The organism is Rossellomorea vietnamensis (assembly GCF_001305855.1).
GTDB lineage: Bacteria > Bacillota > Bacilli > Bacillales > Bacillaceae_B > Rossellomorea > Rossellomorea vietnamensis_A.
The window spans coordinates 115,344-173,014 of the sequence record NZ_LIXZ01000006.1; the positions used below are offsets into that span (position 1 = coordinate 115,344).

At 42.8% G+C, this 57,671-nt stretch carries 66 protein-coding genes and 1 riboswitch (2 of these 67 cut by a window edge); of the genes, 60 read left to right on the plus strand and 6 right to left on the minus strand.

The genetic code is table 11. From position 1 onward, the window contains the following. The 10 genes from AM506_RS09625 to AM506_RS09670 form a co-directional block, all read left to right on the plus strand. Positions 1–911, plus strand: partial view of a D-alanyl-D-alanine carboxypeptidase family protein gene (locus AM506_RS09625; RefSeq protein ID WP_060672285.1) — the 3' portion only. Its footprint begins 256 nt before the window's first position; the window shows 911 of its 1,167 coding nt (coding positions 257–1,167); its start codon lies off the left edge, out of view; the stop codon is at positions 909–911. Between the two features lie 121 nt (positions 912–1,032). Next, on the plus strand, positions 1,033–1,383 hold the full coding sequence (spoIIAA, locus tag AM506_RS09630) for an anti-sigma F factor antagonist (RefSeq protein ID WP_034758203.1): 351 nt from the start codon (positions 1,033–1,035) through the stop codon (positions 1,381–1,383). Position 1,384: 1 nt separating this feature from the next. Next, on the plus strand, positions 1,385–1,828 hold the full coding sequence (gene spoIIAB / locus AM506_RS09635) for an anti-sigma F factor (protein WP_060672286.1): 444 nt from the start codon (positions 1,385–1,387) through the stop codon (positions 1,826–1,828). Positions 1,829–1,840: 12 nt separating this feature from the next. Beyond that, the gene (gene sigF / locus AM506_RS09640; RefSeq protein WP_060672287.1) at positions 1,841–2,605 is read left to right on the plus strand and encodes an RNA polymerase sporulation sigma factor SigF; all 765 of its coding nucleotides are present in this window, start codon (positions 1,841–1,843) and stop codon (positions 2,603–2,605) included. 219 nt (positions 2,606–2,824) lie between these two features. Beyond that, the gene (locus AM506_RS09645) at positions 2,825–3,445 is read left to right on the plus strand and encodes a stage V sporulation protein AA (RefSeq protein WP_060672288.1); all 621 of its coding nucleotides are present in this window, start codon (positions 2,825–2,827) and stop codon (positions 3,443–3,445) included. Next, positions 3,435–3,857, plus strand: coding sequence for a stage V sporulation protein AB (locus AM506_RS09650; protein WP_060672289.1), 423 nt, complete (start codon positions 3,435–3,437; stop codon positions 3,855–3,857). Before AM506_RS09645 ends, AM506_RS09650 begins: the two co-directional genes overlap by 11 nt. Before the next feature lie 23 nt (positions 3,858–3,880). Further along, the gene (locus tag AM506_RS09655) at positions 3,881–4,477 is read left to right on the plus strand and encodes a stage V sporulation protein AE (protein ID WP_060672290.1); all 597 of its coding nucleotides are present in this window, start codon (positions 3,881–3,883) and stop codon (positions 4,475–4,477) included. Then, complete coding sequence (locus AM506_RS09660) at positions 4,443–5,921, plus strand: spore germination protein (RefSeq protein ID WP_060672291.1); 1,479 nt, start codon at positions 4,443–4,445, stop codon at positions 5,919–5,921. The genes AM506_RS09655 and AM506_RS09660 overlap by 35 nt, the downstream gene beginning before the upstream one ends. A 76-nt stretch (positions 5,922–5,997) precedes the next feature. Next, entirely contained in the window at positions 5,998–7,296 is a 1,299-nt protein-coding gene (gene lysA, locus AM506_RS09665; protein WP_060672292.1) for a diaminopimelate decarboxylase, read from the plus strand. 362 nt (positions 7,297–7,658) lie between these two features. Beyond that, a complete protein-coding gene (locus tag AM506_RS09670; protein ID WP_060672293.1) occupies positions 7,659–8,033 on the plus strand; it encodes a GNAT family N-acetyltransferase in 375 nt (124 codons plus the stop codon). A 13-nt stretch (positions 8,034–8,046) separates the two neighbouring features. On the opposite strand, the gene AM506_RS09675 is transcribed toward AM506_RS09670, so the two are convergent. Next, the gene (locus AM506_RS09675; RefSeq protein WP_060672294.1) at positions 8,047–8,577 is read right to left on the minus strand and encodes a DUF309 domain-containing protein; all 531 of its coding nucleotides are present in this window, start codon (positions 8,575–8,577) and stop codon (positions 8,047–8,049) included. Between the two features lie 165 nt (positions 8,578–8,742). Between AM506_RS09675 and AM506_RS09680 the strand changes: the two genes are divergently transcribed. From AM506_RS09680 to AM506_RS09750, 15 genes are all read left to right on the plus strand, one after another. Then, positions 8,743–9,507 (plus strand): segregation/condensation protein A, encoded by a 765-nt coding sequence (locus AM506_RS09680; RefSeq protein ID WP_082386304.1) that lies wholly within the window; start codon positions 8,743–8,745, stop codon positions 9,505–9,507. Beyond that, positions 9,494–10,087: an SMC-Scp complex subunit ScpB gene (gene scpB, locus AM506_RS09685; RefSeq protein ID WP_060672295.1), complete on the plus strand. Its 594-nt coding sequence runs from the start codon at positions 9,494–9,496 to the stop codon at positions 10,085–10,087. The genes AM506_RS09680 and scpB overlap by 14 nt, the downstream gene beginning before the upstream one ends. Before the next feature lie 247 nt (positions 10,088–10,334). Beyond that, on the plus strand, positions 10,335–11,501 hold the full coding sequence (locus tag AM506_RS09690) for a D-alanyl-D-alanine carboxypeptidase family protein (protein ID WP_060672296.1): 1,167 nt from the start codon (positions 10,335–10,337) through the stop codon (positions 11,499–11,501). After that, the gene (locus AM506_RS09695; protein ID WP_060672297.1) at positions 11,494–12,087 is read left to right on the plus strand and encodes a nucleoside recognition domain-containing protein; all 594 of its coding nucleotides are present in this window, start codon (positions 11,494–11,496) and stop codon (positions 12,085–12,087) included. Before AM506_RS09690 ends, AM506_RS09695 begins: the two co-directional genes overlap by 8 nt. Continuing rightward, positions 12,088–12,615 carry a spore maturation protein gene (locus tag AM506_RS09700; RefSeq protein ID WP_060672298.1) on the plus strand — a complete coding sequence of 176 codons (528 nt, stop codon included), beginning with the start codon at positions 12,088–12,090 and terminating at the stop codon, positions 12,613–12,615. An 810-nt stretch (positions 12,616–13,425) separates the two neighbouring features. Then, complete coding sequence (locus AM506_RS09705) at positions 13,426–14,157, plus strand: pseudouridine synthase (RefSeq protein WP_060672299.1); 732 nt, start codon at positions 13,426–13,428, stop codon at positions 14,155–14,157. A 258-nt stretch (positions 14,158–14,415) separates the two neighbouring features. Continuing rightward, the gene (resA, locus tag AM506_RS09710) at positions 14,416–14,946 is read left to right on the plus strand and encodes a thiol-disulfide oxidoreductase ResA (protein WP_060672300.1); all 531 of its coding nucleotides are present in this window, start codon (positions 14,416–14,418) and stop codon (positions 14,944–14,946) included. 34 nt (positions 14,947–14,980) lie between these two features. Beyond that, the gene (resB, locus tag AM506_RS09715) at positions 14,981–16,651 is read left to right on the plus strand and encodes a cytochrome c biogenesis protein ResB (RefSeq protein WP_060672301.1); all 1,671 of its coding nucleotides are present in this window, start codon (positions 14,981–14,983) and stop codon (positions 16,649–16,651) included. After that, a complete protein-coding gene (ccsB, locus tag AM506_RS09720) occupies positions 16,632–17,807 on the plus strand; it encodes a c-type cytochrome biogenesis protein CcsB (protein WP_060672444.1) in 1,176 nt (391 codons plus the stop codon). Before resB ends, ccsB begins: the two co-directional genes overlap by 20 nt. Positions 17,808–17,930: 123 nt before the next feature. After that, positions 17,931–18,647, plus strand: a complete 717-nt coding sequence (locus AM506_RS09725; RefSeq protein WP_060672302.1) for a response regulator transcription factor — start codon at positions 17,931–17,933, stop codon at positions 18,645–18,647. Continuing rightward, positions 18,644–20,407 carry an ATP-binding protein gene (locus tag AM506_RS09730; RefSeq protein WP_060672303.1) on the plus strand — a complete coding sequence of 588 codons (1,764 nt, stop codon included), beginning with the start codon at positions 18,644–18,646 and terminating at the stop codon, positions 20,405–20,407. Before AM506_RS09725 ends, AM506_RS09730 begins: the two co-directional genes overlap by 4 nt. A 256-nt stretch (positions 20,408–20,663) precedes the next feature. After that, positions 20,664–21,218, plus strand: a complete 555-nt coding sequence (gene sigX, locus AM506_RS09735; protein ID WP_060672304.1) for an RNA polymerase sigma factor SigX — start codon at positions 20,664–20,666, stop codon at positions 21,216–21,218. Then, positions 21,190–22,413, plus strand: a complete 1,224-nt coding sequence (locus tag AM506_RS09740) for a hypothetical protein (protein ID WP_060672305.1) — start codon at positions 21,190–21,192, stop codon at positions 22,411–22,413. The genes sigX and AM506_RS09740 overlap by 29 nt, the downstream gene beginning before the upstream one ends. A 217-nt stretch (positions 22,414–22,630) precedes the next feature. Then, positions 22,631–23,524: a peptidoglycan DD-metalloendopeptidase family protein gene (locus tag AM506_RS22065; protein ID WP_082386305.1), complete on the plus strand. Its 894-nt coding sequence runs from the start codon at positions 22,631–22,633 to the stop codon at positions 23,522–23,524. A 112-nt stretch (positions 23,525–23,636) separates the two neighbouring features. Then, positions 23,637–23,771, plus strand: a riboswitch (FMN riboswitch). 153 nt (positions 23,772–23,924) lie between these two features. Then, positions 23,925–24,494 (plus strand): ECF transporter S component, encoded by a 570-nt coding sequence (locus tag AM506_RS09750; RefSeq protein ID WP_060672306.1) that lies wholly within the window; start codon positions 23,925–23,927, stop codon positions 24,492–24,494. 108 nt (positions 24,495–24,602) lie between these two features. Here AM506_RS09750 and AM506_RS09755 read toward each other — a convergent pair whose 3' ends face one another. Then, the gene (locus AM506_RS09755) at positions 24,603–24,851 is read right to left on the minus strand and encodes a ferredoxin (RefSeq protein WP_034758261.1); all 249 of its coding nucleotides are present in this window, start codon (positions 24,849–24,851) and stop codon (positions 24,603–24,605) included. 223 nt (positions 24,852–25,074) lie between these two features. On the opposite strand from AM506_RS09755, the gene AM506_RS09760 reads away from it, so the two are divergent. The 7 genes from AM506_RS09760 to AM506_RS09790 all read left to right on the plus strand — a co-directional run bounded on the left by AM506_RS09760 (position 25,075) and on the right by AM506_RS09790 (position 31,342). Further along, a complete protein-coding gene (locus AM506_RS09760) occupies positions 25,075–26,139 on the plus strand; it encodes a helix-turn-helix domain-containing protein (protein ID WP_060672307.1) in 1,065 nt (354 codons plus the stop codon). Further along, positions 26,117–27,589: a RecQ family ATP-dependent DNA helicase gene (locus tag AM506_RS09765; RefSeq protein WP_060672308.1), complete on the plus strand. Its 1,473-nt coding sequence runs from the start codon at positions 26,117–26,119 to the stop codon at positions 27,587–27,589. Before AM506_RS09760 ends, AM506_RS09765 begins: the two co-directional genes overlap by 23 nt. 9 nt (positions 27,590–27,598) lie before the next feature. Beyond that, positions 27,599–28,198, plus strand: a complete 600-nt coding sequence (locus tag AM506_RS09770; protein ID WP_060672309.1) for a CPBP family intramembrane glutamic endopeptidase — start codon at positions 27,599–27,601, stop codon at positions 28,196–28,198. Further along, entirely contained in the window at positions 28,191–28,901 is a 711-nt protein-coding gene (locus AM506_RS22745; RefSeq protein ID WP_060672310.1) for a LysM peptidoglycan-binding domain-containing protein, read from the plus strand. Before AM506_RS09770 ends, AM506_RS22745 begins: the two co-directional genes overlap by 8 nt. 158 nt (positions 28,902–29,059) lie before the next feature. Then, positions 29,060–29,584, plus strand: a complete 525-nt coding sequence (locus AM506_RS09780; RefSeq protein WP_060672311.1) for a phosphatase PAP2 family protein — start codon at positions 29,060–29,062, stop codon at positions 29,582–29,584. Between the two features lie 51 nt (positions 29,585–29,635). Beyond that, positions 29,636–30,784, plus strand: a complete 1,149-nt coding sequence (locus tag AM506_RS09785) for a glycosyltransferase family 4 protein (protein WP_060672312.1) — start codon at positions 29,636–29,638, stop codon at positions 30,782–30,784. Between the two features lie 102 nt (positions 30,785–30,886). Next, complete coding sequence (locus AM506_RS09790) at positions 30,887–31,342, plus strand: DUF2663 family protein (protein ID WP_060672313.1); 456 nt, start codon at positions 30,887–30,889, stop codon at positions 31,340–31,342. A gap of 55 nt (positions 31,343–31,397) precedes the next feature. Here AM506_RS09790 and AM506_RS09795 read toward each other — a convergent pair whose 3' ends face one another. Then, positions 31,398–31,658, minus strand: coding sequence for a spore coat protein CotJB (locus AM506_RS09795; RefSeq protein ID WP_060672314.1), 261 nt, complete (start codon positions 31,656–31,658; stop codon positions 31,398–31,400). A 225-nt stretch (positions 31,659–31,883) separates the two neighbouring features. On the opposite strand from AM506_RS09795, the gene AM506_RS09800 reads away from it, so the two are divergent. The 7 genes from AM506_RS09800 to AM506_RS09830 all read left to right on the plus strand — a co-directional run bounded on the left by AM506_RS09800 (position 31,884) and on the right by AM506_RS09830 (position 38,475). Further along, on the plus strand, positions 31,884–32,519 hold the full coding sequence (locus tag AM506_RS09800) for a CBS domain-containing protein (RefSeq protein ID WP_060672315.1): 636 nt from the start codon (positions 31,884–31,886) through the stop codon (positions 32,517–32,519). Positions 32,520–32,578: 59 nt separating this feature from the next. Beyond that, positions 32,579–32,962, plus strand: a complete 384-nt coding sequence (locus AM506_RS09805; RefSeq protein ID WP_060672316.1) for a hypothetical protein — start codon at positions 32,579–32,581, stop codon at positions 32,960–32,962. Continuing rightward, positions 32,955–33,719: a metallophosphoesterase gene (locus AM506_RS09810; protein WP_060672317.1), complete on the plus strand. Its 765-nt coding sequence runs from the start codon at positions 32,955–32,957 to the stop codon at positions 33,717–33,719. The genes AM506_RS09805 and AM506_RS09810 overlap by 8 nt, the downstream gene beginning before the upstream one ends. Positions 33,720–33,816: 97 nt before the next feature. Further along, positions 33,817–34,728 (plus strand): MerR family transcriptional regulator, encoded by a 912-nt coding sequence (locus tag AM506_RS09815; RefSeq protein ID WP_060672318.1) that lies wholly within the window; start codon positions 33,817–33,819, stop codon positions 34,726–34,728. Positions 34,729–34,799: 71 nt separating this feature from the next. Continuing rightward, on the plus strand, positions 34,800–35,384 hold the full coding sequence (locus AM506_RS09820) for an adaptor protein MecA (protein WP_060672319.1): 585 nt from the start codon (positions 34,800–34,802) through the stop codon (positions 35,382–35,384). 614 nt (positions 35,385–35,998) lie between these two features. Next, complete coding sequence (locus tag AM506_RS09825) at positions 35,999–37,276, plus strand: Glu/Leu/Phe/Val family dehydrogenase (RefSeq protein ID WP_060672320.1); 1,278 nt, start codon at positions 35,999–36,001, stop codon at positions 37,274–37,276. Positions 37,277–37,509: 233 nt separating this feature from the next. Then, entirely contained in the window at positions 37,510–38,475 is a 966-nt protein-coding gene (locus AM506_RS09830; RefSeq protein WP_060672321.1) for a YpdA family putative bacillithiol disulfide reductase, read from the plus strand. A gap of 67 nt (positions 38,476–38,542) precedes the next feature. Here AM506_RS09830 and AM506_RS09835 read toward each other — a convergent pair whose 3' ends face one another. Then, positions 38,543–39,520: an asparaginase gene (locus AM506_RS09835; protein WP_060672322.1), complete on the minus strand. Its 978-nt coding sequence runs from the start codon at positions 39,518–39,520 to the stop codon at positions 38,543–38,545. Positions 39,521–39,606: 86 nt separating this feature from the next. On the opposite strand from AM506_RS09835, the gene prsW reads away from it, so the two are divergent. Continuing rightward, positions 39,607–40,290 carry a glutamic-type intramembrane protease PrsW gene (gene prsW, locus AM506_RS09840; protein ID WP_060672323.1) on the plus strand — a complete coding sequence of 228 codons (684 nt, stop codon included), beginning with the start codon at positions 39,607–39,609 and terminating at the stop codon, positions 40,288–40,290. A 69-nt stretch (positions 40,291–40,359) separates the two neighbouring features. Here the strand turns inward: prsW and AM506_RS09845 are convergent, their stop codons facing one another. Beyond that, positions 40,360–40,704: a hypothetical protein gene (locus AM506_RS09845; RefSeq protein ID WP_034758298.1), complete on the minus strand. Its 345-nt coding sequence runs from the start codon at positions 40,702–40,704 to the stop codon at positions 40,360–40,362. Positions 40,705–40,962: 258 nt separating this feature from the next. Between AM506_RS09845 and sleB the strand changes: the two genes are divergently transcribed. From sleB to fni, 8 genes are all read left to right on the plus strand, one after another. Continuing rightward, positions 40,963–41,763, plus strand: coding sequence for a spore cortex-lytic enzyme (gene sleB / locus AM506_RS09850; RefSeq protein ID WP_430341603.1), 801 nt, complete (start codon positions 40,963–40,965; stop codon positions 41,761–41,763). 14 nt (positions 41,764–41,777) lie between these two features. Further along, positions 41,778–43,124 (plus strand): germination protein YpeB, encoded by a 1,347-nt coding sequence (gene ypeB, locus AM506_RS09855; protein WP_060672325.1) that lies wholly within the window; start codon positions 41,778–41,780, stop codon positions 43,122–43,124. A gap of 147 nt (positions 43,125–43,271) precedes the next feature. Beyond that, positions 43,272–43,919, plus strand: coding sequence for a flagellar brake protein (locus AM506_RS09860; protein WP_060672326.1), 648 nt, complete (start codon positions 43,272–43,274; stop codon positions 43,917–43,919). A gap of 52 nt (positions 43,920–43,971) precedes the next feature. Further along, the gene (locus AM506_RS22750; protein ID WP_060672327.1) at positions 43,972–44,148 is read left to right on the plus strand and encodes a YpfB family protein; all 177 of its coding nucleotides are present in this window, start codon (positions 43,972–43,974) and stop codon (positions 44,146–44,148) included. Positions 44,149–44,274: 126 nt separating this feature from the next. Beyond that, the gene (gene cmk, locus AM506_RS09870) at positions 44,275–44,943 is read left to right on the plus strand and encodes a (d)CMP kinase (protein ID WP_430341437.1); all 669 of its coding nucleotides are present in this window, start codon (positions 44,275–44,277) and stop codon (positions 44,941–44,943) included. A 1-nt stretch (position 44,944) separates the two neighbouring features. Beyond that, the gene (locus AM506_RS09875) at positions 44,945–45,526 is read left to right on the plus strand and encodes a lysophospholipid acyltransferase family protein (RefSeq protein ID WP_060672329.1); all 582 of its coding nucleotides are present in this window, start codon (positions 44,945–44,947) and stop codon (positions 45,524–45,526) included. 120 nt (positions 45,527–45,646) lie between these two features. Then, positions 45,647–46,780 carry a 30S ribosomal protein S1 gene (rpsA, locus tag AM506_RS09880; RefSeq protein WP_060672445.1) on the plus strand — a complete coding sequence of 378 codons (1,134 nt, stop codon included), beginning with the start codon at positions 45,647–45,649 and terminating at the stop codon, positions 46,778–46,780. Between the two features lie 12 nt (positions 46,781–46,792). Beyond that, a complete protein-coding gene (gene fni / locus AM506_RS09885) occupies positions 46,793–47,851 on the plus strand; it encodes a type 2 isopentenyl-diphosphate Delta-isomerase (RefSeq protein WP_060672330.1) in 1,059 nt (352 codons plus the stop codon). A 69-nt stretch (positions 47,852–47,920) separates the two neighbouring features. On the opposite strand, the gene AM506_RS22070 is transcribed toward fni, so the two are convergent. Beyond that, positions 47,921–48,043, minus strand: a complete 123-nt coding sequence (locus AM506_RS22070) for a YpzI family protein (RefSeq protein WP_082386309.1) — start codon at positions 48,041–48,043, stop codon at positions 47,921–47,923. Between the two features lie 107 nt (positions 48,044–48,150). Between AM506_RS22070 and AM506_RS09890 the strand changes: the two genes are divergently transcribed. From AM506_RS09890 to AM506_RS09945, 12 genes are all read left to right on the plus strand, one after another. After that, positions 48,151–48,765 (plus strand): YphA family membrane protein, encoded by a 615-nt coding sequence (locus tag AM506_RS09890; protein WP_152968568.1) that lies wholly within the window; start codon positions 48,151–48,153, stop codon positions 48,763–48,765. Continuing rightward, positions 48,762–49,658, plus strand: coding sequence for a YIEGIA family protein (locus AM506_RS09895; protein WP_060672332.1), 897 nt, complete (start codon positions 48,762–48,764; stop codon positions 49,656–49,658). The genes AM506_RS09890 and AM506_RS09895 overlap by 4 nt, the downstream gene beginning before the upstream one ends. Then, positions 49,655–49,846 (plus strand): capping complex subunit for YIEGIA, encoded by a 192-nt coding sequence (locus AM506_RS09900; RefSeq protein ID WP_060672333.1) that lies wholly within the window; start codon positions 49,655–49,657, stop codon positions 49,844–49,846. Before AM506_RS09895 ends, AM506_RS09900 begins: the two co-directional genes overlap by 4 nt. A gap of 177 nt (positions 49,847–50,023) precedes the next feature. Continuing rightward, positions 50,024–51,334, plus strand: a complete 1,311-nt coding sequence (der, locus tag AM506_RS09905; RefSeq protein ID WP_060672334.1) for a ribosome biogenesis GTPase Der — start codon at positions 50,024–50,026, stop codon at positions 51,332–51,334. 16 nt (positions 51,335–51,350) lie between these two features. Then, positions 51,351–52,397 (plus strand): NAD(P)H-dependent glycerol-3-phosphate dehydrogenase, encoded by a 1,047-nt coding sequence (locus tag AM506_RS09910; RefSeq protein WP_060672335.1) that lies wholly within the window; start codon positions 51,351–51,353, stop codon positions 52,395–52,397. A gap of 340 nt (positions 52,398–52,737) precedes the next feature. Then, on the plus strand, positions 52,738–52,926 hold the full coding sequence (locus AM506_RS09915; protein ID WP_079533131.1) for a DUF2768 domain-containing protein: 189 nt from the start codon (positions 52,738–52,740) through the stop codon (positions 52,924–52,926). A gap of 28 nt (positions 52,927–52,954) precedes the next feature. After that, positions 52,955–53,665 carry a hypothetical protein gene (locus AM506_RS09920; protein ID WP_060672336.1) on the plus strand — a complete coding sequence of 237 codons (711 nt, stop codon included), beginning with the start codon at positions 52,955–52,957 and terminating at the stop codon, positions 53,663–53,665. A gap of 254 nt (positions 53,666–53,919) precedes the next feature. Beyond that, positions 53,920–55,398 carry a stage IV sporulation protein A gene (spoIVA, locus tag AM506_RS09925; RefSeq protein ID WP_060672337.1) on the plus strand — a complete coding sequence of 493 codons (1,479 nt, stop codon included), beginning with the start codon at positions 53,920–53,922 and terminating at the stop codon, positions 55,396–55,398. A gap of 598 nt (positions 55,399–55,996) precedes the next feature. Then, positions 55,997–56,269 carry an HU family DNA-binding protein gene (locus tag AM506_RS09930; RefSeq protein WP_034758336.1) on the plus strand — a complete coding sequence of 91 codons (273 nt, stop codon included), beginning with the start codon at positions 55,997–55,999 and terminating at the stop codon, positions 56,267–56,269. Between the two features lie 228 nt (positions 56,270–56,497). Next, positions 56,498–57,064 carry a GTP cyclohydrolase I FolE gene (folE, locus tag AM506_RS09935; protein WP_034758338.1) on the plus strand — a complete coding sequence of 189 codons (567 nt, stop codon included), beginning with the start codon at positions 56,498–56,500 and terminating at the stop codon, positions 57,062–57,064. A gap of 12 nt (positions 57,065–57,076) precedes the next feature. Further along, positions 57,077–57,298, plus strand: a complete 222-nt coding sequence (gene mtrB / locus AM506_RS09940; protein ID WP_034758340.1) for a trp RNA-binding attenuation protein MtrB — start codon at positions 57,077–57,079, stop codon at positions 57,296–57,298. A 199-nt stretch (positions 57,299–57,497) separates the two neighbouring features. Next, positions 57,498–57,671: the beginning of a heptaprenyl diphosphate synthase component 1 gene (locus tag AM506_RS09945; RefSeq protein WP_060672338.1), read on the plus strand. Its footprint extends 660 nt past the window's final position; only the first 174 of its 834 coding nucleotides appear in the window; its start codon is at positions 57,498–57,500; the stop codon falls past the right edge of the window.

Below are 57,671 nucleotides of genomic sequence, written 5' to 3' on the forward strand. Positions count from 1 at the left end.
AAGTGCGTGCGAGTGAGTACGCTGCATCGATGGGCGGATCACAGATCTTCCTCGAGCCGGGTGAAAGCATGTCTGTTAAAGAAATGTTGAAGGGGATTGCCATTGGGTCGGCCAATGACGCCTCAGTCGCGATGGCGGAGCATATTGCAGGAAGCGAAGAAGCATTCGTTGAGAAAATGAATAAAAAGGTGAAGGAGCTCGGATTAAAGGACACTCACTTCAAAAACCCGACAGGTTTACCGTCCAAAGATCATTACAGCTCGGCCCATGATATGTCAATGATGGCGAAGGAACTTCTTAAATATGATGGAATCACGAAATTCACAGGCAGCTATGAATCCTATTTACGGGAAGGGTCGGATAAAAAGTTCTGGCTGGTGAATACAAATAAATTAGTCCGCTTTTATGAAGGGGTGGACGGTTTGAAGACAGGTTTCACGAATGAGGCGAAATATTGTCTGACGGCGACGGCAAAGAAAGACAATATGAGAGTGATTGCGGTCGTGTTCGGTGCCCCGACACCAAAGGAACGGAACAATGAGGTCAGTAAAATGCTTGATTATGCCTTCAATCAGTACTCGACCAAACCTCTCTTCAAAAAAGGAGATTCCCTGGCTAAGGTGAAAGTGTCAAAAGGGAAGGAAAATAAAGTGGATGCCGTTACGGATGAGCCTATATCCCTCCTAACCCAAAAAGGTGAAAAGTTGGATGGGATCCAGCAGAAGATCACCTTGTCGAAAGACTTGAAAGCTCCGATTAAAAAAGGAGACAAAGTCGGGACACTCGTGGTGATGAATAAAGGGAAAAAAGTGGTGGAAAGCACCCTCGTTGCCAAGAAAAATGTAAACGATGCCAGCTGGTGGGAATTATATAAAAAATCCTTTGGACTTTTTACGAAGGTAGGAAAGTAATGAGCTTCAGAAAATAACCTCTAATTATGACGAATTCCTTCTAGTTTTGTCATGGAGAAGGAATTTGCTAAAAGAATAGCGAAATGACTCACTATACGACAGAGAAGGAGGCTTTCTGATAGTGAGTCTTGCTATTAACTTAGAAGTCAAAAAAGATGTACTGTGTGTCCGTTTAAGTGGTGAGTTGGATCATCACACCGCCGATGAACTGAGGGAAAAAGCTTCAAGCCTGATTGAAAGTGAGAATGTGAAGCATATCATTTTGAATTTAGAGGAATTAAGCTTTATGGATAGTTCCGGATTGGGTGTCATTTTGGGCCGATACAAGCAGATCAAGCAAAAGCATGGAGAAATGGTGGTATGTGCGATTTCCCCTTCTGTAAACCGATTATTTGAAATGTCAGGGTTGTTTAAGATCATTCGTCTTGAGCCATCTGAAGAAAACGCATTACAAAGATTGGGGGTCGCATGATATGAGAAATGAAATGAATATTCAATTCAGTTCTTTAAGCCAAAATGAATCTTTTGCCCGCGTGACTGTGGCATCATTTATTGCCCAGCTCGATCCGACAATGGATGAGTTGACTGAAATCAAAACCGTCGTCTCGGAAGCCGTGACCAATGCCATCATTCACGGATATGATAACAGACCGAATGGGACGGTTTATATTTCCGTGATCATGGAAGAGGATGGGTTCATCGATATGACCATCCGCGATGAAGGGATTGGAATCGGGGATGTGGAAGAAGCCCGTCAGCCACTCTACACCTCCAAGCCGGAGCTTGAGCGTTCCGGGATGGGTTTTACGATCATGGAGAATTTCATGGATGAAATAGAAGTATCATCACACCCAGGTACAGGCACCACGGTAAGGCTGAAGAAGCACTTGACCAATAGTAAAGCGCTATGCAATTAAGGAGTCGTGCCCATGGATGTCGAAGTGAAGAATGAAAAGGAACAGACCTTTTTGAAAGATCACGAGGTGAAAGACCTGATAAAGAAAAGTCAGGAAGGTGACCAGAGTGCAAGGGACCTGATCGTCCAAAAGAATATGCGCCTTGTATGGTCCGTCGTCCAACGCTTTCTCAATCGTGGGTATGAGCCGGATGATCTCTTTCAAATAGGCAGTATCGGGTTGCTGAAATCAGTGGATAAGTTTGATTTAAGCTACGATGTAAAGTTTTCGACTTATGCGGTCCCGATGATTATCGGGGAGATCCAGCGTTTCATTCGGGATGATGGGACAGTGAAGGTGAGTCGTTCCCTGAAGGAAATGGGGAATAAGATCAGGAAAGCAAAGGATGAACTCTCCAAGAAGTTCGGCAGGGTCCCTACCGTCAGCGAGCTTGCCGACCATCTGGAGTATTCCGTTGAAGAGGTGATCATGGCCCAGGAAGCGAGTCGTGCACCATCATCGATTCATGAAACGGTTTATGAAAATGATGGAGATCCCATCACGCTTCTGGATCAGATTGCCGATAATACGGATAATAAATGGTTTGACAAGATTGCCCTGAAAGAAGCCATCAGGGAATTGGATGATCGGGAGCGGCTGATCGTATACTTAAGGTATTACAAAGATCAGACCCAATCCGAAGTAGCGGATCGGCTGGGGATCTCCCAGGTGCAGGTATCGAGGCTTGAGAAGAAGATTTTACAAACAATGAAAGAACAGATGCATACAGAGTCATAGGTGAAATAACCTTGTGGATTCAATTTCTGAATCCACAAGGTTATTTTTTTATTGAAATTGTTTCCATAATCCACTCACTCCAGTCCTTCCCATCACTTCCATCCCTACGTTGGATTCAGCTATTACTCCCAATCATCCCCGTCACCATTACATAAATAAATCGCGTTAATCCATACTATTGGTACGAAGGGAAAATCATGTTTTCAGGAAGTGAACTGCATGGAAGGTATTTTGTATATACGCTTACGTCATCGAGTGCAGGTAAGGGAAGAGAGCATGGTCAAGCTTTCTCAGCTGGCGCAAATCATAGCAACTGAAACAATTGTAGAAGATATAAGGGAAATCCCGATTCATCAAGTGACGCCTTCAGATAAGAATATTGTCGTGGTCGATATTATGAAAGTCATCAGTGAGGTATGCAAAGTATATCCAGACCTTGATATTCAAACGATCGGGCCAACTCAAAGCATTATAGAAGTGATTTATGAGAAAAAGAAAGTCTCTCTCCCTTTATTCATTGGCGTTTGGTTACTATTATTCATCGGTGCAGCCCTGGCGATTATGAATTTCCATGAAGATGTAAGTATGAGAGAAGTTCATCAAAGGCTGTATCATTTCGTGACTGGAGGGGTGGATCCCCATCCTTTATTGTTCCAGGTTCCTTACTCGTTTGGGTTGGGCCTTGGGATGATTTTGTTTTTCAATCATGTGTTCAGAAAAAGACTCAATGAAGAGCCGAGTCCTCTTGAGGTTGAAATGTTTAACTACCAGCAGGATTTAGATCAATACGTGATTATGCACGAAAATAAAGAAAGTCAGAAGAAACTGGATGACCATTAATGTATTGATCACCGTATTTATTGGATTTGCCGGAGGGCTTGCTGTAGGCTCGGGCTTCGTTGCATTTTTAACCGTATTGGGTATCATCCCCCGGTTAACTCAATTGACCAAAACAATGAAAATGATTCATTACTATGAGATGGCCGTCGTCACCGGGGCCCTTGCAGGAGGGGTTATCAGCCTGAATGATTACACCCTGCATTTCTCTCCACTGGTCCTCATTCCCCTCGGTCTTATGAGCGGGGTGTTCATCGGCTTGTTGGCTGCTGCGTTGACAGAAGTTTTGAATGTGTTTCCCATCTTGGCCAAACGAATCGGGATTGATGAACAGATTGTGATTCTGATCATGGCGATTGTGTTCGGGAAGATTTTCGGCTCACTATTTCATTGGCTCTATTTGGTTCATCAATAATTTGCAAGAGGCAGGGGTTGTATATGGACAGTAAAAGGAAAGTGATCCTGATAACAGATGGGGATGAATACGCCAAGCGCGCCATCGAATGTGTGGCGAAAGAGTATGGGGGAAGGTGTATCTCAAGCTCTAAGGGCAATCCCTCTGTATTGTCGGGTCCTGAAATCGTTAAATTGATCAACAGAGCCAAGAACGACCCTGTCTTTGTCATGTTTGATGATAGTGGATTCATTGGGGAAGGTGCCGGGGAACGCGCCTTGAAATATGTTGCGAATCACTCGGATATAGAGGTTCTGGGAATCATCGCCGTGGCCAGTAAAACACGACAGGCAGAATGGACCAGGGTGGATGTGTGCATTGATAAGTTTGGGGAGTTGACCCCATATGGTGTAGATAAATTCGGCGTACCTGAAATGGACGTGGGAAGATTGACGGGGGATACGGTCTACTGCCTGGATGAACTGGAAGTCCCGGTAATTGTAGGGATTGGTGACATAGGCAAAATGGCCAAACGGGATCATTATTCCCAAGGGGCCCCCATCACGAAAAAAGCAGTGGAAATCATCTTGGAAAGGAGTGGGTATCATGCCTCAAAAGAAGAAAGAAACACCGATTCCTAAAGATTTAAAAAAAATGGAAGATTACATGCAGAACCACGTCGGGCTGAACACGAGTTTTGACATTGGTGTACGCAAACTGATGATATTGAAGAAAGGTGTGCATATTTACTATATAAATGGACTGACCGATGCAGCCTATATCATTGAACTTGTGGAAGAACTTGTGGAGATCAACGACCATGAGCGTGCGACAAGCCGACTTTATGACATTGTACATAATCGCCTTGTCCATCAATCTGTCGAACCTGTCAAAACAATTGAAGAAGCAGTCGATGAAGTGCTCTCCGGGTTGATTGCAGTCTTTATTGAAGGATATGAAGAAGCGCTGATCGTGGATGTCCGAAGTTATCCGGGGAGGCAGCCGTCGGAACCTGATACAGAAAAAGTGGTACGTGGTTCCCGCGATGGATATGTCGAAAATATCATCGTGAATACAGCATTAACAAGAAGAAGAATAAGAGATCCAAGACTGAGGTTTGAAATATTCCGTATCGGAGAGCGATCGAAGACGGATATTTCGATTGCCTATATTGATGATGTGGCAAATCCGAGTCTGATTGAAGTGATCAAGAAAGAATTGAAAAGTATAAAAATCGATGGTTTGACGATGGCGGATAAAACGATAGAAGAGTTTCTGGTGAAACAAGGGTACAATCCGTACCCGTTAGTAAGATATACAGAAAGAGCGGATGTGGCCGCGACCCATCTATTAGAAGGGCATGTACTGATATTTGTCGATACGTCCCCGAGTGTCATCATCACTCCTACAACGTTCTTTCATCACCTGCAGCATGCGGAGGAGTATAGACAATCACCGGCTGTAGGTACTTTTGTTAGATGGACAAGATTCATCGGTGTGCTTGCTTCACTTTTCCTACTGCCATTATGGTATCTATTTGTACTGGATCCATCTTTGCTGCCGGAAGTCATCAAATATGTCGGTCCTCAGGAACAAACCAATATCCCGGTCATCGTTCAATTATTCATCGCGGATCTTGGGGTGGAGATGTTCCGGATCGCCGCCATTCATACTCCGACCCCGCTCTCGACGGCCATGGGTTTGATCGCCGCCGTATTGATCGGGCAGATTGCAATCGATGTAGGGCTTTTCCAGCCTGAAGTGATCTTATATGTAGCGGTAGCTTCAATTGGTACGTTTGCAACCCCGAGTTATGAATTGAGCGTTGCCAATAAGATGGCAAGGCTGCTTCTCCTGGTGATGGTTGCGTTGTTCCATATTCCAGGGTTGATGATTGGCAGCACCCTGTATATTCTATACGTAACGAATATTAAATCTCTCAATACACCATATCTATGGCCGCTTCTGCCTTTCAGTCCAAAGGCGTTTATGCAGATTCTCGTCAGGAAGTCGGTACCGGGGTCTAAAATTCGACCAAGTATCGTCCAACCCCGAAATAAATACAAACAGCCTGCGAAATCTTAGAATATTGCAACAACTCTGGTTCTGTGGTAAATTACGTTTAATTAGTAGTGGACTATAGAGGGGAATGAGACGTTTCATGCATCTTCATGGATCAGCAGAAATAAAAAACGGTGGCTTAATGATAGGAGGGGTCAGTACCATAGACCTGGCAGCTCAATATGGTACGCCCCTTTATGTATATGACACGAAACTTGTCAGAGAGCGTGCAAGAGGGTTTAAAGAAACATTCGAATCCCTAGGGGTGAAGGCGGAAGTTGCCTATGCCAGCAAAGCATTTTCCTGTATCGGGATCTTTCAGCTAATGGATGAGGAAGGATTGTCACTGGATGTCGTTTCAGGAGGAGAGCTGTTTACGGCCCTGAAGGCAGGCTTCCCTCCAGGACGTATCCATTTTAATGGAAATAACAAGTCGAGGGAAGAACTAACGATGTCCATTGAACATAAGATCGGCTGTATCGTCGTCGATAATTTTCATGAGCTGGAGCTTGTAAGTGAATTGTCACGATCTCTTGAAGAAGCCACAAGGGTGTTGTTAAGAGTAACCCCGGGGATCGAAGCTCATACTCATGATTATATCCTGACCGGACAAGAAGATTCGAAATTCGGATTTGATTTAGAGAACGGTCAGGCCGAGAAAGCGATGAAGTCAGCGATGGATTCCGAAACAATTGAATTGTTGGGCCTCCATTGCCATATTGGTTCGCAGATTTTTGAAACGACGGGGTTCATTCTCGCCGCCAGGAAAATCATTGAAAAGGTCGCCCGGTGGCGTTCTCAATACAGCTTTGATCCTAAGGTCCTTAATCTGGGTGGAGGCTTTGGGATTCGATATACGAAAGATGATGATCCAATCCCTCCGGCTCGATATGTGACGGAAATGATTGCTGCAGTGCAAGAGGAAGTGGAGAAATACAGTTTAGAGATGCCTGAAATCTGGATTGAACCGGGGCGTTCACTTGTAGGAGATGCAGGTACCAGTCTCTATACAGTGGGATCAAAGAAAGATGTCCCAGGCGTCCGGAAATATGTGGCGGTTGATGGGGGAATGAGCGATAATATCAGACCTGCTCTATATAAGGCGAAGTATGAAGGGATCATAGCGAATAAAGCCGACCTGATGTGCGACGATACGGTGTCCGTTGCAGGGAAATGCTGTGAGTCCGGAGACATGTTGATATGGGACTTACCACTTCCTGTCACCGAAGCGGGGGATATTCTCGCTGTGTTCTGTACAGGTGCATACGGATATTCGATGGCGAATAACTATAATCGGATTCCACGGCCCGCCGTCGTATTTGTCGAGGACGGAGAAGCCCGGTTAGCCGTCCGAAGGGAGACATATGAGGATTTGATCACCCATGATATAAAGTTTTAACCCCCACGTATATAGTCTTTAAGTATCTCGTACTTAAAGACTACTTTTTTTGCATCCAGAATTACATACTTTAACAAATTTCGATTTTACTATACAATAACAATGACATAAACACATAGAGTGAAGACAAAGGAGTCAGTCATGAAGATCAGTAATAAAGCATTGTTCTTGTTATTAATCGTTGCCGGTCTGGTGTGGGGAGTCATCTACTGGATGTTCATCGCTGGAAACTGATACACCAGGATTTGCTTAATAAAAGTAAATTTAGTAAGATAAATAAACGTTCATATCAATTAAATTTCTAGTTTTTGTCTATAATAGGAAATAAATAGATTAGACATAAAACATGACGAGGGGTAAATATGTTAATTCGGTATAAAAAGGCGTTTGAAAAGATTGCAATGGGATTATTATCTTTCATGCCAAATGAAAAGGATTTGAAGAAGCTTCAACAGACGATGAAGCAATACGAAACTGAAGAAAATTGGCAGCTCTTTTTATGGAAAGAAGAGGACATAGTAGGTTTGATCGGAGTTTACAAAACAGAAGGTACATTAGAGATTCAACATATATCAGTCAATCCGTCACATCGTCACGAAGGAATCGGAAAATCCATGGTGAAACATCTCAGGGATATGCACTCGGAGCTTGAAGTGAAGCCTAATGCAGATACCGCATCATTTTTTGAGAAATGCGATGAAATGGGTGCGGACAATGAGGAACAAGAACAACAATAAAGAGGCAGGCCGCCTATTCTGGTGGTCCGCCTCTTTTTTTTCGTAAGGCATTTTTTCGCTCGGTTATCACATCAGTGCGGTCCCTGAGGGAATGGCGGTGAATGAGCGCTGAATTCGTCAAGTCACTCTCTGAGCACCAGATGTAGCCATTTTTCCTGCACCGCAACTGAACCTGATCTGAAAGGGAAACATCCATTAAAGGCAGGATGATACTGTGATATGGCTGATTTTCGCTGATTTGGTGGAGTGTTTCCTCAATCATTGCTTGAAGCTTCCCGGAATGAATCCCAAGCCGGGTCAGTTCTTTGTGATTACTCTCAATATTCTTGATCGCTTTATTGAATGTTCTGACCGCACCTGTCTGATTGCCTCTTCTATAATGATAAAACCCAACCGCCACCTGGATCAGCCCCACCCAGTGGGAAGTCCTGTTTCCTGGATCGACTTCTTTCCAATATTCTTCTAATACTTCATGGCATTCAAAATAATCACGATTTCCATGGAAGTACATTAAGTATTCGATGTAGGCTTCCGGATAAACCATAAGATCCCTCCATATGACGCAAAGTAGTTAAATTGTAGCACAATCCATCGCCAAAACGACAGGAAAGCCTGTTAATACAAAACTTTCTATTGGAGAATAGAAGTCTTTCTACTATACTATTAAGTAGCGTTCTTTCAAGATTGTTATGAGAAATTTGGTGATAAAGTGGAATACAATGTGAAGATTGACGCTTTTGAAGGTCCCATGGATCTTCTTTTGCATCTGATTAACTCGTTAGAAATTGATATATATGATATTCCTATGGCTCAGATCACGGAGCAATATATGTTATATGTACATACGATGAAGAATTTGCAACTGGATGTTGCCAGTGAATACCTGGTGATGGCAGCTACGTTACTCGCCATAAAGAGTAAAATGCTCCTTCCTAAGCATGATGAGGGCATGATGAGCGATGAAATCGAATTCGAAGAGGAAGATCCCCGCGACGAACTGGTGGAGCGGTTGATTGAGTATCGTAAATTTAAAGAAGCGGCGAATGAGCTGAAGCATCGTGAGGAAGAACGGGGGCAGGTGTATACCAAGCCTCCAAGTGACCTTTCTGAATTCAGTGAAGAGGTCGATCTAAAGAATACTGAAGTTCAGGTATCTTTATATGATATGCTTGGAGCTTTTCATAAATTATTGAGAAGGAAAAAACTTCAACGACCCGTTCAAACGAGAATTACAAGACAGGAAATATCCATTGAGAAAAGAATGACCGATATTCTGGAAAATTTACAGAATCTAAAAAGACGTACATCCTTTACAAGTCTTTTCCCCTCAGATAGCAAAGAGCATCTTGTGGTGACGTTCCTTGCTGTGCTGGAATTAATGAAGCGGAAACAAATCATCGTCAACCAGGAAAAAAACTTCACGGAAATATTTGTAGAAGCAGGAGAGGAGGCTGGGATGGTTGAACAATACTAATTGGAACGGGGTCCTTGAAAGCTTATTGTTTGCAGCGGGGGACGAAGGTCTATCGCTGAAACAGGTCTGTTCTGTACTGGAAATCGAAGAACAGAAAGCAAAGGACATCCTTGAAGACTTGAAGAATGATTATGAGAATGATTCCAATAGAGGCATATACATCATTGAAATAGCAGGAACCTTTCAATTAGTGACCAAAAAAAGTAATGCCGATTACTTAAAGAAGCTGGTGGAATCACCCCATGTTAGTTTTCTGTCACAGGCAGCCCTTGAAACCCTTGCGATTATCGCGTATAAACAGCCAATCACGCGGATGGAAATCGAGCAGATCAGGGGTGTCAAGACCGAGCGTCCAATTCAGACCCTTACATCAAAAGGGCTCGTCAAAGAAGTGGGCAGGGCGGAAGGGACCGGTCGTGCATTCTTATTTGGTACAACGAAAGAATTTCTGGACTACTTCGGCCTGAAAAGCATCGAGGAGCTTCCGCCTCTTCCTGACAATATTGAAGACGAATTCGCCCAGGACGAAGCCGACCTGTTCTTTGAGAAATTTCAAGAGACGATGGAAACAAACGAATAGAAGTTCATTTATGAACAGACAGGACTGTGAAGATGCAAAGACAGTCCTGTCTGTTTTTTGGTGGGCACAGGAGGATTTTCAAGTAGCCTGACACAGCCTTCGTTAGCTGTGTTTTTTTGTTTTGGCGAAGGCCCATGGAGATTAACAGTTCAACGGTATGATCTCACCCTTCGCTTTCAAGATTTCACTCATATTACCCCTTGTCCTCTCATAAACTTGTACAAACACTTTAGATTTAAAGGAGTAGATGGGTGTGAATCGAAAGAGAGCGAAATTTTACATATATTATATTCTAATATGTGCTTTTCTGTTTGTATCTGTTTCCAATAAGGTTCTGGCTGCACCTTCAGTAAGTGCGCAAAAAGCCATCTTGATGGATCAGGAAACAGGGCGCATTCTATATGAAAAGGATGCTCATACTCAAAGTCGCATTGCCAGCATCACGAAGATCATGACAGCGATCCTTGCCGTGGAGTCCGGAAAGATGGACCAGGAAGTAACCGTATCTTCGAACGCAGCAGGCACGGAAGGTTCCTCCCTTTACTTAAAGGCAGGAGAAAAGATAAAGCTTGAGGACCTCGTATACGGGTTGATGCTCAGGTCAGGGAATGATGGGGCAGTCGCCATTGCTGAATTCGTAGGTGGAAGCCTGGATGGATTTGTATATATGATGAATGAAAAAGCGAAGGGAATCGGGATGGAAAATACTCATTTTTCCAATCCCCACGGACTGGACGACCATGAAGATCACTATTCGACTGCGTATGATATGGCCGTTCTGGCAAGATATTCAATGGAGAACGATAAGTATAAGGAGATTGCCGGCACTAAAGTTCACACCGCTCCGAATCCCGATGAGAAGTGGGACCGCAAATGGAAAAACAAAAATAGACTGCTGACGGAATTATATAAATATAGTACAGGAGGGAAAACGGGTTATACAAAACTGGCAAAAAGAACGCTAGTTTCCACCGCTTCCAAGGATGGGGAAAATCTGATTGCCGTGACCCTGAACGGTCCAGATGACTGGAATGATCATATTGGGATGTTTGAATACGGATTTAAACACTATGATTACAAAATCGTCCTCGACAAAGGCAGAATTGAAAAAATGGATGATAAAGTCTATAAAGACCATGCTTATCTGAAGCGGGAGTCTGTATTAACGTTGACAGATGATGAAGTGAAGGAAGTCAAGGTGGAGTACAAGATGTTGAAGCCAAAGGAGGAATGGATAAAAGGTGAGCATGTACCTGAGGTAGTCGGGAAGGCAGTGGTGTATTTAGGGGATGAGGAAGTAGATACCCTTCCCGTTTTTTATAAAGCATCAGCACAAAAGAAAGAAGAAAAAAGCTGGTGGAAATTTTGGGCTTACTCCTTCGAATCCATTATAGGGGTACGGGACCATGGTTAACTTGATATGGGTGGGGATGACCATCATCGGGTTGATATTCGCAATCATTAATGGAAAAATGGCCGAAGTGAATGAAGCTATTTTTACTTCAGCAAATGAAGCTGTCACCTTATGCATTGGATTGGTCAGTGTATTAGTGTTTTGGCTGGGGATTATGAGAATCGCCCAGGAAGCAGGTTTACTTGATAAATTGGCAAAGTTATTCAGGCCGTTCGTGAAGAGGCTGTTTCCGGAAGTTCCTGATAACCACCCGGCCATGGGCTATATCCTTTCCAATATGATGGCCAATATGTTCGGCTTGGGAAATGCTGCGACTCCACTCGGGATCAAAGCCATGGAGCAGTTGAAAAGCTTAAACGGAGGAAGGGATGTTGCCAGCAGGTCGATGATCACATTCTTGGCGATAAACACCTCCAGCATTACGATCATTCCGACAACGGTGATCGCAATCCGTATGAAATATGACTCTGCTTCGCCAACTGAAATTGTAGGACCGACTCTGATCGCCACGATGCTGTCCACCATTGGTGCGATTCTGATCGACCGTTATTTTCATTATAGGCGTACCCGTCGAGAGGTGAAGTAAATGCAATGGATATCCACCATTTCCTTATGGCTGATTCCCATCATGATTGGGTTTATATTAATCTATGGGACCATCAAAAAGGTCCCGACGTATGAAACGTTTGTTGACGGAGGAAAAGAAGGGATTAAAATAGCTGTATCCATCATTCCCTTTCTCATTGGGATGCTGGTGGCCATCACGATCTTTCGGGAATCAGGTGCCCTTGAATTCTTTGTTGGTCTTATCCGTCCCGCATTGCTTGCACTGGGTATCCCACCGGAAATCGTCCCCCTCGCCATCATCAGGCCGATTTCCGGAACAGCGGCCCTTGGCATGATGAGTGATATCATCGCAACGCACGGTCCCGATTCGTTCATCGGAAGACTCGCTTCCACCTTACAGGGAAGTACAGATACAACCCTATATGTACTAACAGTATATTTCGGTGCAGTCGGAATCCGAAAAATGGGAGATGCCTTGAAGGTAGGTCTCCTGGCAGACCTCGTAGGAATCGCCGCCGCCATCTTCATCGTCACCATTATGTTCTAATGATTGGCTTTTTTTTGTAACATTATTGCTTTTGACGAAGCGAGTAGTGGTTGATTTCCGCTGCAGGTGCTCGCTTTCCGCGGGGCGGGCGGTGAGCCTCCTCAGCTTCATGTGGTGTCTGACATTGTCCAGCTCCGGCGGCTAGCCCCTCGAGGTCATAAGCTAAATGGGCCTAAGAAGGCAAAAGAACGCCTTCTTAGGCCCATTCATCTTATGCTTGTCGGGGCTGAGCGAGCCGCCTCCGCTTTTCGTACTTTCCCGCAATTCCCGCAGGAGTTGAGCACCTTCCGTTCCAATCAACTTTTTTAAGTGAGCTTTTTCCTGAAACTAAAAAAGTCATCTTTGCTTCCGGACAACATCACGTTCTAAAGAGTGAAGTATTTATTATAAACAAGTGTAAAACCCACTTTACCATTAATGAGTTTATAAGAACCTTTAGCTCTGCCACCAATAGTTTATTAAAAGGGAGAGGGGAACTGCGCAGACTCCTACGGAAAACGGGCGTGTCGAGACCCCGGAAGCGAACTGTGCTGAGGAGGCTCGGCCGAACGTCCGTGGAAAGCGGAGCAGTTCCCCTCACCCTAAAGCACATACCTGTTGGCAGAGCATTTAGGAACATAATTTATGTAAATATCAATCTTTGTGAAAAGAGCCTAATGTTTTAATCACCAGTCTCACAGGCAGAGAAGATAAAAGGCATAAAGGAATCGACCCAAATGGTCGATTTTCCTTTATGCCTTTCTATTTTGCCTGGATTGTGTAATAATTCATGAAGGTAAATGTATTGAAAATTAAATGAGGTGAAAGACCGTGGAACGATTACAAAAGGTTATTGCTCACAGTGGAGTGGCATCCCGTCGTAAAGCAGAGCAATTAATAATAGAAGGTAAAGTAAAGGTCAATGGAAAAGTAGTCAAGGAACTTGGAACGAAGGTTTCCCAATCTGACCGTGTTGAAGTAACGGGCATCCAGATTGAGAGAGAAAATAAAGTATATTACATGCTCTATAAACCAAGAGGGGTTATCTCTGCTGTGACCGACAATAAAGATCGTCAAGTCGTAACGGATTTCTTCCCAGAGATAGAGGAAAGAATCTATCCGGTAGGAAGGCTTGATTATGAGACTTCTGGTATCCTCCTGTTAACCAATGATGGGGATTTTGCTAACGCCCTTATGCACCCGAGTAATGAAATTGAAAAAACATACGTAGCTAGATTAAAAGGGATTCCACCTAAATTCAAGATTCGTGAACTTGAAAAAGGGGTTAAATTAGAGGATGGTATGACTGCACCTGCTAAAGTGAAAGTGTTGAGTATTGATAAGAAGCAGGGGAAATCAATCGTCGAGATCATCATTCATGAAGGCAGAAACCGTCAAGTTCGTAGAATGTTCGAGGCTCTTGGTTATCCGGTTCAAAAGCTGAAGCGGGAAAGATATGCATTCCTTTCCCTTCATGGCTTGAATGCAGGAGAAGGAAGAGAACTGACTCCGCATGAAGTGAAGCAATTGAGAACATTGGCCGAAACGGGCAGTTTACATTAAAGAATGACATAGAAAGTGTCACATATCATTCATATAATTTACCCTGACTTTCAGGTAATAAATGATATAATAAGAAAGGAATTTCACCCTGGATTCAGTGGGATATTTCTCTGCTTAGTATGAAGATATGACACAGCACATTATGGCAGGGACTGATCTCATAAGAGAAATCTTATGACTTCAGGCCCTTTGCTACTGTAAAGAGAGATAAACTTCTCCACACTTTGAGAACGTTTTCACTATGGGAGGCACTTGTAAATGAATAAAAAAAAGCGCAGATTACTCATCCGGACAATTATTCTCATTGTGCTGACTTCTGCGGTTGCATATACGTTATATGCAAACTTCACGAAGGATGAAAGAGGGATGTTAAAGGTAGGCGACAAGGCACCTGACTTTGTACTTACGGATATGGAAGGGAATCCCCATCGATTATCCGATTATAGTGGACAAGGGGTCTTCTTGAATTTCTGGGGAACATGGTGCAAACCGTGTGAAAGGGAAATGCCTTATATGAATAATCAGTACAAGAAATATCAAGATCAAGATGTACAAATCTTAGCTGTGAATGTTGGGGAATCAAATTTCCTTATTAATCGATTTATATCCAAACATGGGTTAGAATTCCCCATTTTAGTAGACAAAGAAGAGGAAGTTCAAAACGCATACGGAATCGATCCGTTACCAACTACGTTTCTCATCAACCCAGATGGGGAGATTGAAAAGATCATAACAGGTACGATGACAGAAGATGACATCATTGAAGATTTAGAGAGCATCAAGCCTTAACTCGGAAGTTTAACTTGATATAAGGAGTTTTAACATGAAAGAGATCAAATGTGTATGCGGTCATGTGAATCCAAACGGTACCGTCCTTTGCGAATCCTGTGGGCGGGCGTTAACGGACGAAGCGAGGAACGAGAAGCTTCACGATATGCGCTATGAAGGTAGTGCGAGGCGTTCTCAGACATATAACAAATCCATCATCGATAAGATTTGGAATTTCTTTTCTTCTGTAAAGGTTGGTGTGTGGTTAATTCTCCTTACCCTAATCGCTTCTGCAGTCGGAACGATATTACCACAGGAACAATACATACCTAACGGACAGCCGGCTGACGAATATTACGAAGATGTCTATGGTTTCTTTGGAGAATTGTACTATACCTTAGGATTTCATGATTTATATAGCTCCTGGTGGTACCTTCTCTTAATCGCATCGATCGGTATATCCCTCGTCATTGCAAGCCTTGACCGGGTCATTCCCTTATACCGGGCACTCAAGAATCAGCGTGTTTCCAGACACATTGGTTTTTTGAAACGTCAACGAATCTATGGGAAAACAGAAAGCATCGAAAGCAAAGATTCCTTACCGAAAATAAAAGAAAAATTAATACAAAAAAAATATAAGATAAGAGAAGAAGATGGGAACATTCTGGCAGAGAAAAATCGCTTCTCAAGATGGGGTCCTTATGTGAATCATATCGGACTTATCATCTTCCTTTTCGGAGGCATGCTTCGATTTGTACCTGGGATGTATATTGATGAAACTGTTTGGATCCGTGAGGGCGAAACGAGAGCCGTGCCTGGAACGGAACAGAAATACTACTTGGAAAATAAAGGATTTACTCTAGAAACATATGATAAGGATAAAGACAAAGAAGTATTTGGTGAAGCAATCGATAAAAACGGTACCATTGCAAAGAATTTCCAATCCGATGTGATATTATATAAAGAGTCGGGTGACCGTTTACCTGGGCAAAAGGCTGAACGCACGAAAGAGCAGGAGGATTCAATTAAAGTGAACCATCCTCTTAAATTCGGAAGTTTCGCCGTGTATCAAACCAGTTATAAATTAGATGAATTCAAGTCAATGTCCTTTACCTTTGATAATAAAAAATCGGGGAAAACGTTTGGTGAATTCACAGTCGATTTGTTTGATCCTCAAGATGTGTACACATTTGAGGATGGATATAGAGCAGAACTGATGGGGTACTATCCTGATTTCTCAGGTTTTAATGAGCAGGGAGAACCCCAAACGAAATCCCCTTTACCAAATAACCCTGCGTTCCTTTTTAAACTGTTCTCACCTGAAACTCCTAAAGGGGAAATCAGTTTTGTAGGGATCAGAAAGAATCTAGAGCCACTTGGGGAGAATGAATATAAGTTATCATTTGCCGGAGTGGAAACGAGAGATGTGTCGGCGTTAACCGTACATAAAGATCTCACTTTATGGATTTTGGCTCTTGGTGGAGCCATTTTCATGATTGGAGTCATCCAAGGGGCCTATTGGCATCACAGAAGAATCTGGATCAGGCGGGATGGCGGCGAAGTCATCGTAGCCGGTCATACGAATAAAAACTGGCATGGATTAATGAATGAAATTAACTTTGTGCTGGATGGTACTGGAATAAACGAGCCTGAAGATCAACAACAAAAGGATGAAGTAAGGAGGAATGAGGATGTCAACGACAACAATGGCAGAGTGGAGCAGTAATTTACTTTATATCTCCTTTATCATGTATTTGATTGCTACGTTATTTTTTGGCGGAAGTATCCGTCAAAAGAATACAACGGAAACAAATCAGAAGAAATGGGGATTTATCGGTATTTTCTTAACCCTAATCGGATTTGCTTCTCAATTGGGTTATTTCTTTCTAAGATGGGGAGCTTCAGGACATGCTCCAGTAAGTAATTTATTTGAATTTACGACATTTTTCGGAATGATGCTTGTCGGAGCATTCATTATTCTTTATTTTATGTATAAGACCACGATACTTGGTGTGGTTGCACTTCCATTTGCATTATTGGTGATTGCTTACGCGAGCATGTTTCCTAAAGATATCAGTCCCCTGATACCTGCTCTGCAAAGTGATTGGTTGAAAATACATGTGACGACGGTTTCAGCAGGGGAAGCCATATTATCCATCAGTTTCGTAGCTGGCCTCATTTATTTATTGAAATCCGTCCAACATACAAAAGGAAGCAAACAGTCATTCTGGCTGGAGACGGTAATGTATTCTATGGTTGTCGTATTAGGGTTTGTAGCAGCCTCAACGGTTTTCACACTAGGTAATTACGAAGCAAACTTTCAATATGTGAATCAACAGGGAGCAGATGCGATTTCAGAATACACGCTACCAGCTCTTGTTGGACCGAATGAGGGCGAATTATTAACCGATGATGTAATGAAACCACTTGTCGAAATGCCTGCTCTTATAAACGCGAAGAAGTTAAATACGGTCCTTTGGTCCATAATGATCGGCACAGGCCTGTATCTTATTCTACGCTTGATCTTCAGAAAGCGGATAGCCGCGAAAATGCAACCATTAGTGAAGAATGTTAATTTGAATCTGATGGACGAGATTGGTTACCGCTCTGTTTTAATTGGTTTTCCGGTCTTTACTCTTGGCGGACTCATCTTTGCCATGATCTGGGCACAAATTGCGTGGACTCGCTTCTGGGGATGGGATCCAAAAGAAGTATGGGCATTAATTACATTCTTATTCTATGCAGCCTTTCTTCACCTTCGCATGTCAAAAGGCTGGCAAGGTGAGAAATCTGCATGGTTAGCCGTCGTAGGTGTGGCAATCATTCTATTCAACCTGGTGGCGGTTAACCTTATTATTGCAGGGTTACACTCATATGCTTAATCAATCATAACGAATGGGAGGGAGCTGACAAAAAATGAGAATTCAATTCTCTTTGAGTCAGCTTCTTTTTTCATATAAAATATAGGATAATATGAATTAAATAGACAAGAGGGGGATCATCCCATGGACGAAAACATTCGTATTTTAGTTGTAGATGATGAAGATAGAATCCGTAGATTATTAAAAATGTATTTAGAAAGAGAAAACTATGAAATTGATGAAGCGGAAAATGGAGAACAAGCGTTAGAAATGGCTCTCGAACAAAACTATGATTGCATTCTATTGGATATCATGATGCCTGGAATGGATGGAATCGAAGTGTGTCAGCACCTTCGGGAAAGCAAGGCGACTCCCGTCATCATGCTTACTGCCAAGGGTGAAGAAGTGAATAGGGTACAAGGTTTCGAAGTCGGGACCGACGACTATATCGTGAAGCCTTTCTCTCCCCGTGAAGTTGTTCTCAGGGTAAAGGCCCTCTTACGACGCTCCACAAAGGCAAGTTTCATTCAGACAGATGCAAAGGCAAAGGATCTGATCGTTTATCCGCATCTGACAATCGATAATGATGCCCACCGGGTATCGGCGGATGGAATCGATGTCAACTTGACCCCGAAAGAGTATGAACTCTTATATTTCCTTGCGAAAGCTCCTGATAAAGTATTTGATCGTGAGCATCTCCTGAAGGAAGTATGGCATTATGAATTCTTCGGTGATTTGCGTACAGTGGATACCCATGTGAAACGATTAAGGGAGAAGCTGAACAAAGTGTCTGAAATGGCAGCTAAGATGATCGTGACCGTATGGGGAGTAGGCTATAAATTCGAGGTAACGAATGAATGAGGCTTTGGCGTAGTGTAGTAGGGAAACTATGGGTGACCATCCTGCTTCTGGTTTCTTTTGTATTATTTATTCTTACAATCTTATTGCTGGAATTTTTTCAGAATTACCATGTAGGTGTAGTGGAGAAAGAGCTGACCCATACGGCTGAAAAAGTAGCCAGGGTCATCGAGAACCATAATGATCTGACCCTCGGGATGGAACTGGGGAAAGAAATCATCGATGAACCTGTGAATATCATCATTTCCCTGGATCAAAACCAATCTTTATATTCTCAAGACTCGACGGTCTTTCAAAAGAAGATCCACCAATATATTTCGAAAGATAACAAGCTTCAGTCAGTCAAATCAAAGGAAATCACCGTAAAAAAAGAGGTCGAACTATCCAAGGAGTCGTCTAATAGGTATGAGAATGTCATCGTAGTCGGGACGCCACTTCATATTAATGGGGAAGACGGAGCCGTTTATCTCTATCAGTCCCTCGGCGTCATCAAAGATACGACACGACAAACCACCAAACTGATTCTACTTGCGGCAGGGATTGCCATCATCCTTACGACTATCTTTGCCTTCTTCCTTTCCACACGTATCACTGCACCGCTCCGGAAAATGAGGGAGGCAGCTTTCGAAGTGGCAAAGGGAAAGTTCGATACAAAGGTACCGATCCTGACGAAGGATGAAATTGGTGAACTGGCTACAGGCTTCAATCAAATGGGCAGGCAGTTAAAATTTCATATCAACGCACTCAGTCAGGAAAAAGAACAGCTTTCCTCCATTCTCAGCAGTATGGCTGATGGTGTCATCACCTTTAATCGGGACGGGACTATTCTGATCACGAATCCCCCTGCAGATCGTTTCCTCCAACACTGGTATTACGAGCAAAGTGAAGAGGGGGAAGAGGCAATCCCGACGACTGTAAGAGAGTTGCTGCAGAGTGTGGTCGTAACTGAAATGGAACAGACTGATGAACTCAGACTGCAAGGGCGTTCCTACGTAGTGATCGTGAGCCCCCTATATAATAATAACACCATAAGGGGAGCGGTCGCGGTGGTTCGTGACATGACAGAAGAACGGAGATTGGATAAGCTTCGGAAGGATTTTATCGCCAACGTCTCCCACGAACTGCGCACACCGATTTCCATGCTGCAAGGGTATAGTGAAGCGATCGTGGATGATATTGCAGGGTCCGAAGAAGAGAAGAAAGAAATTGCCCGCATCATCTATGATGAATCGCTCCGCATGGGAAGGCTCGTCAATGATCTCCTGGATCTCGCCCGCATGGAAGCCGGACATATCACTCTGAACAAGGATGTGATCGGAGTGATGCCTTTCACAGAAAGAGTGACAAACAAGTTCATCGGATTGGCCAAGGAGAAAAAGGTTTCCATCTATTTTGAGAGTGATGTGGGATTGGATATGGAGATTTCCATAGACCCCGATCGAATTGAACAAGTATTGACGAATCTCATCGATAATGCTCTGAGGCATACGCCAACGGGAGGGGAAGTGACGGTTTCCCTGACGGAAAAGAAAGGCGGATATCTGTTCCATGTGAGGGACACTGGCTCAGGCATACCTGAAGAAGATCTTCCCTTTGTGTTCGAGCGTTTTTACAAGGCGGATAAAGCCAGAACAAGAGGGAAGTCAGGAACAGGTCTCGGCCTCGCCATCGCCAAGAATATCATTGAGTCCCACAAGGGGCATATTCAGGTGCAAAGCAAAGTCGATCAAGGGACAACCTTCACTTTCTTTCTCCCTATTTAGCCAATTATCGATCATATCCATAGAAACATGACGATTTTTCTTGTTACATGGGAAACATTCTTTATTTTTCCCTTTATTTCAAAAAGGTTGTTGAAAAAGAGTAGATGGGCCAGCAGGGTGATTCTCCCTGTTGGCTTTTTCTATGCGGTTTCCCGGTCATTATGGGTCTTTCCTTTTCACCTGAATAATACTATATTGATAGTGTGTAACTTTTTTACATAATAAACGACTAATAATTTGACGGGGAGGGAATAAAGTGAACTCCGTTTTTGAGAGATTATACTCTGCTTATCATCAGGATGTATTTCAATTCCTCATATATATGGTACAAAATAAACAGCAGGCTGAAGACCTGGTTCAAGAAGTCTATATTAGGGTGCTTAAATCCCATGAGAACTTTGAAGGGAAAAGCTCCGAAAAGACCTGGCTCTTTTCCATTGCGAAAAATGTTGCCATTGATCATTTCAGAAAACAAAAAAACTGGAAAAACCGGATTCTGGATAAATTCGATTGGAGTCACAATGAAGTAACAGACGACGGGGCACTTCCCGAAGAGATCGCCGTTGCCAATGAGGAGATCCAGATGTTGTATGAATGCTTAAAACACTGCACAACGGACTTTCGAATGGTCATCATCATGCGTTACTTACAGGAACTTTCAATCGCCGAAACCTCTGAGGTGCTTGGCTGGTCAGAAAGCAAAGTGAAGACGACCCAGCACAGGGCCATCAAATGGTTGAGGATTGAAATGAATCAACGGCTCCCGAAGGAGGAAAGTGACATTGAACAAGTCAGAATGGAAAGATCGTGATATTGAAGACCTCATCAAAAAGCTTCCTCAAATCAAAGATGATCGAACTACTCAATATATCCAGGCAAGAATGGAAAAGCAAAAAAGGAAAAGTCAAGCCTCATTCAAAGGATTCATACCGGCAGTCGCTGCCCTTGCCGCCCTCTTCATCATGGTCCTGCTCGCTCCAACCGTCCTAAATCAATTAACGGAAACCGGCATGGATAATTCTGAAAAGGGAACGGCGGATTCAACCGAAAGCTCCGAAAATAATTTGGATATGGCCTCCCGGGAAAAGCCAACAGAACGTCCTCCTGAACCAAGTAAAGAAGCGAAAGTCGCTGGGACGGAAGATAATCAAAATGAAAACAACAAACTGACAATGTCTGAAAACCTGCAAGAACCCACAGAAAGGCTTTCCCTCTATGAAGAAGACGTAAAGGGAAAGGAATTTTATAACTTTGGACTTGTTTCGCGGGATGCCGTACCCATACCTGTATCGATTGTCGAAGAACGGAAAGAAGAAGACTGGTTAACAAGACATGAGCAAATTGCCGAAAAGCTGCCTGAAACGGACTGGGGACTTGAAGACTACCTTCCTTTGAATGGAGACGTATCTTTCGACAAAAATAAGGTCATCTTCACTCTTCGTACTGATCACTCTTACAGTGGCAGCAGCGCAGTCGAATACGCATTTTATCACTCTCTTCAATACTCATTCCAACATAAGGGTTTAGAAGAAGTCGTACTGAAGAATCATGATGGTTCTGTCCCTCAATTCAGTTCAACGGGAGAACTCTCAAAAATTGATTTGAATGAAATAGTACACAGTGCTTACTATCTATATACGCCTAATGGAAAGGACCGTTTCCTTGTTCCCGATAATATTAACAGAGGAGGAATCAAGGAGTCGATCGAAGCGATGAAAAGTGCAGAGACGGGCCTTTTTCAAAGTGTGATCCCGAAAGACATCAACTTTAATGTATCGAAAGCAGATGGAATTGTAACGATCAGTTTTTTAAATGAATTGGATATGAGCTCATTAGACGAACAGACTGCACAGGAGATGATTGAAGGGATATTACTGACAAGCAGGAGTTCTGGATATAAGAGCGCCCGGTTTGAAAACATCAAACAGGAAAGCTGGAACGGTTTCGACTTTACTGGACCCGTCAAGACACCGATCAGCCCGAATAAAAAGAGCTTAGTAAATTAAATAACAGGCATAAGGCCAGAAACGGATGTCACCTCCGATTCTGGTCTTTGCTATTTAGCTATGATATGAATATTTATCTCATACACAGACAAACTACTCAAAGGAAAAATATCTCAAAATGTATGCCGGTGCATGTAATGAGGGGGAAAAGGTTAGAATGGTGTAATACATATAGAAGTCGCGGCACGTCTGTCAATAAGAGCGAAGGAGGACAAGCATGTTTTTCGATTATGCAAGAAGGCTTTTCATCGTTTTTCTTTTAACGTTATGTGTATTCATGATGTTCTTAACGGGTAATGTGGCAAAAGCAGAGGGGGATAAGGTGTCAGGGGACACAGCGTCCTGGACCTTTCCCGTAGAGGGCATGATAACAGATTCATATGGTACAAGGTCTGGTTCTCACAAAGGAATGGATATCGGAGGGGAAATCGGGTCACCTGTGTATTCTGTCGCTAAAGGAAAAGTGATCAAATCTTATCTTTCAGAGAGCTACGGTCATGTTGTATTCATCAGGCATGAAAATGGTTATGAAACCGTCTATGCTCACCTGGAAAGCAGGCTTGTCGATGAAAATCAGGAAGTGGCACAAGGTCAACAACTTGGACGATTAGGAAATACGGGAAGATCAACCGGAGCGCATCTCCATTTTGAAGTACATAGGGGGGAGTGGACGATTGATAAAGAAAATGCAATCGATCCCTATCGAGTTTTCGGTCATGGGGAAGTCGGGCAGCTTGTATTTGCGAAAGTGCAAGATCCTTTCCAGGCAGTCGGTGTCGCCGGGAATCCGGTATCTCCTCCTGATGAAAGTGAAGCTGAGGGGATGCATATCGTACTTCAAGGAGAGACCCTTTGGGGGATTTCCCGACAATACGGTCTGTCGGTAGAAGATATAATGCAGGAAAATGGATTGAAGAGCTCCGAGTTAATGGTCAATCAGAGATTGATGATTCCCGGGTCATCCCCTAAAGGACAGTACGTAGTGAAGCAAGGGGACACTCTGTACTCCATCTCTATGGCACAGGGGATCGACGTGGATGAATTGGTCGCGAGGAATGACTTGAACCCGGAATCGGCGATATATCCGCAACAGGTGCTAAAGGTGAATTGATTGTCAAGCACAACGTAGAAAAGGGGTTTCACCTATTTAGTTCGAATTCGAACTGTTTTTCTTCACATATCCATTAACATTATGTATAATGAGAATGTATAAAAAAATAAAGATTCGTCTTCGGGGCAGGGTGAAATTCCCTACCGGCGGTGATGAAACCATGTGTTTCTAAGCCCGCGAGCCTTTTGGGGCAGGATTTGGTGCGATTCCAAAGCCGACAGTATAGTCTGGATGGGAGAAGATGAAGGTGATTGCCACAACGTTTAGAAAATGGGAAGCTAAACGTTTATTAGGGTATGCCTTTCATTCTCCGGGATATGTATATCCGGGAGTTTTTTAATGCTACCTTTGGCTTGAGCCGTCTTCAACATGAGATGAATCTCCTAAAGGAGAGAGAGTTATGAAAAAAATGAATACGCGCATGTTTGTCACAGTTGGTATGTTAAGTGCCATTTCGTATGTACTAATGTTATTCAACTTCCCAATTCCACCATTTCCAAAGTTTCTAATGGTTGATTTCAGTGATGTACCTGCATTAATTGCGACGGTCACACTGGGACCGCTCGCAGGAATATTGGTCGAACTGTTTAAAAACGTGATCGATTATGTCATGACCGGAAGCGACACAGGTGTTCCGATTGGTCATGCGGCCAATTTTATTGCGGGAGTCCTCCTGATTTTGCCAACGTACTACATCTATTCACGTTTTCAATCGAAAAAAGGTTTGTTGGCCGGGCTGATCACAGGTACCATCGTCATGAGTATCAGCATGGGGATCTTGAATTATTTCGTGTTCCTGCCTGCTTATAAATACTTTATGAACTTTGAGCTTCCTGCTGAAATTATCATTACTGGAATCGTTCCATTTAACATCCTGAAAGGGATTTTGGTTACATCCGTATTTACCTTACTGTTTATCCGCCTTCAAGGCTGGCTGTCAAGGCAAGTAGCCTTAAACAAAGCGGCATAGTGATTATATAAACTGAACCCCTCAACCATATTGAGGGGTTTTTCTAATGAAATGATTTACCATAAAAAAAGAGCTGAGAAGAATAGATCTTCTCAGCTCTCTTCCTTACTATTCAAATTTCAGTGCATCTCCGTCGAATGGTTCGTCAGATACTTTAATGGAATCTGTCGGGCAACCTTCGAATGCATCGATCATATCATCTTCCAATACGTCAGGAACTTCAACCGTTCCCTGGTTATCATCTAATGTTACAAATGCAATACCTTCATCATCATAATCGTAAATGTCTGGAGCGGCAGCCCCGCAAGCTCCACATGCAATGCATGTATCCTTATCAACGATCGTATATTTTGGCAAAGAAAAAACCTCCCGGATAAATAATTCTATATAATTCATCATTATACATAATGTCAATTTGTGAAAAATCACTTAATGTTTATTTTATAGAGGATTGAATGACTTTTCAATAGTTAGGTGCTTTCTTTTTATTTTTATCCTATATAAGAAAAACAAAACATGGTGAAAAGCCAATTTCATGGTACAATATTTGACAATAACCTACATATTAAGGAGTAGAGAATTGACCTATCTTAATTATGTGATCCTATATTGTTTTTTGCAAATTAGTGGAGAACGCTCCATTTACTCAGTATTTCATATTTTAAAAGGGAAGAAGTCTTCCCAATCCATTCAGGATGCACATATCTTTCATCTGCAACCATTTTTTCTTTCATTACCTAAGTTGAAGCGGTCATATTTCAACCAAAAGGTAACGGAATTGGAACAAGCAGGATGGATCACTTTTGGTGAAAGCGATAATGCCCACCTGTCAGTTGAGGGATCAAAAGCCGTTAAAGAACACTTTCTTGGTGATGCTTTCCCTTCAGAGATGAACGGGCTCATCTATGGTGACCAAACCCGTCTATTCTGGATGAGATTGAGCCTCCTGGTTCAAGTGCTTTCCAATGCCAAACAACAGGAAACCCTCTATTACCCGGTTCAGAGGAACAAACTTATTCAAGAATGGGTAAAGGATTGTATCAGGACCAATCCTAATAGTGACCAACTTTCGTCCATGTTGTTTAAAGAGCTGACCACTCTGTTGAATTCTCAAGAGAATGACCCATCTTTATTGGTCTTTCGATTAACGGGATATCGAGACTACGGGTGGACGGAATTTCAGGTGGCAGAGAAAATAGGAATGGATCCGGAAGAGTACAGATTCAGATTCCTGAATCTGCTCCACGGTATGCTGACAGAAATAGAAAAGGATCCAAAAGGCTATCCTTTATTATATTCCATCAGCTTGAAAAGTGATCACAGACAAAACCTGACCATATCGACCAGCAAGACGTACGACTTGTATAAGCGGGGGCATTCCCTCGAAGAAATTGCCCGGATTCGTAAATTGAAACTCAATACCATTGAAGACCATGTCATCGAGTTGATCTTAACGGAAGAAGATTTGGCCATTGATCCCTTCATTACGAGCGAAGAATATGTAAATGTACTGAAAGTGATGAAGGAAGTGCAAACGAAAAGACTTAAACCCATTAAAGAAAAGCTCCCTCATTTGACCTATTTTCAAATCCGGGTCGCTATCGCAAAGGCAGGTGAAACACGTGAATTTGCAACGAGAACTTAAAGAAAGATTCGGCTACTCGTCCTTTAGGGAAGGGCAGGAAGAAATCATCCATTCCGTACTGAATCAACAGGATACGGTTGCTATGCTTCCGACAGGGACAGGGAAATCGCTGTGTTATCAGCTTCCTGGATATCTGATGGATGGGCATGTGCTGATTATTAGCCCCCTGCTCTCTTTAATGCAGGATCAAGTGGAACAGATGAAAGTGATGGGGGAAAAGCGGGTCATCGCCCTGAATTCTTTTTTGCCCTATATGGAAAGAAGAAGCGCTTTGGAACAATTACATCTGTATAAGTTCATCTTCATTTCCCCTGAAATGTTAATGAATCGAGGTGTCATATCTTCCCTTCAATCACTGGATATATCCTTATATGTGATTGATGAAGCCCACTGTATATCTCAGTGGGGACCTGATTTCAGGCCGGATTATCTAAAGCTCGGGGAACTGAAGGAGCTGCTCCGAAACCCGACCACCCTTGCATTGACGGCAACGGCAACAAAGGAAGTCAGGGAAGACATCAAGCAGGTGCTTCAAATGAGTCGTGCTGTTGAAATGGTCTACTCAGTCGATCGAGCCAATATTGGATTATTTGTTCATAGTGTATCCGGTCAAAATGAAAAGCTGAATACTTTGTTAGTATGTGTGAGAGCGTGGGATGGACCGGGGATCGTATATTTCTCCAGTAAACGTATGGCAGAAGAAGTTGCCCTCTGGCTTTCAGAGAAAGGTGTGTCAGGGGTTGCCCACTACCACGGAGGAATGGAGCAAGAGGAGCGGATCTTAATTCAGCAGCAATTCCTTTCGGGAAAACTGAGAATGATCTGTGCAACCTCAGCGTTTGGGATGGGAGTGAATAAAGAAAATATCCGTTTCGTCATACACTTTCATTTCCCATCCAGTATCGAAGCGTTTTTACAGGAGATTGGAAGGGCGGGCCGTGATGGAGTGAGCAGTGTTTCAGTTGTGCTATACTCTGAACAGGATCTTTCCTTGCCCTTGCAGCTCATTGAAAGCGAGCTGCCCGAAGATGTTCAAATTAGAGGCTTTATTGACGATGGCAGAAAGGGTCAGTCGAAGGAGTTAATCGAACAGCTGCAGCTTACAGAGGTCCAGTACCGGTTCCTGACGTATTACACTGATGAGTTGACCCGGGGAATGCCATTTGATCAAGATAGATTACTAGAAAAAGTGAAACAAATCCGGGACAATCGTTTACAATACAAGAAGGAGAAGTTGTACTCCATGATCCACTGGCTCCAAGCCATTACGTGCAGACGGGAGAAGCTGCTCCATTATTTCGATGAGAAAATGGATAGAGACCATCCATTTTGTTGTGATATATGCGGCGATTCACTCCATGATTTCAAGACTAAACCGTTCGTGTTAAATACACAAGACGCAGGCGACATTACATGGGAGAAAAGGTTAGAAAATTTATTATTAGGATAAGTGGTAACAATGCAGAAACAAGGGGAAATCATTCAACAGCTTACTAAGAAGCAATTAACTTTCCATTTATATTTCACTCAATTTTTACTATTAACGATTGCCTGTGTATTAGGTATATTTTTATTTGATACATCATCTGAATTCTGGAAACAACTCAGGTTTTCCCCCGTCATATTGACGGTCGGGGTGACGAGCGGTCTCCTGATCGTCATGATCGATATCCTCCTGATGAAGGTGTTACCCGCTAAATACTATGACGATGGCGGGGTAAATGCACAGATATTCACTAATAGAAGCATGGACGAAATTGCCCTTTTGGCTTTTTTTATCAGTGTAAGTGAAGAGGTATTATTCAGGGGTGTGCTCCAATTCCATTTTGGACTGGTCATTTCAAGCATTATTTTCGCACTCATTCATTTCAGGTATTGGGCTCATTGGTTTTTAATCATCAATATAGTACTGCTCAGCTTTTGGATCGGTTTCATATATGAATCCACAGATAATTTATTGGTTACGATCATCATGCACTTTGTCATCGATTTTTTACTCGGGTTACACATGCGTAAGAATGGAAGACAAAGAAGTAAAGAAGGGATGTCACATGAGTAAAGACCCATATCGAGATCAGGCAGCGAAACGGAAGATAAAAATTGAACGAGTCCCTGAGGAGCCACCAGCCAAAAAAAGGGAGCCTCTTCCCCCAAGAAGTGAGTTGCATAGAGAAAAACTTAAAAAGAACAAGTGGAAAATGAAATATCCATTGATCAGTATGCTGCTTTTATTTTTTATTTTATTGCCTCTGACTGTTTTTGGCCTGTACTCTTTATTTGATCATAGAAATGGTCCCCTGGTGGTTATGTCTGAAGATGTAGATGACGTGGTTGAAGTCCGTTATGATCAATCTGAAAATGAACAAGAAGAAAGTGAGGCTGCCATCACCCCTCAAACGGAAGAAGATCCCCCTGATACGGATCAGAAAAATGCATCATCGAACGAGTCCGCTTCCTCTACTGGGGAGAAGAATCAACAAGCCTCGGCGCCGCCACCTAAAGAAACGGTAGAAGAAAAGCCGAAGGAACAGATAAAAAAAGAACCAATAGAAGAAACAAAAGAAGAACCACAAGAGATAAAGAAAGAAGAGCCAAAGGTCAAGGTTGTGTATCATACGGTTAAACCAAAGGAAACCTTATATCGGATCGCCATGAATTACTACCATTCCCCATCAGGCGTTGATCGGATCAAAGAATGGAATAAGATTAAGGATACTGATATTCAAACCGGCCAAGTGTTGGAAATCCCGTTAGATCAATAAAACATCCACCCTATCATCTTGTGATGGGTGTTTTTTTTTGGCGGATTTACAATTATTTGCAACATTTACAAATAGAATTTACATGGGATTAGTAAAGGAATTACATATCGGAAATATAATGGAACTGAAATATTAGTAAAGGGAAGGGAGTCGATGATATGGACAATATGATGACGCGCTTTCGTCATGCAGATGATAAGTTGTTTTACAGGATCAATGGTAGTAAGGAGCTGTATCGTTCATTCTTTGGATACGTGACTCATTTGGGAGGGGCGAAGGTTACAGTGGGATCCATCGTCATCCTGTTTATCATGTGTCAGCATTATATCTGGCTCAAGGATACGGTCACTGCGGCTGCGGTTTCTCTATTCGTCAGCCATATCCTGATGATGTTCTTGAAAAAGGGTGTCAAAAGAATACGTCCTTATATGACACTTCCGGGTGCCATCATCCATGGCTATCAATTCAAGGATCACTCATTTCCGTCAGGACATTCAACTGCCATATTCTCCCTCACCATCCCCTTTATGATCCACTATCCGGTGACGATACTCGTTCTGTTCCCGTTGAGCTGGCTCGTTGGGTATTCAAGAGTCGTCCTCGGGGTGCATTATCCTTCTGATGTATTGGCAGGTGCCTTTCTTGCCTTTGCCACGACTATGATGGTCATCTTGTTCTTCTGAGAAGTTTACCGAAAGCTGATAATAATTGTATTCTCAAAAGGGGGAAGGGTAATGAGGGTAGCACTTTTTTCTGATACGTATTATCCGCAAGTAAACGGAGTGTCAAGGACGTTAAAAAGGCTGACGGATTATTATGATAAAAGAAGGATTGAATACAAAGTGTTTGTACCTGACCTTCAGGATAAAAAGGAGAATTATCCTAATGTACACTCATTCACGAGTTTTCCCTTCTTTCTTTATCCAGAATGCCGGACGGCCATAGCAAATCCAAAGACAATCCGAAAGCAGCTAATGGATTTCTCTCCTACGCTGATTCATGTAACCACACCCCTGACAATGGGGCTATTCGGAATCCGTGGAGCAAAGAAATTGGACCTCCCCCTGGTGGCTTCTTATCATACACATTTTGATGTGTACTTGAACTATTACAAAATGATGTGGGCAGCCCCGTTATTATGGAAATATATGAAGTGGTTTTATTCACATGCAGACCGAATACTCGTCCCTTCTGAGGAAACGAGGCTTCATCTGATGAAACAGGGCTTTACCGACTTGTCCATATGGGGGAGGGGGGTCGATTGTACGGCCTATTCACCCAAGAAGCGAAATTCCACCCTTAGGGAAAAATATAAGATTGAGAAGAAATATATCCTCCTTTATGTAGGGAGGCTTGCACCTGAGAAAGACTTGGATACACTGGAAAAAACGATCAAGCATCTTCCCATGGAGATGAAGGAGCAGGTCCAATGGGTCATCGTAGGCGATGGACCGCTGAAGAAAGAGCTTATTGATAAGACTCAAGGTGAAAACGTCATCTTCACAGGCTATCTGACAGGGAAAGAACTTGCAGAAACATATGCATCCTCCGATCTGTTTGTCTTCCCTTCAGCTTCTGAGACATTTGGGAATGTTGTACTGGAAGCAATGGCTTCAGGATTGCCTGCCATAGTCGCAGACAGGGGGGGAGTGACGAATATCGTCGAGCATAATCATACAGGACTGATAGCGGAAGCTCATCGATATCAGTCCTTCATTCACCAAATCATCGAATTGCTGGATGGAGACCGACTGATATACATGAAACGAAAAGCACTTCAAATGGCTGAAAAACAATCCTGGGATGCTATCTTTGAAGGACTCATATCTGAATTCAGGGAAGTGAGTTCCTTCCATACACAAACGCAACGGTACAGCTCATAAAAGTATTCAAGAAGGGTCCTCATAAGGGGGTCCTTTTTTAGTTGCTGATTCTATCTCTCAGGACATGCTCATACACTATAGGGAGGAAAGGAGTGGGTAGGGATGGCTCGTGGAGGAAAGGAATTTGGGGAATGGACAGACCAAGCAACGGAGCAAATGCTCTATAACCTGATTGAAAAAAAACAAAAATTTGATAGAGCGAAGGCTCTTCATCTATATACATTATGGGGGACGATGTTTGCATCCTTCTTTTTTCTGTACTATTTGACGAAATTCGTGTCAGGCCCTTATTCATATTCATTTGCTGCGATGTTCTCCATCTTTGTTTCAGATTCCATTCACTTATTCATGGCTCTGTTTCTGGTAGTGCTATTCGGAGCTGCAAAAATATTATATGAAAAAAAGGAAAAAAAAGAAAAAGAGTTTCATGCATTAAGATGCGAAGTCATTGATCGCAGTAAAGATTTATGGAAAGAAGAAGCGTGGAAAAAAAGGCATCATGTATACGATAAAATGAAAAAAGAATGGGATATCAATCTCTTTCATGGCAGTAAATGAGAATCCAGTGCTTCATGGAAGCACTGGGGGTGAGTTCTCAAGGCATGAACAGATCTCACACTTGCCATGGCCACGGTGCATCTTTCCAATTCCATGGGTAATTGGAGTAGCTGTATCCATAATGGGTGAGGGGACCGAACTCCTTTTCAAATTTCTTTTTAATTTGTTTTCGCGTTTTTACATACATATTGTACTGTGAGATGGCTTCATAGTCTTGCGGGTGGGTATCAAGGTACAGAGTGAGATCGACAATGACGAAATCGATCGCCTGCAGTTCTTCCAACACTTCGTAATAATGGACGGGAAGCTGTTTCATATGGGACCACTCTCCCTTCGTTTTTTCGCAGGGATTATTAATATGGATATTATGAAGTCTAAAATTCCTGCATACCTGTTCCTCCTCGTAAATAAAATCCTTCGTAACAACATATGAATGGAGGAATGGGAACATGATAATTTATATAAATTCATAAGAATGAAGGGAAATACAGATGAAATGTTGAATACATAAGGTGTAGGAAATTAATGATGAGGTGGTCAAATGTTTGTTAAAAATGCCATGATACCGAAACACAAATGCTATGTGGTGGATGTAAACGATTCAGTTGAAAAGACGCTGACGGTGCTCGAACACCATAAAATCGACGGGGTACCTGTCCTTTCGAATGAAGAGTTTAAAGGCGTAGCGACCCGTTACAATATCTATCAAAGCTTCTTCCTTTCAGGAATGGATAAGGAAACCTTTGTCAAAGAGAAAAAGGTCAGTGATATCATCACGGATTCGGACAAATATATGACCGAAAAAGATGTATTTGAAAAGGCATTGGTCGAATTAAAAGATTCGCCGATCCTTCCGGTGGTAGGTGAAAATCATAAGTTCCTCGGACTCGTTACACGCTTTGACGTCCTGGATCAATTCAGAAGTGCATTTGGCATGGATCAAAAAGGGGTCCGCATCGCTTTCTCTTCTGTAGAAACGGAAGGACGGATCGCGAGGCTCGGTGACATTATCCAGCAATATTCAGAATCGGTGATATCCCTTGTCACGTTCGATGAATCCGATAAATTATTACGTCGTATTGTCTTGAAGGTGGAAAAGAGGGACAATATGGATAAATTCCTTCATAAGTTAGAAAAATCGGGCTTCCGAATTCTCGATATTCATGAAGACGAATAATTGAATAAATCCCTGTATGAAACAAAATCCTTCTCATAAGATTTATGGGAGGGATTTTTTTGATCAATCATTTTGCGAAACTGATAATTACGTTTCTTTTAGGGTATCTATTCATTACATGGTTTCCGGCCTCAGAACGATTTACAAATCCAGAATTCATTGTGGAGATGGTCCTCAATCCGGTACAGTTCTTTGCTGCGTCCATTGCTTTTATGATCGGGATCTTGTGCCAGGTGAATGTATTGAAAGCGGAATTCTATTCTTTCCTTCAATTATGGAACGGGAAACTACATAAAGAACTGATCCTCATCCCTTTTCACTTAGCGGTGATCTACGTGTTGAGCGGATATGGCATTGGGCAATCCGTGATTTTTTCCTGTTCAGCCATTTTTTATGGTATCATTTCAATAGATTTTCGCCGTCAAGGAGGCCATAATGCTTGAATTTTGTATGATTTTATTATTAGGGGGAGCCAGCCTCCTCATATATATGTTATATGAAGCCCGACGTAACGTTGTAAAGATTGAAAGAGTTAAACTGCCTCACTATCCTGAACATATGAAGCCCATATCCCTTTTTTTTATTTCTGATATACATAAACGGGAAATTTCAAATGAAATCATCGAAGACGTGAAAGGAAAGACGGATCTTGTCATCATCGGTGGGGATCTTTTGGAAAAAGGGGTGCCTTTTTCAAGGGTCGAACGAAATCTCGACAAACTCCTGACATTGGGGAGCGTTTATTTCGTATGGGGAAATAATGACTATGAAGTGAATACCAGCAGGTTAAAACAGATATTCAAGAAAAAAGGAATCGTCGAAATCGTCAATTCTTCAGTGAAAGTAAAGATTCATAACGGTGTCATGAACTTGATAGGAGTGGATGACGCAAGTACCCAACGGGCAAATTATCAGGCTTCTCTTGAACAGGTACGCCCTGATGAATTCAATCTTTTGGTCAGTCATGATCCAAGACTTGTGAATCAAGTTCAGAAAAAAGACGGAATCGACTTCATGATGAGCGGTCATACACACGGAGGGCAGATTCGACTGTTCGGCTGGGGGATGTATAAAAAAGGGAGACTTGAAACTCTCCACGAGACCACCCTATTAGTAAGTAATGGCTACGGGACCACTGCCATTCCTTTGCGACTTGGTGCCCCGGCCGAAACCCATTTGTTGGTGATGCATAAAGGATGAAATGAACAAATGTTATTCATTACCTATACAAATTTTACACAAAGAGGTTTCTCGGGTTATAATTTTGGAGAGATGAGAAATACTTGGGGGACTATTTATGAGCAATGAAAAGAAGTTGGAAGGCAAATACAATATTAAAGCTGTGTCTACCATTTTAGGGATTCAACCGGGAACATTGCGTGCTTGGGAGAGAAGGTATCAGATCATTGCACCAGTGCGGAATGAATCCGGTCACCGTTTGTATACCGAACAGCATTTAAATATATTGAAATGGCTGGTTGAAAAGGTCGACCAAGGCTTCACCATCAGCCAGGCCGTTGCGTTACTGGACAAACAGGAACTAGAAGAGAATGAAATCACATCCTCTGAACAAAAGGATCGCACCCAAACGATTTCAGATGATCTTTTAAAGGCTTTATTGAGTTTTGATGAAACAAAAGCCCATGAATTGATCAACCAATCGTTTTCGGTGTATACCATCGACAAGGTGGTCATCGATATTCTCGGCAGCCTCCTGGTAAGGATCGGGGATTTATGGGAAAATGATGAAATCACGACAGCCCATGAGCATTTTGCCACTTCCATCCTCAGATCCCGAATCGGTATCATTATGCATTCATTCCCGCATAACGGGATATTACCCAAGGTAGTGGCTGTCTGCGGTCCTGGAGAATGGCATGAATTAGGATTATTGATCTTCACCCTTTATGTTCGCAGAAAGGGGTTTGAAGTCATCTATCTGGGATCGAGCATAAAAGAGAATGATATTGACATCGTGCTGGATGAAGTGAATCCAAAGTTTTTATTCTTCTCATGCACACTGCTTGAAAATGTCGATAACCTCCTTTCCCTCGTTACGTCCTTAAAGAACGAGCGGAAGGATCTTGTGATCGGGATGGGTGGATTCGCCGTTGATCACCTGTCCAAAGACTTAAAAGCAGATTTTGATGAACATATCGTGGGACAAACCAAATCTCAGTGGGAACAATGGCTCAAAAGTAAATTATAAGTGGAGTATGCACTGTTTTTCGCCCCTTACATAGTATGATGATAAATCGTCACACTCTGGGGGGTACGAAGATGAAGCTCGAAAGAATTTCGGACAATAAAATAAAATTTTCCATTAGTGTAGAAGAGTTAGAACAAAAAGGCTTATTTGAACAAGACCAATGGAAAGATTCTTATATGTGGCATGATCTGTTCGAAGACATGTTAGATGAAGTACAAGGGAAGTTCGGCATCGAAACGCAAATGGAAATCACAGTGGAGATCGAATCATTCGATGAGCAGGAAATCTGCTTGATCCTCACGTTGGAATCAGAAGATGACTTCTCTGACTGGGAAGAAGGTACCGAAATGATGAAATCCATGAATGATCACGATGTTCTCGTGTATTTCGATGATTTCGAGGACTTACTCACCCTTCTTAAACGGATCAATAAGATGGGGAAGCTGAGCCATTCCCTCAGTCAATGCAGTATTTTTTACTATAAAAAAAAATATTACGTACTTATAGAGAATTTGCTTGAAGCCGACAGCTTCATCCTGGAAGCGATTTGCGCCGAATACGGTCAAAACTCGACGATCACAAAGCATGTCCTGATGGAATATGGCCGAGTTGTGTTATTAAGGGATTCCATTGGAAAGATATTGTTTTATTTTTGAACTGATATGAAATCTTTACCCCCTTTAAATATAAGGAAATTGTCTTTTTGCACTCTCAGGATCAATCCTGGGGGTGTTTTTTTGGGTTTGGAGCTTTTCRATGTGTCCAGCTCCGGCGGCTAGTCCCTCGAGGTCATAAGTCAAATCAACCAAAAAGGCAAAGGACGCCTTTCCGGTTGATTCGCCTTATGCTTGTCGGGCCTGAACAAGCCGCCTCCGCTTTTCGATGTGTCCAGCTCCGGCGGCTAGTCCCTCGAGGTCATAAGTCAAATCAACCAAAAAGGCAAAGGACGCCTTTCCGGTTGATTCGCCTTATGCTTGTCGGGCCTGAACAAGCCGCCTGCGCTTTTCGATGTGTCCAGCTCCGGCGGCTAGAGGCTCGAGGTCATAAGTCAAACCGGCCAAAAAGGCAAAGAACGCCTTTCCATCCGATTCGCCTTATGCTTGTCGCCTCTAAACGAGCCGCCTCCGCTTTTCTTAAATGATAGCGTTTTCAAAAAAATGCTCCATATTGAATTTTCCTTCTTTGCAAGTGGAAATCAAACGTGTATACTATGTCATGAAAGCGGACGAGGTTCTGCTAAACAGTGAAGGATACTGGGAGGTTTACATACATGGTAGCCGAAAAGGGGAAAGAAAATCACCAAGCATCAGAGCAGCATGATGTGCTGAAATCTACACAAACGGTTATTCATCTTGCGCTCGATAAATTAGGGTATTCAGAAGAAGTTTATGAACTATTAAAAGAACCAATTCGTATGTTAACGGTTAAAATACCAGTCCGGATGGACGATGGAAAAGTAAAGGTGTTTACGGGCTATCGTGCCCAGCACAATGATGCGGTCGGACCGACAAAGGGCGGGATCCGCTTTCATCCAAACGTTTCGGAGAAGGAAGTGAAAGCACTTTCCATATGGATGAGCTTGAAATGCGGAATCGTCGATCTTCCATATGGGGGAGGTAAAGGCGGGATCATCTGTGATCCCCGGGATATGTCATTTAGGGAGCTGGAGCGATTAAGCCGTGGATATGTACGTGCCATCAGCCAAATTGTAGGACCTTCTAAAGACATTCCTGCACCGGATGTTTTCACAAACTCGCAAATCATGGCGTGGATGATGGATGAATACAGTCGGATTGATGAGTACAATTCTCCAGGATTCATTACCGGTAAACCATTGGTGCTGGGAGGATCCCACGGCCGTGAAACGGCAACTGCCAAAGGGGTGACGATCTGTATCCATGAAGCGGCGAAGAAAAAGGGAATCAAACTCGAAGGGGCAAGGGTGGTCGTTCAAGGTTTCGGAAATGCGGGCAGTTTCCTTGCCAAATTCATGCATGACGCCGGTGCGAAGGTGATCGGGATCTCTGATGCCTACGGCGGCCTGCACGATGAGGCCGGATTGGATATCGATTATTTGCTGGACAGACGCGACAGCTTTGGAACAGTTACGAAGTTGTTCAATAATACGATTACCAATGAAGAACTACTGGAGCTTGATTGTGACATTCTTGTGCCTGCAGCCATCGAAAATCAAATCACGGACAAGAATGCCCGTAATATCAGGGCAAGCATCGTCGTCGAAGCTGCCAACGGACCGACAACATTAGAAGCGACGAAGATTTTGACAGAACGCGGTATTCTATTGGTACCAGATGTGTTAGCGTCGTCAGGTGGAGTGACGGTTTCGTACTTCGAGTGGGTTCAGAACAACCAAGGGTATTACTGGACAGAAGAAGAAGTGGAAGAGAAACTGGAAAAGATCCTGATCAGCTCGTTTAATAATGTGTATGAAACGTCTCAAACAAGAAGAGTGGATATGAGGCTCGCCGCCTATATGGTTGGTGTAAGGAAAATGGCGGAAGCCTGCAGGTTCAGGGGTTGGATTTAGCGATATACTAAAAAGGGTGGGGTGCATGTCTTCCCGCCCTTTTTTTCTTTGGGAATCCCATTCAATCCTGCCGATGGAACAATAATATGAGTGTGGGTCCCGAGAGGTCGAGGGCTCCTTTTTGACCTGGACGCAATCTTATTCCATAATAACTGAGTAAAGACTATTTAAAAATCTGAAGTGTACGGATGAACATGACCATTCAGATAGAGGAATTGAAGGAGTGTCTGAATTTGAAAATGGAAGAATGCATTGTTATAGGTGGAGGACCGTGTGGGTTATCTGCCGCCATTAGTCTGAAAGTAAAAGGAATCAATCCTTTGATCATTGAAAAAGGGAATATCGTCAATGCGATTTACCACTACCCTACCCATCAAACCTTCTTTTCGTCGAGTGAGAAGCTCGAGATCGGTGAGGTGCCTTTTGTCATTGAAGAACATAAGCCGAGAAGGAATCAGGCATTGGTATATTATCGCGAAGTGGCGAAGCGTAAAAAGTTGAGAATCAACCGGTTTGAAACCGTCCATAAAGTAGAGAAGCACGAAGGTAGCTTTACGGTGGCTACTTCTAAGGGTCTTTATGAAAGTAAGTCGATTGTCATCGCAACCGGATACTACGACAACCCGAATTATATGGATATCCCGGGAGAGAGACAAGAGCATGTGTTTCATTATTTTAAAGAAGCCCATCCTTTTTTTGATACGGATGTGGTGGTCATCGGAGGGAAAAACTCCGCAGTTGATGCAGCTCTCGAATTGAATAAAGCGGGGGCAAGGGTCACCGTTTTATACCGTGGAAGTGAATATTCCAAGAGTGTCAAGCCCTGGATCCTCCCGAATTTTGATGCCCTTGTAAGAAACGGTGAGGTGACGATGGAGTTTCAGGCATGTGTGGATGAAATAACCGGGGATTCTGTTCTTTACAACGTTGATGGAGTAAAGAAAGAAGTGAAGAGTGATTTTGTGTTTGCCATGACCGGCTATCATCCCGATCACAGCTTCCTTAAGAAGATTGGAATAGAAATCGATAAGGAAACAGGGCGTCCTGCCCATAATCCCGAAACGATGGAAACAAATGTAGACGGCGTCTATATTGCTGGTGTCATTGCTGCAGGAAACAATGCAAATGAAATCTTTATTGAAAACGGGCGTTTGCATGGAGGGCTGATTGCTGAATCCATCACTGGCATGAAAAAATAGGGTGAAGAATGAGAAAGAGGCTCACAGAGGAGCCTCTTTCTTATTTCTTTATTACTCTGGGTCTTTACTAGTTTTTGAAGATATCTTCCAATTTTTTCATGTCTTTTATTTGGGAAAGGGCTACTACAAGCTTGATTCTGGCCTTTTGTCCATTTAGGCCGTTTGAAAAGATGACTCCTTTTTCCTTCAGTTGTTTTCCACCACCGGCATATCCGTAAATGTCCTGGACAATCCCGTTGAAGCATCTGGAAACCAATACGACGGGAATATTCGATTCTAACAGCTCCTCGATGCCCATCACCGTTTCCGGCGGGAGATTCCCCTGACCCAATGCTTCGATGACGACCCCGTCGTACTGAAGATCTTTAATGGCCCTCAGTAAGCCTGAATCCATCCCTGCGTAAGCCTTGATGAGTGTCACCCTCTTGGAAATGTCACATACCTCGTAGTGCTCGTTCGAGGTAGGCTGGTGATGAAAGAGCACCCCTCTTTTCGTCACGATCCCGATCGGACCATACTGAGGGCTTTGAAAAGTCGATACATTGCTTGTATGGGTTTTGGTCACATTTTTCGCTGAATGGATCTCGTCGTTCAGCACAACTAAAACCCCTTTGTTCTTGGATTTGTCGTCCGCCGCTACCCGGACAGATGATATCAGGTTATATAAACCGTCGGCACCTATTTCATTGCTTGATCTCATGGCTCCTGTCACCACGATCGAGATGGGGAGGGAGAGGGTCAAGTCCAAGAAATACGCCGTTTCTTCCAGTGTGTCTGTTCCATGGGTGATGACGACCCCGTCAAATGGCTTTTCCCGATACTTTTTTTCGATGATTTCTTTCAGCTGCTGCATATGCTCCGGCGTAATATGTGGGGAAGGCAGATGGAATGCTTCTTCGACCGTCACATTTGCCAGGTTTGAGACGATGGACGTCTGTACAGAAAGCGGGTTTTCCTTGCCCGGGGTAACGGCTCCCGTCTGTTCGTCTTCCATCATCGAGATGGTGCCGCCTGTATGTATGACTAAAATATCTTTCTTCATCATTCATTCCTCCAACCATTTAAATTCCTATTTCCAATCCTACACTAACATGATACGATTAAGAAAACCGAAAGAAAAGAGGACTTTTTATGCTGGTGATTTTATCAGCGGGTATAGCACCAGGATTAGCATTGTTAAGTTACTTTTATTTACGGGATCAATATGAGGCCGAACCCATTACATTGGTGTTTAAAACGTTTATGTACGGGGCACTCATTACCTTTCCGATTATGTTTTTACAATATGTACTGGAAGTGGAAGGGATCATTGACGCAAATTGGTCTACAGCCTTCATCTCCTCAGGGCTCCTCGAAGAATTTTTCAAGTGGTTTATTTTGATGTTTGCAATCTTCCAGCACGTGGACTTTAACGAACCTTATGACGGGATTGTGTATGGGGCCAGTGTTTCTCTTGGATTCGCTACTGTAGAAAATATACTATATTTAATCGGCAATGGCGTTGAGCACGCATTTGGGAGGGCGGTACTCCCTGTTTCGAGTCATGCCCTTTTCGGAGTCATTATGGGGTACTATTTAGGAAAAGCCAAGTTCTCATCCCGAGAAGAAAGGCATAAATGGCTTTTTCTAGCCATCTCATTACCTATCTTGTTACATGGAACTTACAATTATATTTTCCTTGCTGAGAAAAACTGGTTTTACTATATGGTTCCATTTATGTTTTTCTTATGGTGGCTCGGATTAAAAAAAGTGAAGAGTGCCCACCAGCTTACAGAAAAAAAGTACAAAAGGGAATTGAAGAAAGAAGTCATTTAAAGATGCTCACCATAGGGAGCATCTTTTTCATTGAATGAGAAGAACCCCCGCTAAATGCGGGGGTTCGATTTATTTATAAGCAGCAGCAAGATCGGTTTTCGGCGATTCTTTCCGCTTCACTTCATCAATTTTGTTCACAAACATCTGAAATACTTTTCTTTTTTCATCCAAGTCGCGTATGTATTCTTTCAGTTCACTATACTTTTCTTCAAATGGCTTATGATACATTTCCCTGATATTTTCAATGATTTCTTCATTTACCGTGGATTGAATGACCTGCTTTGTAATTCCGTATTTATAGGAATAGACTTTCAGTTCTTTTTTTACTTCCTCATAATCAGTATTGATTTGATCCAATACCTCTGAAATATCCTCTTTCCATTCATCCAAAGATTTCGCTAAATAATCCTCCATCATGACCCTCCTGTTTGAATTAATGAAGTATCCCACACTCATTATAACCTTGCATGTTTACATCCCTTTTGCTGAGATATTACAGTGTCTTATCAAAGTGCTTCACTTTTGCAGGCGCTTTTTATAGTTTTAAATTTTTAATGCTCCCACTTGTATAAAATGGGAGCCTCTACAAAAACTAGAGTTAATGTTAATTGAAGATATGGAGGTTAAGGCATTATGAATAGTCGTTTCAAATGGGTTTCTACTTCAGTCGTCATGGTGCTTATGTGTTCTCTACTTATGATTTCTTCTGAAGGGGAGAAGGCAGACGCTTTTACAAACCAGGTAATTCAGCATGGCGCAACGGGTGAGGATGTAATCGAGCTTCAATCCAGACTTCAATATATCGGGTATTATAACGGCGATATTGATGGTGTATTTGGATGGGGGACCTATTGGGCACTCAGAAACTTTCAATATGAGTTCGGTCTTCCGATCGATGGCCTTGCCGGTGCGAAAACGAAAGAAAAACTTGTGAAGGCATCAAAGTACAATAAGGAATATGTAAAAAATCAAATTGAAAAAGGCAATGACTTCAGCCATTATGGCGGGACAGATTTAGATAAGCAAAATGGTTCGACAGGTGGGGGAGGGGCAAAGGCTCCTGCTCAAAACAAGCCGGCCCCGTCTAAGCCGACGGCGGTGAATACGCCGAATGGTTTCTCTCAAAATGACATTCAATTGATTGCAAACGCAGTATATGGAGAATCACGTGGTGAACCATACGAGGGACAAGTGGCTGTTGCGGCAGTCATTCTGAATCGGGTAGACAGCTCGGCATTTCCCAATACCGTGGCTGGGGTCATCTTTGAACCAGGTGCGTTCACAGCTGTAGCTGATGGTCAAATCTGGTTAACCCCCAATGAAAGAGCAAAAGAAGCAGTGTTGGATGCGATTAACGGATGGGATCCGTCATCAAGTGCCCTGTATTACTTTAATCCAGCGACGGCAACAAGTAAGTGGATTTGGTCCCGTCCCCAAATCAAGAAAATTGGAAAACACATATTCTGTAGTTAAAGAGGTGAAGGGAATTGCTACGTATCATTTTGATTACGGTACTCGTCCTGGGTGTAGCCGGTACCGCTTTCTGGGGATACCAGGAACACCAGGAGAAAAATGCGATATTAATCAATGCGGAAAATAACTATCAACGGGCGTTTCATGAGTTAACCTATCAAGTGGACCTGCTTCATGATCAAATCGGTTCTACACTTGCCATGAATTCAAGGAAATCTTTATCCCCTGCACTTGCAGATGTTTGGAGATTAACTTCACAGGCTCACAGTGACGTGGGGCAGCTGCCTTTGACGCTTCTTCCGTTCAATAAGACGGAAGAATTCTTAAGTAAAATCGGTGATTTCAGCTATCGCGTAGCTGTACGGGACCTGGACAAGAATCCATTGACCGATAAAGAATATAAGTCATTGGAAAATCTGTATGAACAAAGCGCAGATATACAAAATCAGTTACGTAAAGTCCAGCATCTTGTCATGGAAAACAATCTGCGATGGATGGATGTTGAAATGGCTTTGGCATCAGGGAATGAGCAGGCAGATAATACGATTATCGATGGCTTCAAGACCGTCGAGAAAAACGTATCCGGATATGATGAGGCGAACATTGGAACGACTACCTTTGTCAACAGTGAGAAGAAAGATCAAAATTTTAAAAAGTTAAAAGGGAAAGAGATTTCCAAAGAAGAAGCAGTGGAAATTTTACGAAAGTATTCCGCGATCCCGAAATCGAAGGATGCAAAAGTATCAAAAAGCGGGAAAGGGGCGGATTACAAATTCTACAGCGTATCGATCGGAAATGGAAATACCGAAGCAAGCATGGATATCACCCAAAAAGGCGGGTATCCGATCTGGTATATCAATAATCGCAAAATCAAGGAGCCGAAGATCAGTTTAAACCAAGCGGCGGAAAAGGCGACGGCTTTCCTGAAGGAAAACAAATTCCAGAAGCTTGAGTTATTTGAAAGCGCGCAATATGATAATATCGGAATTTTCACATACGTGACGGTTCTGGATGGAGTTAGGATCTATCCTGACTCAGTTAAAATAAAAGTAGCACTGGATAATGGACAGATTGTCGGCTTTGCTGCTGAAGAATACTTAAAGAATAATCATGAGAGAAATATCCCTGAAGCTTCCATTACAAAGGCAAAGGCGAAAGAAACGACGAACCCCAACCTGAAGATAATGGAAGAGCGTCAAGCGGTGATCGTGAACGACCTGAACGAAGAAGTGCTTTGCTATGAATTCCTTGGCATGCTGGGTAAAGATACCTATAGAATATTCGTCAATGCCGACACTGGAGAAGAAGAAAAAGTGGAAAGGCTCAAAAAAGCAGAGCCCATTTATGAAGAAGTCGTTTAACACTAAGAGGGACGGACCTCCGATATGGAGGTCCGTCCCTCTCTTCTTATTCGAAAATTCAGAATGGAGGTAAAAAAGGTATGGAAAGGTGAGGGATCTCGTGACATAATGTAGATACATATTATGGGAAAGTGGGAATTTAGGACTATGATAAAAGCTGGTACCACATTGCAATTGGAGCCTATACATAATGAAACATTTGATAGATATAGATGCAGGGTGGTCGAACTTTCAGAAGAGGGGATTTTCATTGATTATCCCATCCATACCAAAACGGAGAAAGCCGTTTTTTTAATCGATGGAACACAGATGAAAGCAAGCTTCACCCTCAATGACCAGACCGTCCTGATGTTTGAAACGGAAGTGATGGGCCGGAAATTATCCAAGATCCCGATGATCCACCTGCACTATCCGGGGGACGATGGGTTGATTAAAGTCCAAAGACGACAATTCGTACGTGTAGAAGCAAATACTGACATTTCATTAAAGATCAATGATCAGTTTTACCCTACAATCACGGAAGATCTCAGTGCAGGGGGATGTGCTGTGGTGGTGAGGAAGGGAATGGAATTGAAGAGGGGTGCCAAACTGTCCACGATCATCGTCCTGCCGATGCAGACAGGAGAGTGCCGGTATGCAGAAATTGAAGGCAAAGTGATCCGGGTCTGGGAAAAGGAGCACAAGCAAATTGCAAGCATCGAGTTTGCTCATTTAACTGAAAATCAGAGACAACACATTTTAAGATATTGTTTCGAAAGACAGCTTGATTTAAGAAAAAAAGGCTTACTTGAATAAAAAACCAAAATGTACACATACTTTTTCTTAGAATGGAAAAAGGGTGATCTTGGTGAAAACGGTAGAAAGAATACTAATAAAATTAGCCATTATACATGTCATATTATTAATAGCGGTCCAATTTGTATTCCATCAACTGAACTTCCTTCCCGAGCTGCATAAGCTCGTTTTCTACGAAGGGGTGGAGAAGATGGAGTACAGTGAAATTGTAGAAACCCTATCACGTTAGAGCAGGAGATGAATCCCTGCTCTTTTTTTTGAAAGAACACGCCCAAAGAAAGAATCTATAAACGAAAAGAGAGATTTATGTTAAAATGGGTAAGAAAATTATTAGGAACTTAAGTAGGTGGATGAATTGAAAAAATTAAGAATTGCAATCGATGGTCCTGCAGCAGCAGGGAAAAGTACTGTTGCAAAGATTGTGGCAGGTAAATTATCTTATCTTTATATTGATACCGGGGCGATGTACCGCTCTTTAACGTATAAAGCTTTGAGCAACAACATAGACTTGCATGATGAGAATGAATTGAATCGATTATTGTCAGAAACGACGATCGAACTTGAACCTTCTGAAGATGGACAGCTTGTATTCCTGGACGGGAACGATGTAACAGATGAGATCCGCCAGGCTTCCGTGACCAATTCAGTGTCTCATGTGGCCGTTCATTCCGGTGTGAGGGAAGAAATGGTGAAGAGACAGCAGCAGCTTGCGAAAGAAGGCGCTGTAGTGATGGACGGAAGGGATATCGGCACTCATGTCATCCCGGATGCGGAAATCAAGGTTTTCTTACTCGCCAGTGTGGACGAACGTGCCCAAAGGAGATATGAAGAGAACCTCTCGAAGGGATATCCGAGTGATCTGGAGCAATTAAAAGAAGAAATCGCCCGCCGTGACAAAATTGATTCTGAAAGAGAAGTGGCCCCTCTGAAAAAAGCCGAAGATGCAACCGAGATAGATACCACTTCCCTTTCCATATCAGATGTGGTGGACCAAATCATGTTGTTAGTAGAAAGGAAAGGTTAAATTGAACTTATATACCTTTGCTAGAGGTCTCGTTAAGTCGATCCTCTCTCCTTTGTACCGGATAGAGGTGAAGGGGTTGGAGCATTTCCCGAAAGATGGGGGTGTTTTACTATGCACCAACCATATTGATAACCTGGATCCACCTGTCGTCGGGATCTCAGCACCAAGGCCAGTGTCCTTCATGGCAAAAGAAGAACTCTTCAATGTACCCGTATTGGGGAAATTGCTTCCTGATTTACGCGCATTCCCTGTGAAAAGAGGGATGAGCGACCGTGAAGCACTGCGGAAAGGATTAAAAGTCCTGAAGCAGGGAGATGTTTTAGGACTGTTCCCAGAGGGTACTAGAAGTAAGACAGGGCAAATCGGCAAGGGATTGGCAGGTGCAGGCTTCTTTGCCCTTCGCTCTGAAGCTTATGTTGTACCATGTGCCATCATTGGACCATACAAGCCATTTAGGAAATTAAAGGTTGTATTCGGGGCGCCGATCCCGATGGATAGTATCCGTGAAGAAAGATTGAATGCGGAGAAAACGACGGAAATCATTATGAAGCATATCGAAGACCTGATACATGCGCATCAATAATATAAGGTTTCCCGCTTGACAAAAAGTAGTATTTATTAGAAGTTAGTAGAAAGAATATTTTAAATTGCGAAGTCTCACAATAATCAAAAATCTTTGCAGTCATGGATTAAGGAGGAGTACATAATGGAAGACATGAATGGAATTGAAGTGAAGAATCTTGAAATTGGTGAAAAAGTTAAAGGGACTGTCACTAAGGTTGAAGAAAAGCAAGTCTTAGTCGACGTTCAAGATAGTAAAGTGGATGGCATCATTCCAATTAGTGAACTCTCAAGCCTTCATATCGAAAAAGCTTCTGATGTAGTCAATGAAGGGGATGTACTTGAGTTAATCGTGACAAAAGTGGAAGAAGAACTGTTGGTTCTATCCAAGCGTAAAGTGGATGCCGAAAAAGCATGGGAAGAAATGAAGGTCCGCTTTGAAAATGGAGACGTCTTCGAAGCTGAAGTGAAAGACGTTGTGAAAGGCGGTCTTGTCGTTGATCTTGGAGTAAGAGGATTTGTCCCGGCATCATTGGTGGAAGATTACTATGTCGAGGATTTCTCCGATTATAAAGATAAAACGTTAACGTTCAAGATCGTCGAACTGGATCAGGAGAAGAATCGATTGATCCTGTCCCACCGTGCAGTGGTCGAAGCAGAGAAACAGCAACAGAAGAAACAGCTTCTGACAGACATCGAATCGGGAGCCGTTCTTGAAGGGACGGTCCAGCGCATCACGGATTTCGGTGCATTTGTAGATATTGGCGGAGTCGATGGGCTTGTTCATATTTCCCAACTCTCCCACGAACATGTAGAGAAGCCTTCTGATGTAGTGACAGAAGGACAAAAAGTACAGGTGAAGGTCCTGAGTGTCGATCGAGACAACGAACGGATTTCTTTATCTATCAAAGAAACCCTGCCTGGGCCATGGAGTGACATCTCCGACAAGGCTCCTAAAGGAAGCGTGTTGGATGGGGTCGTAAAACGCCTCGTATCTTACGGTGCATTTGTAGAAGTGTTCCCTGGGGTCGAAGGACTTGTTCATATCTCTCAAATTTCACATAAACATATCGGTACTCCACACGAAGTGCTTCAGGAGAACCAGGATGTAAAAGTGAAGGTGCTTGATGTGAACGAAAATGAACAACGCTTATCTTTAAGCATCAAGGCGCTTGAAGAAAAAGAGGAAGAAGTAACGGATTACGAAATGCCTGAAGAAAGCACAGGATTCCAATTAGGCGAAATGATTGGAGACAAATTAAAAGATCTTAAGTAATGGTGATGAATTGTGACGAGAGCTCAAAGAAAGCAAGACCACATTAATTATGCAATATCCACCGGTCAACAGCGGAAGACGGGTTACGATGAAGTGGCTTTTGTCCACCAAAGCTTACCGAATATAGCAGTAGATGAGGTTCATCTGCAGTCTGAAATTGGCGAACTTACATGGAGTTCGCCAATTTTCATAAATGCTATGACTGGCGGTGGTGGAGAATCCACTACAAAAATCAATCAGGAATTATCTATCCTTTCCAGGGAAACGGGGCTGGCAATCGCGGTAGGATCCCAAATGTCAGCTCTTAAAGACCCTGCAGAACGAAAAACGTATGAAGTCGTCCGGAAGCACAACCCGGATGGAGTGGTCTTCGGGAACTTGGGAAGTGAGGCCACAGTTCAACAGGCAAGAGATGCCGTTGAGATGATCGAGGCCGACGCATTGCAGATTCATCTGAATGTTATTCAGGAATTGACGATGCCTGAAGGGGACCGTGATTTCAGGGGGGCCATGGAGAGGATCCGGATAATTGCGGAGAATCTTTCAGTACCTGTCATTGTGAAAGAGACGGGGTTTGGTATCAGTAAAGAGGCTGCTGAAACTTTATCCGATTCAACGATTTCAGCCATCGATATAGGCGGTTTCGGCGGAACAAACTTCTCGAAAATCGAGAATCAGCGACGAAAGCGTATGCTGGATTTCTTCGATGATTGGGGGATTCCCACTGCCATTTCAATAGCTGAGTCCTATGCCTCCTCGGATAAGCCGATCCTTGCATCCGGAGGTATCCAAAACAGCTTAGACATCGTTAAGTCTCTAGGATTAGGGGCATCTGCTGTTGGAATGGCCGGCGTCATCCTTAAGCAGCTCCTGGAATCGGGTTTGAAGGATACCATTGATGAAGTGAATCAAATTCATACGGATATTCAGTTTTTAATGTGTGCTCTGGGCTGTAGACGGATTGACGATCTTCATAAGGTACCAATGATGCTATCGGGCAACGTGTACCATTGGCTTGAGAAGAGAAGCTTGAATCCCGGTGCATACAGCAATAGAACGTTTAATATGTAAAAAGAACGAATTCTCAATCGCGAGAATTCGTTCTTTTTTTGTTGCATGGGTTGTAAGCCATCTCCGCTATTAGCGTTTAGCTTTTTCCGTTCCTTCGAGACTTGTTGCTCCTTTGTAATGTAAGCCCTGATCACGGTCTGATTCTACTCGTTTGCTTTGTTTCAGCTTCTTCTCTTGACGATCTTTACCCATTTAAATACACCTCCTTACTTTATTTTTTCTTTGGAAAGTTGATTCATACATGAATGAGATACATAAAGATTTTCCATAATGTAGATAATAGGAGGGAGAGTTTGCTGATGGATGGCATTTTGTATTTGTGGTTACTGTGGGGAATATGGGTATATACGACATTTTTATTGAGAAAGTCTCATCCGGACCGTTTTCGTTATTCGTTTCTGAGTTTATTGCTCATATGTGTATTTCCGTATGGGAAGATGGCCGGTTCTGTAGAAGTATCATACCCTGTTATCGTACTTGCACTCATTTGTATTGTTTATATACGAAATTTAAGGTTGAGAGAGAAGTTATATATGCTTGCAGTTGTTCTCTCGATGGGGATGATCTATGCAGGAATCGCATTGATTTCCATTTATGACCCGGTACTTATGTTTATGGATCGGGATATCATCCTGTCGTTGTCGTTGGTGACGGTAGGCATTCTTTTCTACAGCCACTCCTCCCAATTCTGGATTCGTCTCATTGCGGTCGCTTTAAGCAGTGTGATCGGCGACTTTTTTCTGAGCATTCCATTAAACAAGGTTGGGTTTCACTATTCAATCGGAGGTCCTGCTTACCTGGACGTGCTTGCTTTAACGATCGGGCTACTATCTGCCTTAAAAATAGTGGTTGAAATGAATCAGGCTGTTCACATCAAGACACAACCAAATAAGGGGGAAATGAAGAATCTATGAATGTGTATGTGTATCCTGTGATCTTTGGCGTGGTGGTGGGGACCCTGACAAGGATCTATATGCTTCGCACTGACTATCGCCAGTATCCGACTTATCTGCATGGAAAGATTATACATATAGCCCTTGGATTTATTGCGGCGGGACTTGGCACTATTGCAATCCCTGCTTTACTGGAGGAAAATTTCACGGCGATTACGTTTTTGACGGTTGCGGCTTCTCAGTTCCGTGATGTGAGAAATATGGAGAGAAACACATTGACGGAGCTGGATGCTTATGAACTGGTCCCTAGAGGGGCTACTTACATTGAGGGGATTGCCGTTGCATTTGAAAGTCGAAATTATCTGGTTATTTTTACCTCTCTTCTTGCAACGATCGCCTACATCGTGTTTAATATATATGCCGCTTTAGGGATCAGTGTGATCTGCATGGTGCTTGCTCATAAATTAATGGCCGGGGGCAAATTGAAGGATATCGTTGACATTGAATATGTGAAGCCTCGTTTTGATGGAGCGGGATTGTATGTTGATAATATTTACATTATGAATATAGGCCTTAAAGTAAGGCAGGAAGAGATCCTCCGATATGGGATGGGGTTCATCCTTTCACCCAAATCGTTTGATGCAAGGTCGACACTCGCGAATCTGGGGCAACGTCAGGCCATTCTCCATGATATGTCCACTTCACTGGGGATCTTTAAGGATTCGGGGACACCTGCTTTGACACCACTCGCCAAAAGGGATTTGGATGATGGAAGAGTCGGGGTATTTGTCCTTCCACAGCGAAAGGACATAGAGAAGGCCATTGCCATTCTTGGGCAGGTACCAACCCTTGAAAATGCCATAAGGATGCCGTCTGAGTCGAAAGCGAATCAGGAGGGGAGTAAATTAAAATGAGTACGACCATACAGAAATTCATCCTCGCAACCGTAACGACCACACCTGAAAAGGTACCGAGTGGAACGAGTGTTTTCTACTGTAAAACGGATGATGAATTACAAAAAATCTGCGCAAACCTGGAAGCCATTCTGGACGGGATTGCTCATGAAATAGATGAGGGACTGTTCATCATTGTAAAACACTGATTGCCAGTTTATTCTTTTACTGATAAAATAGTAAAGTTAGGGGGACTGTCCCATAAGGAAACATTACCTTAAGGGCCGGTCCTTCTTATGCATAGCTCAGTTTATGATAATGATTGAACAGGCTTAAAAAGAGGAAATGTAAGAACGAAACAACTTCTTACAGAAAGGGTGATGAACGTGACTAAACCAGTAGTAGCAATCGTAGGGCGTCCGAACGTCGGGAAGTCCACGATCTTTAATAGAATTGTTGGGGAAAGAATATCCATCGTTGAAGATGTACCTGGTGTAACAAGGGACCGTATATATAGTTCTGCAGAATGGCTGACCCATGAATTTAACATCATTGATACAGGCGGAATTGAACTCGGAAATGAACCATTCCTGGATCAGATCAGACAGCAGGCTGAAATTGCGATTGATGAAGCCGATGTCATTGTGTTCTTGACGAACGGACGCGAAGGCGTCACAGCCGCTGATGAAATTGTTGCCAAAATTCTATACAGATCAAAGAAACCGGTCGTATTGGGGATAAACAAAATCGATAATCCTGAAATGAGGGAAATGATTTATGATTTCTACTCTTTAGGTTTTGGCGAACCGTATCCTATTTCAGGTTCCCATGGACTTGGTCTGGGAGATCTGCTCGACGAGGTCGTCAAGAACTTCAAACAGGAAGAGGAAGAGGACTATGCGGAAGATGTCATCAAATTTTCTTTGATCGGTCGTCCGAATGTAGGGAAATCCTCTTTAGTCAACGCTTTATTAGGGGAAGATCGTGTCATCGTCAGTAACGTAGCAGGCACGACGCGGGATGCCATTGACTCCTCCTATACGTATGATGGACAGGACTACGTCATCATTGACACAGCGGGTATGAGGAAAAAAGGGAAAGTGTATGAAACCACTGAAAAATATAGTGTGTTAAGAGCTCTCAGAGCCATTGAGCGATCAGATGTCGTCTTATCAGTCATAGACGGTGAAGAAGGAATCATCGAGCAGGACAAGAAAATCGCAGGGTATGCACATGATGCCGGCCGTGCTGTTGTCATTGTCGTGAATAAATGGGATGCTGTGGATAAAGATGAGAAGACCATGAATAAATGGGAAAAGAATATCAGGGAACATTTTCAATTCCTTGACTATGCTCCAATCGTATTCCTTTCTGCGAAAACAAAGAAGCGCATCCACACATTGCTGCCGATCATCAATACGGCAAGTGAAAATCACGCCATGCGTGTACAATCCAGTGTGCTGAACGAAGTGGTCATGGATGCTGTTGCCATGAATCCGACACCGACGGATAATGGTAAGAGACTCCGGATTTACTATGCGACACAAGTGGCTGTAAAGCCTCCTACTTTCGTTGTGTTTGTCAACGACCCTGAATTGATGCACTTCTCTTACGAACGATTCTTGGAAAATAGAATCCGTGATGCATTTGGATTTGAAGGAACCCCTATTCGTATTATTGCGCGTGCTAGAAAATAATAAGGTGGGTGTAAAAATGAAAAGTTCAAAAAATGTAACGGTAGTCGGGGCAGGAAGCTGGGGCACCGCTCTCGCTATGGTGCTGGCTGATAATGGATTGGAAGTAAGGCTTTGGGGCCACAAAAAAGAACAAATCGATGAAATCAACTCTAAGCATACCAATCAAAAGTATTTGAAAGAAATCGAGCTCCCCCAATCCATTATAGGGTATCATGACCTTGGGGAGTCATTGGATGGTGTCGATACCATCATTCTTGCTGTTCCAACGAAAGCGATCCGCGGGGTCCTGGGGCAGATTCAAGAGGTTCAACGGGCGCCCTTGACCGTGGTTCATGTGAGTAAGGGGATTGAACCCGATTCCCTTCTCAGAATTTCAGAATTGATCGAAGATGAAATGTCTCCTGAGAATTTACATACAGTAGTAGTATTATCAGGACCCAGCCACGCTGAAGAAGTGAGCTTAAGGCATCCAACCACTGTGACCGTTTCGTCGAAGGATATGAAGGCGGCTGAAGAAGTTCAGGACATGTTCATGAACATGAATTTCCGTGTATACACGAATCCGGATCTCCTGGGCGTTGAAATTGGTGGGGCATTAAAGAATATCATCGCCCTTGCTGCCGGAATTACAGACGGCCTGGGGTACGGAGATAACGCCAAAGCGGCTCTCATTACACGGGGGCTTGCTGAAATCGCCCGTTTAGGAACGAAAATGGGGGCAAATCCCCTGACGTTTTCAGGGTTAACGGGAATCGGAGACCTCATCGTGACGTGTACGAGTGTACACTCAAGAAACTGGAGAGCCGGGAATATGCTCGGAAAGGGTCATAATCTGGATGAGGTCCTGGCCAATATGGGCATGGTCGTAGAAGGGGTACGTACGACGAAAGCCGCCCATCAGCTGGCTGAAAAGTATGAAGTGAATATGCCGATCACGGATGCGCTTTACGATGTCCTCTTTAATAAAGTGGAAGCAAAAGAAGCGGTTGATCACTTGATGGGTCGCGTGAAAACGAATGAAATGGAAGATCTTGTGAATATTCTGGATGAACGCTTAACCTGATCCGAAATACAGGCATGCTTGAATGATCATTTTTGCCCAATGCACAATTATTCCTCGATTTATAGGCATTCGAGGATGCGAACACTGATCTTTCTGCATACACTGTCATGAATATATACAGCTTTGCCTATGGATGGGTAGGTCTCCCTTATTAGAGCTTCTCTTAGTATGTTGACGTCTATGATGTTAAAATGCTTGAGAAGCTTTTTTTTTGATTTTTATCCATCAGTCCCTCATAGAGGCATGTAACAGATTCTTGAACAACCATTCTTTTCTATTCCTTAGTAAAAATCTTATGATATAATACATTCGATAACAGGAGGGATGTACTTTGGATTCGATGATGAAGATGTGGATTTCGTTTGCCTCAATGGGATTCATGTTTTTTGCCATATTAACAATTTATTTCAGCAGATATAAGATTAAGCAGAAATTCCTGCGTTTTATCACAGCTTTCATGGCATACATACTGATGATCGCTGGTGGGCTCATGATGATTTATATAGTATTAAGCGGACCTACCAATTAGGACCGCCCGATTGAAAGGACGTTTTAGATTGAAGCGCTTTAGTATAACAGCACTACTCCTCATACTTACGATGAGCATACTTTCCGGTTGCCTGTATCCGGATGAAGAATTGAGTCAGAATCAGATTCCTTATGAAACCCAGGTGAAGGCTGTACAAGAGGCAGTGGAAACCTATCAGAAAGATAATAACGGACTGCTTCCGATTAAGACCCGTGATCAGGATACACCCATCTATCAGAAGTATCCGATTGATTTCAGGAAGTTATCCCCAAGATACTTACCCGAAATCCCGGGGAACGCCTTTGAAAATGGCGGAATCTTTCAATATGTTCTGGTGAATGTGGAAGAAAAGCCGGAAGTCAAGATATTCGACCTTCGAATGGCCGAAAGGATAAGAGAATTGAAAATCAGGATCCAGGCCCAGGACTATCCGCCATTTGATAAAGAGGTAGCACATAATGTTTATACCCTGAATTATAAGGAACTTGGCTATGATGAAGAAGTCTACGTGAACAGCCCTTATTCCAATAAAAATCTTCCCCTTGTCATCAACGGGGACGGAGACATTTTTGTGGATTACTCAATGGATTTATTTGAAGAACTCAATTCAAGTGATAAAGAAATTAAAAAAGGTGAAGATATCCGGAATTTACTTGTAAAAGACACATACTTTGTTCCTGCATATTCTTTACCGTATACGGTCGATGAAAATAATGAACCTGTCTTTATGACAAAATAGGCATAACCCTTTTCTTGCAAAATATATTGTAAGGGAAGGGTTATTATTTTTATGTCATCCTTTAAAGGGTTATTTCATCAAAACAAATGATCATAAATGCTAAAGACATAATAAATTTTTCACTTTTCATCATAAGGGGGGAAAAAAAGCATATTAATAGTCATAAGTCATTGGGACAACATCATAAATATAGAATGTGAGACACAGAATACACGGATGAAACATCCCTGGAATATAAGATGGGAGGGAATCTCTTGGAAAGAGTCGATCTATTTAAAGACATTGCCGAAAGAACCGGCGGAGATATCTATTTAGGTGTGGTGGGAGCAGTTAGAACAGGAAAATCAACATTCATCAAGAAATTCATGGAACTTGTGGTCCTTCCTAACATCGCAAGTGAGTCAGAACGGGCAAGAGCGCAGGATGAGTTGCCTCAAAGTGCGGCAGGCAGGACCATCATGACGACTGAACCGAAATTTGTTCCGAATCAAGCCATCTCTGTTCATGTCGATGAAGGACTCGAAGTGAATATTAGATTGGTAGATTGTGTTGGATATACGGTCCCGGGTGCGAAAGGGTATGAAGATGAAAATGGGCCCAGGATGATCAATACCCCATGGTATGAAGAGCCTATTCCATTCCATGAAGCGGCAGAAATCGGTACCCGCAAAGTCATCCAGGAACATTCCACGATCGGAGTTGTGGTGACAACGGACGGCTCCATCGGGGAGATTGGCAGAGGAGATTACATCCAAGCGGAAGAAAGAGTCATTGAGGAACTGAAAGAAGTAGGAAAACCATTCATCATGGTCATCAACTCGGCGAGGCCGCATGCTCCTGAGACAGAAGACCTTAGAGTGAAACTTCAAGATAAGTATGACATCCCTGTCCTTGCCATGAGTGTGGAGAGTATGAGGGACTCAGATGTTCTCAATGTACTTAGAGAAGCGTTATTCGAATTCCCGGTATTAGAAGTGAATGTCAACCTTCCAAGCTGGGTAATGGTATTAAAAGAAGAGCACTGGTTAAGACAGAACTACCAGGAAGCCGTGAAAGAAACAGTCAAAGATATTAAGCGACTCCGGGATGTCGATCGGGTTGTTCACTACTTCAGTGAATTCGATCATATCGAACGTGCGGGGCTTGCCGGTATCGATATGGGTCAGGGGATTGCTGAAATCGACCTGTACGCTCCCGATGAACTGTACGATGAAGTTCTAAAGGAAATTGTAGGAGTGGAAATCCGAGGGAAAGATCATCTCCTCGAATTAATGCAGGATTTCGCCCATGCGAAAGCGGAATATGATCAAATATCAGATGCGCTGAGAATGGTGAAGCAGACAGGATATGGCATTGCTGCTCCATCACTGAACGATATGAGCCTGGATGAACCTGAAATCATCAGGCAGGGAGCAAGATTCGGTGTCAGTCTGAAAGCGGTGGCTCCATCCATCCACATGATCAAAGTGGATGTACAGTCCAAGTTTGAACCGATCATCGGGACAGAAAAACAGAGCGAAGAACTGGTGCGCTACCTGATGCAGGATTTTGAAGATGATCCGCTGTCCATCTGGAACTCCGATATTTTCGGGAGAAGCTTGAGTTCCATCGTAAGAGAAGGTATCCAGGCCAAACTCTCCCTGATGCCGGAAAATGCAAGATATAAACTTAAAGATACATTAGAAAGAATCATCAACGAAGGATCGGGTGGATTGATCGCCATTATATTATAAATGTCTTTGACCTTCTTAGGAGGGTCATTTTTTTTGTCTTTCATTTCCTGACATAAAACCTGAACTGACCGTGAATTATCACATTGCATAATTATAAATTTTTAGTAGTCTGAAAGAAGGCTTCAGAAACGACTTTCAGGTGCTGTGAACACTTGGTATATATGGATTTGTGGAAGGGGTGGATGTATGAGATATTCCGTCTTGGACGGTATGCAAAACAGGTGAGAAAGGGGTATGGATGTTTACAGGATTCCAAGGTTGGGAAGTAAGATAGAGTACCTGACAAATGAGGGTATTGGTTGCAGTCATCCGAAAGAAGTGATAGGTTGATTAGAGTGCGAGGATAAAGGCTTGGATGGTGGTTCTATTACATTTGTGTTGCAAATAAGAAAAGATTCCCATTATTTCTTGATTTGTTCTTGCTAAGGTTAATCTATTGTGATAATCTTTTAACAGAATTGTTGTTGAATATTGATTCAGCAACGTTTTCAAGCGTTTTTTCTACACATCATGTATAGAATTCGCTAAAGTTGTTTACTAATGATATTAAAGTAAATGAATCATGACTGAGACATTTCCTTGGGAGGAGGTGAATGGCATGAACAAGACAGAACTTATCAATGCTGTTGCAGAAGCTGCTGAGCTATCTAAGAAGGACGCTACTAAAGCGGTTGACGCTGTTTTCGATACAATTCAAAATTCACTTGCAAACGGTGATAAAGTACAATTAATCGGATTCGGTAACTTCGAAGTACGTGAGCGTGCAGCCCGTAAAGGTCGCAACCCACAAACAGGTGAAGAGATCGAAATCTCAGCTAGCAAAGTACCTGCTTTCAAACCAGGTAAAGCGCTTAAAGAAGCTGTAAAATAATTACATACTTTGAGCGTAACGGGAAGGTCGCATAATTATGCGGCCTTTTTGTTTTTTCACTATTAGTATGAAATGTTCTCCCGGAAATTATGTATGAACTTTTCTTCTTTTATTGTTTGATTTATATTAATATAAAACTTCTAAAGCACTAGTCTTTGATGAGATTATGGGCTTGTGCTAATATTAACAATGTTACTATTTCTTTAGTTATTTTAGGAGGACAACATTATGGCACAAGTCAATCATGGCCAAATAGAAGAAGCAGTTCGATTAATATTAGAAGCTATTGGAGAGAATCCTAATAGAGAAGGCTTATTAGATACGCCAAAGCGAGTGGCGAAAATGTATGCAGAAGTATTTTCGGGCCTCGATCATGATCCGAAAGAATACTTTGAAACTATATTCAGTGAAGAACATGAAGAACTGGTGCTTGTGAAGGATATTCCATTCTATTCAATGTGCGAGCATCACCTTGTCCCTTTCTTCGGAAAGGCACATGTTGCGTATATTCCACGGGATGGTAAAGTAGCAGGATTAAGTAAACTTGCAAGGGCAGTTGAATCCGTTGCCAAACGCCCACAGCTTCAAGAAAGAATTACATCGACAGTAGCTGATACGATCATGGAAACCCTTCTTCCTCACGGTGCCATGGTAGTCGTTGAAGCGGAGCATATGTGCATGACGATGAGGGGCGTGAAGAAGCCGGGCTCAAGTACAGTGACAACAGCTGTCAGGGGTACGTTCAAAGAAGACGCTCAGGCACGAAGCGAAGTTCTTTCTTTTATAAAGAATTAGGAGTGACGACGAATGAATTCAAATGATTATATTGTCATCAAAGCAATTGAAGACGGTGTGAATGTGATCGGATTGACAAGAGGGACGGACACCCGGTTTCATCATTCAGAGAAGCTGGATAAAGGTGAGGTGATGATCGCCCAATTTACGGATCACACATCTGCCATTAAGGTTAGAGGGAAAGCGACGATCGTCACCAGTTATGGCGAGGTTGAGAGTGATAATAAGAAATAATCTTCTATTCTGCTTTTGGCTGATAGAGAAAAATAAAGGAGGGACTGACTAAGGAGTTTTCGGCTTCGTGGTCGTCCCCTTTGTTATAATCTCCTTAATGGGTTAAGACTCATGCTCCCTATTGTGGAGGATTTTATGGTATAATATTTAATGCTGAAATTTTTAGACCGATACATAGTAGAAATGGGGATTACAGGGTATGAAATTCATTGATTGTAACCATCAAGCGAATATCATTCATCAATACATAGAAGAGCAGTTGCATCACTCTTATCTAAAGGAATATATCGATCAACCGTATATTGACCGGGACCGGATCTATTTTCTGCTCCTGCCTTTCGTGAGCGAAGGACGGACGATGAGTAAAGAAGTA

Excerpts from the sequence above, each read along its gene's own strand:
- spoIIAB (WP_060672286.1), top strand. The coding sequence starts at position 1,385 with ATGAGAAATGAAATGAATATTCAATTCAGTTCTTTAAGCCAAAATGAA.
- sigF (WP_060672287.1), top strand. The coding sequence starts at position 1,841 with ATGGATGTCGAAGTGAAGAATGAAAAGGAACAGACCTTTTTGAAAGAT.
- AM506_RS09645 (WP_060672288.1), top strand. The coding sequence starts at position 2,825 with ATGGAAGGTATTTTGTATATACGCTTACGTCATCGAGTGCAGGTAAGG.
- AM506_RS09650 (WP_060672289.1), top strand. The coding sequence starts at position 3,435 with ATGACCATTAATGTATTGATCACCGTATTTATTGGATTTGCCGGAGGG.
- AM506_RS09655 (WP_060672290.1), top strand. The coding sequence starts at position 3,881 with ATGGACAGTAAAAGGAAAGTGATCCTGATAACAGATGGGGATGAATAC.
- AM506_RS09660 (WP_060672291.1), top strand. The coding sequence starts at position 4,443 with ATGCCTCAAAAGAAGAAAGAAACACCGATTCCTAAAGATTTAAAAAAA.
- lysA (WP_060672292.1), top strand. The coding sequence starts at position 5,998 with ATGCATCTTCATGGATCAGCAGAAATAAAAAACGGTGGCTTAATGATA.
- AM506_RS09670 (WP_060672293.1), top strand. The coding sequence starts at position 7,659 with ATGTTAATTCGGTATAAAAAGGCGTTTGAAAAGATTGCAATGGGATTA.
- AM506_RS09675 (WP_060672294.1), bottom strand. The coding sequence starts at position 8,577 with ATGGTTTATCCGGAAGCCTACATCGAATACTTAATGTACTTCCATGGA.
- AM506_RS09690 (WP_060672296.1), top strand. The coding sequence starts at position 10,335 with ATGGGTGTGAATCGAAAGAGAGCGAAATTTTACATATATTATATTCTA.
- AM506_RS09695 (WP_060672297.1), top strand. The coding sequence starts at position 11,494 with ATGGTTAACTTGATATGGGTGGGGATGACCATCATCGGGTTGATATTC.
- AM506_RS09700 (WP_060672298.1), top strand. The coding sequence starts at position 12,088 with ATGCAATGGATATCCACCATTTCCTTATGGCTGATTCCCATCATGATT.
- resA (WP_060672300.1), top strand. The coding sequence starts at position 14,416 with ATGAATAAAAAAAAGCGCAGATTACTCATCCGGACAATTATTCTCATT.
- resB (WP_060672301.1), top strand. The coding sequence starts at position 14,981 with ATGAAAGAGATCAAATGTGTATGCGGTCATGTGAATCCAAACGGTACC.
- ccsB (WP_060672444.1), top strand. The coding sequence starts at position 16,632 with ATGGCAGAGTGGAGCAGTAATTTACTTTATATCTCCTTTATCATGTAT.
- AM506_RS09725 (WP_060672302.1), top strand. The coding sequence starts at position 17,931 with ATGGACGAAAACATTCGTATTTTAGTTGTAGATGATGAAGATAGAATC.
- AM506_RS09730 (WP_060672303.1), top strand. The coding sequence starts at position 18,644 with ATGAGGCTTTGGCGTAGTGTAGTAGGGAAACTATGGGTGACCATCCTG.
- AM506_RS22065 (WP_082386305.1), top strand. The coding sequence starts at position 22,631 with ATGTTTTTCGATTATGCAAGAAGGCTTTTCATCGTTTTTCTTTTAACG.
- AM506_RS09750 (WP_060672306.1), top strand. The coding sequence starts at position 23,925 with ATGAAAAAAATGAATACGCGCATGTTTGTCACAGTTGGTATGTTAAGT.
- AM506_RS09770 (WP_060672309.1), top strand. The coding sequence starts at position 27,599 with ATGCAGAAACAAGGGGAAATCATTCAACAGCTTACTAAGAAGCAATTA.
- AM506_RS22745 (WP_060672310.1), top strand. The coding sequence starts at position 28,191 with ATGAGTAAAGACCCATATCGAGATCAGGCAGCGAAACGGAAGATAAAA.
- AM506_RS09780 (WP_060672311.1), top strand. The coding sequence starts at position 29,060 with ATGGACAATATGATGACGCGCTTTCGTCATGCAGATGATAAGTTGTTT.
- AM506_RS09785 (WP_060672312.1), top strand. The coding sequence starts at position 29,636 with ATGAGGGTAGCACTTTTTTCTGATACGTATTATCCGCAAGTAAACGGA.
- AM506_RS09790 (WP_060672313.1), top strand. The coding sequence starts at position 30,887 with ATGGCTCGTGGAGGAAAGGAATTTGGGGAATGGACAGACCAAGCAACG.
- AM506_RS09795 (WP_060672314.1), bottom strand. The coding sequence starts at position 31,658 with ATGAAACAGCTTCCCGTCCATTATTACGAAGTGTTGGAAGAACTGCAG.
- AM506_RS09800 (WP_060672315.1), top strand. The coding sequence starts at position 31,884 with ATGTTTGTTAAAAATGCCATGATACCGAAACACAAATGCTATGTGGTG.
- AM506_RS09810 (WP_060672317.1), top strand. The coding sequence starts at position 32,955 with ATGCTTGAATTTTGTATGATTTTATTATTAGGGGGAGCCAGCCTCCTC.
- AM506_RS09815 (WP_060672318.1), top strand. The coding sequence starts at position 33,817 with ATGAGCAATGAAAAGAAGTTGGAAGGCAAATACAATATTAAAGCTGTG.
- AM506_RS09820 (WP_060672319.1), top strand. The coding sequence starts at position 34,800 with ATGAAGCTCGAAAGAATTTCGGACAATAAAATAAAATTTTCCATTAGT.
- AM506_RS09825 (WP_060672320.1), top strand. The coding sequence starts at position 35,999 with ATGGTAGCCGAAAAGGGGAAAGAAAATCACCAAGCATCAGAGCAGCAT.
- AM506_RS09835 (WP_060672322.1), bottom strand. The coding sequence starts at position 39,520 with ATGATGAAGAAAGATATTTTAGTCATACATACAGGCGGCACCATCTCG.
- prsW (WP_060672323.1), top strand. The coding sequence starts at position 39,607 with ATGCTGGTGATTTTATCAGCGGGTATAGCACCAGGATTAGCATTGTTA.
- AM506_RS09845 (WP_034758298.1), bottom strand. The coding sequence starts at position 40,704 with ATGGAGGATTATTTAGCGAAATCTTTGGATGAATGGAAAGAGGATATT.
- sleB (WP_430341603.1), top strand. The coding sequence starts at position 40,963 with ATGGTGCTTATGTGTTCTCTACTTATGATTTCTTCTGAAGGGGAGAAG.
- AM506_RS09860 (WP_060672326.1), top strand. The coding sequence starts at position 43,272 with ATGATAAAAGCTGGTACCACATTGCAATTGGAGCCTATACATAATGAA.
- AM506_RS22070 (WP_082386309.1), bottom strand. The coding sequence starts at position 48,043 with ATGGGTAAAGATCGTCAAGAGAAGAAGCTGAAACAAAGCAAACGAGTA.
- AM506_RS09890 (WP_152968568.1), top strand. The coding sequence starts at position 48,151 with ATGGATGGCATTTTGTATTTGTGGTTACTGTGGGGAATATGGGTATAT.
- AM506_RS09895 (WP_060672332.1), top strand. The coding sequence starts at position 48,762 with ATGAATGTGTATGTGTATCCTGTGATCTTTGGCGTGGTGGTGGGGACC.
- AM506_RS09900 (WP_060672333.1), top strand. The coding sequence starts at position 49,655 with ATGAGTACGACCATACAGAAATTCATCCTCGCAACCGTAACGACCACA.
- AM506_RS09910 (WP_060672335.1), top strand. The coding sequence starts at position 51,351 with ATGAAAAGTTCAAAAAATGTAACGGTAGTCGGGGCAGGAAGCTGGGGC.
- AM506_RS09915 (WP_079533131.1), top strand. The coding sequence starts at position 52,738 with ATGATGAAGATGTGGATTTCGTTTGCCTCAATGGGATTCATGTTTTTT.
- AM506_RS09930 (WP_034758336.1), top strand. The coding sequence starts at position 55,997 with ATGAACAAGACAGAACTTATCAATGCTGTTGCAGAAGCTGCTGAGCTA.
- folE (WP_034758338.1), top strand. The coding sequence starts at position 56,498 with ATGGCACAAGTCAATCATGGCCAAATAGAAGAAGCAGTTCGATTAATA.
- mtrB (WP_034758340.1), top strand. The coding sequence starts at position 57,077 with ATGAATTCAAATGATTATATTGTCATCAAAGCAATTGAAGACGGTGTG.